Here is a 54,911-nt window from a genome sequence, read left to right as displayed (position 1 = left end):
ACCACGATCATCGCCATGTCGCCGCTGGCGGTGCTGTCGCTGGGCGATCTTCGTGGCTTTGCCATCTTCACCATCCTCGGCGTGCTGGTCGGTGTCTTCGTCACCCGGCCGGCCTACGGTGACATCCTGCGGAATCTCCTGACTGAACGCTGAAACCCCGGCCGCTTTTTTCGCTTGCTTCCAAAGCACGGGTGATGCCCTCCACTGACGACGACACAGTACTTGATCCCGAGACCGAAGCCGCGATCAGACGCGTCGTTCGTGAGGAACTCGATCAGCGCGATGCGACCGGCCTCGGTGGCGTGCTCCGAGCGATCTCTCAGTTCGGCAGCGGATTTGTGATCGGTGCCATTGGCATCGCAACCGTTGTCGGGATTCTGATCGCTATCGACGCACCACCGGCTGCGTTTGTTGTCGGTGCGGTCGGCGTCCTGCTGTTGATCGCCTACGGCTGGCGACTGCCACCGTTCCGCTAAAACTCCGCCAGATCGGACTGCTCGGCGGCGGCCAACACGTCCTCGCAGGTCGACCACGACGCCCGCGCACAGGCCGGCAGTTCGCCGTGGCGGTCGACGTAGTCGGCGAGAAACGCGCGGGTCGTCGGATCGCTCGGGTAGCCGCTGCCGATATCGTCGTCATACTCCTCGTCGAGAGCGTCGATCCGGCTGTCGCGTTCGACTTTGGCGATGACGCTGGCCGCGCCCACCAGCCGACTGGCTTCGTCGGCACCGTGCTCGGCTGTCACGTCGATAGCGACACCGCTCTCGGTGTCGGTTCCGGCGTCGGCGACGCCCTCCTGCACTCGACGAGCGAACCGTGATTCCGACACGTCGCCGGCGTCGACGAGCGCGTGGTCGCCCTCGCCGGCGACCTCGCCCAGTGCTCGCACCTGCGCGGCCACGGTCAGGCTGTTCATATCCGTCTCGGGGTCGTCGATCTCGTCAGTCGTGACGATGCCGAGGCCGACGGCGATCGTCGACGACTCCCAAAGCTGGGTCGCTATCGATTCGCGTGTGGCGGCGGTGAGTCGCTTCGAGTCGTCGATGCCGTCAGGGAGGTCGCCCTCATCAGCGCGAACTGCGGCAGCGACCATCGGGCCCAACACGGGGCCTTTGCCGGCTTCATCAACGCCGATTTGGTAGGTCGCCATGGGTCGCTACTCGTCGGTGTCGTCGTTGCGGTTCCCAACGAAAAATTCCTCGCGCTCGAAGGGTTCCTCGGTGCCCTCGACGGCGAGCACGTCGAGTGCGGTCACGGTCGCGTCGACGCCGAGCAGTCCTGCGAGACTCGGTTCGGTTCGCCCCTCGTCGCTGGAGATGAGTTCTTTGATGTAGAGGCCGCCCTCGCCGTGGATATCGACGGTCGCATGACGGGCGTCCTCGTGTTCCGCGCTCGCTGACAACACCTCACGGGTGCGGGTTTTGCTCGCCCGCCGGTGGTCGACGCGCTGGGGCGTCTCCTGTTTGATCGTCGCGCCGTCGATGTCGGCGATCGCGGCGGTGAGATCCGTGTCGCTCACGTCGGCGTCGAACTCGACGGCGGCCCGATACGTTTTCGAGGCATCGAGTCCTTTGACGCGTTCGACCATCTCGTAGCTGGCCAGCCGCAACCCCTCGACTTCTGCCTTCCCGTCGGCGAAGGCGTTGATGTCGGCTTCCAGGTCGTCGGTGTCGACCCGGCGGCGATGCGGCTCCTCGACCTCGATGACGAACGGCCTCCCCGTACCGAGCATTTTCGCGTCGACATCCTCCCGGCCCGCGCCGTGGAACGTTGCGTCGCTGCCGTCCATCGCCTCCTCGACGACAGGTGCGGTCAACTGTTCGACGCTTTCGGGGTAGAGATACCCCTCGCCGTCGCAGTGATCGCAGGGCTCGCCGCGCCGGCGGCCGCTGCCGTGACACTCCCGGCAGGGCCACTCTGTCTGGGGGATATCGCGTTCGAGCTTGCGGTACCGGCCGTAGACGAACGCGGAGTTGAGCTGGGTGTCGACGCGGTCGGTGGCGAGATCGAGAGTGAACTGGATGTCGGGTCGGCCGAAGTCGACGTCGGTACCGGTTTGCCGGCCGATCCGTTTGCCAACCTCCCGATTAAAATTCGATTTGAACAGTTCGCCGGCGTCGTCTGGGAGCCCGGCATCCTCACGCAGCAGGCGATCGTTTTCCTCGATCAGCGGCGGCGTCCGGGTGCCGACCTGGTAGGTGTCGAAGTCGACAGTCTGGACGGCAGCGGCCGCGCGGTCGGCCCACTCCTCGAAGCGGCCGCACTCGCCGTCACAGACCCAGCAGTCGTCGGGGGCGACCGCCTCGTAGGGTTCGTCGTCGGCGATGGCGACAGCGGTGCGCAGCCCCTCGCCGCGGTCGGCGTTCGAGAGCCCGAAGCTGCGGTCGGCGAACACGCGACCCAGACAGCTATCACAGACCGGGCCGGCGTCGATGACGGCACGGGCGTCCGCAAGGAAGTCCATACAGGCGGCAACAGCGGCGGCGATAACTGTCTTGCCTTTCAGTATGGTGAGATATAGCCGCGTCCGCTGGCTGCCGCCGCGGGAAGCAGGCGATGCCGGTTTCAACAGCTCAAAAACGGTGTTTTAACGACAATTCGATACTGAGGGACGTATATTTCACAATATTTGACAAAAGTCGGAAGAAAACAAAATAATACCAAGGCTTATCCGCTGTCGAGACGCGGACTACCTATGGTTGCGGTTCCCAGTCAGTTCGACACCTTAGATGTTGGAGTCATGATCCATGACCCGGGAACCGGCGCGATACTCTATGCGAACGAGTTTGCCGAGGAGCTGTACGGCTACTCCGAAGCCGAGCTTCGAGGGATGGACGTAGCCGAGTTCAGTTCGGCGTCGTTTTCGCAAGCCGAAGCGGTGCAACGAATACAGGCTGCTGCGGCCGGGGATTCACAGCGGTTTGAGTGGCGGAACAAGCGAGCAACGGGCGAGCTCTACTGGGTTGAGGTGCGACTGTCGGATCTCACGATCAACGACACCACCTACGTGGTCGCCCTCGTGCGTGACATCTCCGAGTACAAGCTCAACCTGCGGCATCTCCGCGTGCTCACCCGGATCACCCGTCACAACCTCCGCAACAAGCTCAACGTCATCGACGGCTTCTTCCAGCAGCTCGATATCGACGAGAACTCCGCGGACAGCGAGATCGTCGACCGCATCCAGCGGAACGTCTCGGAGCTACTGAGCCTGACGAGCTGGATCGATACGATCAAATCGGTCACGCGGGCGGGATCGCATGGGGGAACATGCGACATCCAACAGCTGGTGACCGAGATCGCCGAGACGTATCAGCGCGAGTATCCCGACATCGCATGGCAGATCAACATCGAGCAGGCCGACGCGACCGCTGACGCGACGCTGCGTGCGGCGATCGAGGAACTCATCGAAAACGCCGTCACGCACAACCCACACGACGGGTTGGAAGTCACGGTGTCGGTCACGGACAGCCCGGCGGACGAACAGGTGTATATCCGCATCGCCGATACGGGACGACCGATCCCGGAGTTGGAGATCGAACCCATCGTCGGCGGCTACGATCCGGATCCGTTGGAACACGGCGATGGGATCGGGCTGTGGGAGGTGCAGACGATCATCAACGCCCATGGCGGCCGTATTTCAGTCACGGAAAACAGCATCGAGCGAACGGTGGTCGAGATCGCGCTCCCAAAACGGCGTGGCTGATTCCGACCCCTCGCCGACCAAACCGGGCAGCATTTACGCCCTACCACACTAATAGATCACCACGACATGGAGGCTTCTCCGGGATCTGTGACCCCAGATAATTCACGCACGAACGCGACGGCAGCCACCGCTCAACACATGGGGGGAGACAGGTGAGTCAGTCGCCACCCGCTCTCGATATCGATGACCTCCGCAAGGAGTACGACGACGTGACCGCCCTCGACGGCGTCTCGCTGACCGTCCCCGAGGGCAGCTTCTTCGGCCTGCTCGGCCCCAACGGCGCGGGCAAAACGACGTTTATCAACATCCTCGTCGGCCTCGTCCGGAAATCCGGCGGCCATGCCCGCGTCTTCGGCCACGACGTAGAGGCCGACTACCGGAAAACGCGCAACGCCATCGGGCTTGCCCCTCAGGAGTTCAACGTCGATCGGTTCTTTCCGATCCGCGAAGTTCTAGAGCACAAGGCTGGCTATCACGGGATTCCAGCCGAGGAGGCCCAAGACCGGGCCGATGAGGTGCTCAAACAGGTCGGCATCTACGACAAACGCGACACCCGCTTCGACTGGCTCTCCGGCGGGATGAAACGCCGCTTCCTGTTGGCGCGGGCACTCATCACCGACCCCGATCTCCTCATTCTCGACGAACCGACCGCCGGCGTCGACGTGCAGCTCCGGCGTGATCTCTGGGAACTGGTCACCGAACTCAACGACCAAGGAAAAACGATCCTGCTGACGACCCACTACATCGAGGAGGCCGAACGGCTCTGCGACGAGGTCGCCATTCTCGACTCCGGGCAGGTGCGGGCGGTGGCGACACCAGAGGAGCTGAAGGATCGCGGCACCGATCAGATTGTGGTCGAACTCCGCGAGCCGCCGGCGACGCTTCCCGACCTGCTCGCCGGCGACGACCGCGTCGAGGCGGTCGATCTCGACGGCCACCAGCTCACCGTCACCGCCCGCAACGGCGGCCTGGTCGCCCCACAGCTCGTCCGCGAACTCGACCGCGAAGGCATCGAGATCGTCGATCTCGAGATCACCCGCACCTCCCTTGAGGAGGTCTTCGTCGAGATGACGCGTCACGACGACGGCGACACCGCTGCTGGCGACGCGAGTGATGTCGACAGCGACGCTGACGCGGCTGGCGACGACACCGACATAGAAGACGACGATTCCCCGCGGGCTGAACAGCAGGTCGCCCCCGACGGAGGCCAGCGATGAGCGTCGTCGACCGCGCGGCAGCAGCCGCGGGCGTCCCGACGGGCTTCTACACGCTGGTCAAACGCGAGATCCTTCGCTACGTCCGCCGGCCAAAAAATACCTTCATCCCGCCGTTTATCACGAACGTGCTGTACTTCTCGGTGTTCGGCGTCGTCCTTGGGAGTCGTGTTGGCGAGATCATCGGCGTTCCCTACATCCTGTTCATCCTGCCCGGCCTCGTCGTGCTCGGCGCGGTGTCGAACGCCTTCGAGAACGCCTCGTTTTCGATCTTCCACGGGCGGTGGAACGAGTATATCGACGAAACGCTGACCTCGCCGCTGTCGTACACCCAGATGGTATGGGCCTACCTGCTGTCGTCGGCGTTGCGCGGCGTGTTGGTCGGGACACTGATCGGCGTGCTCGGCTTCTTCATCATCGGGGGGCTCTACCAGCCGGTTCCCGTCGAGCAGCCGCTGTATCTGGTCGCCTTCCTGCTGGTGATCACGATGCTGTTTTCGAGTCTCGGCATCGTTGGCGGCCTGCTGGCGGAGGATTTCGACGACCTGACGATGATGAACCAGTTCCTGCTCCGGCCGCTGGTGTTCTTTGGAGCCGTCTTCTACTCCCTTGAGGATCTGACGCCGCTGTTGCAGGATATCTCGCTGTTGAACCCGATGGTCTACATGGTCAACGGCGTTCGCTACGGCTTCCTCGGGGTCAGCGAGGTCGACCCACAGCTCTCTCTGGGGCTGTTGACCGGCGGAACGGCCGTCGTCGCCGTGCTCAACGTGTGGCTGTTCAAGCGTGGCTACGGGCTGACCGACTGAGGAAACCCGAGGGGTGGTCGGCTTCGGCTACTCGGTCAGCCGATTCACCGCATCGGAGATCTCTTCGATGGTGTCGGCCTGCTGTTCGTTGGCGGCGGCGATCTCCTCGACCTCCGCGGCGACGGTATCGGCCTGCTCGACGAGTTCGTCCAGCATGCTGGCGACCTCCTCGGAGCTGGCGGCCTGCTGGTCGGTCGCATCCGACACCTCCCGGATCCCGTCGGCGGTCTCCTCGACGGCCTCGGTGATATCGGCGAGCAGCTCCATCGCCTCGGCGACGCGCTCGACGCCGCGGTCGATCTGTTCGGTCGTCGTCTCAAGGCTGTCGACGGTCTGTTCGGTATCCTTCTCGATCGCTGTGACGAGGTCTTCGATCTCCTGGGCGCGCTCCTGGGAGTCTGTCGCCAGCGATTTCACCTCGTCGGCGACGACCGCAAACCCTTCGCCTGCTTCCCCGGCCCGGGCGGCCTCGATCGAGGCGTTGAGCGCGAGGATGTTGGTCTGTTCGGCGATGTCGTTGATGACCTCGACGACGGAGTTGATCTCGCCCACCCGGGCTTGGAGGTCGTCCACATCGGTTGAGACCTCGTCGACGGCCTCGCCAACGTCATCCATCACGCCCATCGCGTCGTCGGCGGCATCCTCACCCTGTTCGGCGAGCTCGCGGGCGCGTTCGCTGTTGGTTTCGACCTCGTCGGCGGAGGCGGCGATCTCCTCGACGGTCGCGCTCATGTTGGACACCTCACTGGAGATCGAGTGAATGCGCTCGGATTGCTCGCCGGTGAGCTCGGAGATCTCCTGGGCCGATTGGGCGACCTCGCCGGAGGATCGCTGGAGATCTGTGAGCGGCTCGTTGAGATCGCGTTCGACCTCCCGGGCCAACTGCTCGCGCTGCTCGATCTCCTGTTCCAGCTTCTGGCCGTAGGAGTGGATGTAGGTGTCGGCGACAACCTGCATATCGAGGTTGATGATCCGGAGGACGCTCGTGATATCGGCCCGGAGCTCGTCGATCTCCGATTCGACGATCTTTGCGATCTCGTCGCTGGCGTCGTCGGCGTCGTCATCGACAGCCTCCTGCACTCGATCGGTCAGCTGGTCGGTCGCCCGCTCGGTGAGCAACGGGAGGATGAGATCGTAGTAGACGCCGTACTGGCCGATGTACTGTTTCATCGGCATCTCCAAGATGTCGTGGAGCTTGCCGATCCGGGCGCGCTGTTTGAAGTACTCGTAGTCGTACTCGCCGCCCGCCAGCGTGGCGAAGTACGCCTGTTGGGTCTGCTTCAACTGATCGACGTTCTTTGGTGAGCGACCGATCACCTCGACGGTCTGGTCGTACTGCGTGAGATTTTCGTAGAATAACTCGGCGATATCCTCGGTGTGGGCCTCAAACAGCGGCCGGAGGTCGGTCAGCCGCGTGACATCCTCCTCCTCGAAGTTGATGAAGTCCTTCCGCCACTCGATCTCCTCGCGGTCGAGATCGATCTCCCGCATGAGCGAGTCGACATCAACCTGATCGTTTAGCCCACCCTGCCCGAAGCTCTCGGCGTAGTTGCTCATACAGTTAGCCTTTGAGCGCAATCAATTTAAGTTACGTTGCTAGCGTTCAACTTTGATATCGGGTGTGTATATGGTCTGTATCTGTATATATCTGATTTCCTTCGGGCAAAAATCTGTGTTCATTTGGTTTCGACGACTCCAATGAGACATGTTGCCAGCTCTCTCACATCTGATCTGTGTCGTCGGTTTCCTCTCCTCATTTTCTGCTCCCATTCGTGACCGACGCAAGTAGCCGACACTATATCCCTCGCTGTCGATACCTCGGTATGCGTCAGTTCATCGTGCTCGGTCACGACGCCCCGACGACGGCCGACTTCTCGCTGGATGATCTCTCGGGTGCCGGCCGTCTTGACATCCTCTGTCGGTGTGTCGGCGCGGCGGTGTTTCTCTCCCACGGCATCCGCGAGAACGTTCGAATTCACCTCGTCGTTGGCGACGAGTACACCATCCGGTTCGACAGCGGCACGCTCCGGCGGCTCTACCCCGACGAGCGAACGATCGCCGCCCGGATCAGAGATGCCCTCGACCAGCGCGAGGATGCCATCGGCCACATGCCCGCCGAGGTCTCACCCGGAATGGAGCTCTACCGCCTCGGCTTCGAGGCGACGCTCGACGACGTTGCCAGCGAGGGGACAGTGGTTCAACTGCACGCCGAGGGGACGCCGCTGCCGGAGGCGTCGTTGCCGAGCGATCCCGTCTTCGTGCTCTCGGATCACAACGATTTCACCGAGCGTGAGGACGAACTGCTGGCCGAGCAAGCCGACCAGCGACTCCGGGTTGGCCCCGAAACGCTGCATGCCGACCAGACGATCACGGTTGCGCACAACTGGCTGGATACCGCCGGCTACACGGAGTACTGAGTCGGGGCGATCATAACGGTTAAATTCGGCCACGGCGTGTCGGTGAGTGCGGGCCGGTGGGGTAGCTTGGTATCCTTCGGCCTTCGGGTGGCCGTAACCACGATTCAAATTCGTGCCGGCCCACTTCTCCCGCACCACACGAGGAACGGAGTGACGAGTCTGTGGTGCGGGTGTGTGAATCACGCCGAATTTGAATCAGGGAGCGACGACAGGAGCGACCGTGATTCAAATTCGTGCCGGCCCCAGTGTTCCCGACCATTGATCACGATTCGGAAGCCAGTCCTAGAGGCCGTAGTTATCGAGAGTCGACGCCGATGAGCTGTGTGATCTCCTGAGCGATTTGATCGGTAGCAGTCGGCGTGAGCTGCCCGAGCCGATCAGTGATTGTGGCGTGTTTGAGAGTGAGGATATACCACGGTGACGCCCAGCTCCGCTTCGGCGCGCCGCCCTCCGCCCACCTCTCCGGCGTGAGTTCGATGGCTCGATCTCGCCCTGTCGTTGTCACACCAGCGACCATGTACTCCTCACCGTAGAACGGGTGCTGGTCGTCACTCAGGATGATATACGGGCGGCCGCCATCGCGGAAGGGTGCCGGATGCCAGACAACGTCGCCGCGCGCATATGCTTCCATGGATCGCTATTCAGCTGTTTCAGCGGCGTTTCGCCACTCGTCATACGATTCAGTTCCCTCACGCTTGACGATGGCCTCCAGAGAGGAAACCATCCCGAGATAGGTGCCGACGCGATCATCGTCACCGATAGCCCAGTAGGGCTCGGCGTGGCGAACCAGCTGTCGGTCTTTGAGCCGTTGCAGCGTCTTGCCGACTGACCCGCGGGTGACGCCTGTCGCGTCGTGGATCTCTTTTGGTGTGAATCCCTGTTCAGGATACTCGGAGAGGAATGCCAGGATCTTGTGTGCGTTCGATCCTTCCCGAAGCGTCCAATCAAACTCCTCGCTGTCGTTTGATTGCTCGTATTCGTTGAACTCAACTGGCATTGTATGTCAAAGTAAGTCAGCAATCGTCATAGCATTTTGGGTGCGGTCAGCTCCACACAGATGAACCAAAGACGCCGAATCTGAAGCAGGTAGTCACGGCAGGAGCGACCGCGATTCACACTGTATCGACTGCTCTCGCACCTGTCACCCACCCCAAACGACCCATTCCCGATCGAACAGAGTATTTTTGGTCGCTACCTAGTAATACACAGCTATGTATCGTATACTGACACCCTGGCGGCACACACCGGGATTGGGATGCTCCTGGCTGTAATCGCCGTCTCGCTGACGGTGTCAGTGCTCGTGTATTTAGGCTTGTTTGGGTTTGCTGTCTCCCAGTACCGATCCTCCCGAGAGCACGCCCAAAGCGAGACGGTCGACCCACACGAGTTCAGCGCGAAAAACAGGCCCGAAACGGTGTATACGAGCGCCGAACTGGAGTATTTCGACGTGCTCTGGAAGGGTGAGTACGGCAAGTGGCGCGCCTCTGAGTACAGTGCCAACGACACCGCCTACACCTACGTTCACGGCCCCTACTGCCCGCACGACGAGCACGCACTTCGGATCCAAACCGTCTCCAAGTGGATCGTGTTGAGCGAACACGTCTGGGTGTGTGACGCCTGCGACCGCACCTACCCGTATCCGGACGACGAAATCGGCGACGGCACGATCGTTGAGCGGGCGATGCACCGCCGGATCAAACGCAAACGACAGGCCAATGGGTCGGACTGACAGGATATTTATTCGACACGACCAACATCCCTCTGTATGCCCTCCGCCGCTGTTTCCCGCCTCAGACACCGCATCTCAGCCCGAACCCTCCTGGTGTATCTCCTTGCAGCCGGCGGTGTTATCGCCGTTACCGGCAACGTCGCGCTCGTCGCCGGGCTCGCCACCGCGTTTCTCGTGGTTGAAAGCCGGCAGTTCCTCATCGACACGCCCGGTGTCGACGATCGCTGGGTGACTGTCGGGCTGGCCGTGGTGCTGCTCGCCGTCAGCCTCGCGTGGCTCGTCGCCGAACTGCGGCAGCCACCGCTGCTGCGGACGCTGTGGGCCCCGGTTGCGGCCGTCTTCGGGGGGCTCTGGCTGCTGTTGGACGCCCGTGTCGACTTCGCCTACGACACCTCCAGTACCGACACCGATCCGGTCGACGATCTCGATCCCGGCGCGTTCCTGCTTCGGATGCTGCGCCTCAACCGCATCGCCGACACGCTCGAAGCCGGCCCGAAGACCGTCTCCGAGATCGCCGCCGACTGCGATCTCACCGAACGCCAGGTGCAGGCGGCGATCGAACTCTCCGGCGACGACGGGCCGATCGTTCGTGTCGACGACCCGACAGCCGATTCAGCCGACGACGAGACGGCGGCGGCCGCCGATGAGCCGCCCCGGTACACCCTCGATACGCGTCAGCTCGGTGTCACCGGCGTTGGTCGGCTAGCCGTCGGTGGATTCGCCAGCCTGCTTCGGCGGCTGGCCCGACCGGTTCTCGGCCCGGCCTGATCTGTCCAAGCGGCGTTCCTATCGCTTGCCGAGTGCCGTCTCGAAGACCCGCTGGGCGCGCTCGTAGGCCGCATCTCGGTCGACGATTGGTTCGGGGTACTCGGGGCCAAGTCGCTGCCGTGTTTCTGCCGACAGCGTCGGCCATTCGACGACTTTCGCTGGTTCGACGCCCCGAAGCTCGGGAACGTACTCGGTAACATAGTCGGCGTTGGCGTCGTACTTCGATAGCTGGGCGACCGGATCAAAGATCCGTACGTCGACGCTGTCGGTGCCGGTCGAGGCGATCCACTGCCAGTTGGCGTAGTTGTTTGCGGGGTCGTGATCGAGGAGCTGTTCGGCGAAATACCGCGCGCCGATCCGCCAATCGATCAGCAGGTGTTTGGTACAAAACGAGGCGACGTTCTGTCGCGGCCGGTTGTGGATGTACCCCTCCTGATTCAGCTGTCGCATCCCGGCGTCGACGAGCGGGTAGCCCGTTTCCCCGGCCTTCCAGGCGGCGATCTCGTCGGGATCGTTTTTCCAGGCGATCCGGTTGGGGAGGGATTTGTAGTTCTCGGTCAGCAGCGTCGGGTTGTAGTGCAGCAGGTGGTAGTTTTGTTCCCGCCAGGAGAGCTCATACCGGTATTTCTCGATGTTGCGGGCGGCCGCCCCGTCGGCGTTCTTGGCGGCGGTGTCCTCGTCGGCGGCGTCGTATCGTTCGGTTGCGTCGGCCCACACCTCACGAACCCCGATCATGCCGGCGGCGAGATACGGCGAGAGCCGCGAAACCGCGCCGACCGGTCGCTCCACCGCGGCCTGCATGTCGTCGCGGGTGTCGTTGTAGGTCTCGATCCCATCGGCCAGAAAGGAATCGTAGCGATCCCGGGCGGCGTCGTAGCCGGCCGACGGGGGGTCGCTGTCGGCTGTATCCGGGTTCGGGGCGTCGTCGTCAACCGTGGCCTCCTCGCTGATCGGGATATCGTCGATGGTGGTCTCGTCGTCGACGGCGGCGAGAGCGTCCGTCTGTACGACTGCCGGCGTCGGTTTCGGCTCGGCCTGCCAGTCAGTGTGGAACTGGCTGTGGTTCGGATACGACGGTGCGAGATCGGCGGGATCGACGAGCGTGAGATCGATCGAACACCGCGTCGACAGCCGTTCGTCGACCTGCTGTTGGCGGTGTCGGCGCGCCGGCCGGTAGTGGTGGTTGTAGTAGACCGCCTCGGCGTCGTACTCCTCGGCAACCCTGGCGAGCGTTGCCGCCGGTGGGCCCTCTCTGATCAGGAGATCGCCCCCGAGTTCCTGATACCGGGCTTTGAGCGCGCGAACCCCCTCGATCATGAACGCCCGTTGTCGACGACCCAGTCGCGCAAGCATGTCGTGATCGACAACATACACCGGCAGCGTCGTGTCGTCGGTTGTCGCCGCCGCCAGCCCGCGGTTGTCCGGAACCCGGAGATCCCGCCGGTGCCAAAAGAGATGCATACCTGACTAACGGGTTCCAGTGAAATCAATCTGTGTGCGCTCGGTCGTCGCTAGCGATTATCCTTGTCGGCGATGAAGTTGGTCTCGGTCGCCCGGATCACGAGATCAAAGGAGTCATCGAGGAGGCTGAGCGTCGATTGGTCGTGTGTGTTGGGATCCAGCGGATAGTAGGCGATCGCGCCGACCGTTTTGAACTGGTTGGTGAGGATCTGGAGGAATTTGAACGCGGGTTTCTCGCCGAACTTGTCGATGATCTCCGAGAGGATGTCGAACTCGACGGTGATCCGCCCCTCCGAGCGACCGTGTTCGTCGAGCACCTGCGAGATCGTGTTGCCGAGCTTTGAGAGGCTGAGTTGCTTGCTGAGCTTCACGATCTCGATCGGCACGTCGGAGATATCAAGCCCGGAGATATCTCCGGCGGGATCGTCCTTCGTCGTCAACACGACCGTGAGTGCCGGCCAACTGCCGAGCTCTTCCCGCAGCAACCGGAGTCTGGCTCCCGGATTTGTTGTGACGAGGATGACGATATCGCCCGGCGCGAGAAAGTGGATCCGGGCGTTTTTGATGCCCGGACTATCTTTGGGTGCCTTCACGAGGATGTTGCCCGACCGGTCGATGTCGTCGGCGACGTGGACGCCCGATTCGATGAACTGGTCTTCGTGCTCGAAGAGGTGATCCTTGAAATGCTGGATCGTCTCATCCTCATCGTAGCTGATCTCAGATCGATCACAGTAGGGACACTCCCAGCTCACGCCCGGATCTTCATGCGACAGATTATCCTGGTGATGGTCGAAGAGATGCTGCTTGATCTCCTCGTCCATTGGTTCTCGCTGGGCTCCCCACACCGAGTAGGCAGCCTGCCGAGACCGCCACCGATAGACCATAGCGTTGGTGCGACGTATACGCAAATAAGTCTGGGGATACCGCACAAACAACCCCGCCGTCTGACGACCTCACCGGAGTCGCGTGCGGAACGAGACGATCCCCGGGCCGTCGTGGCGGCGGTGACACCGGCCGTAGCCGGTCGTCGGCTCGCTGATCGAGACGCCAAACCGCTCGGTGAGTTCGGTGACGGTCTGCTTGTACAGTTCGTACGTCGACTCCGGGAGCGCGTCAGCCGTGTTTGGGGCCGTCTCAAAGGACTGCTCGCGCCAGCTGGAGGCGTGGGCTGGCGTCATCGACGCTGTCACCTCATCGAGCGGGACGTACAGCGTGACACACAGCACCTCACCGCCCGGCTCCGCCGGGTGGATTCGGATGATGGTGTCGCTGTCCCGGTAGACCGTCTGTTCGGTCTGAGGGATCGTTTCCGGTAGCGTTGCGGTGTCGCCGGCTACGTCGCGTGGCCCGGGGGTTGGCATCGTCGTCGTTTGCCCGAAGCCTTGGAGGTTTGCTGAACTCATACTTCAATCCTTTTTGCTTGCGGCTAATACAAACAGTCAATGGATAATAAGTTTTTGGGGGAAAACAGTAATGAATGTTCACTATTTTGGCTACTCAGATCAAATATTGGTTGTAATATCTAATATATTAGTACAAACAGGCATAGTGTTCGTTGGTTCTACCGAGAGTCATCACACGTATTCCGGACAAAAGAGGCGGTTGACAGTGGTCGACGCCGCCGACAGCTTGTCAGTCCACGCCGACAGCCTGTCAGTCACGCTGACGGCTTGTTAGTCCGCGCCAACAGCGAATCGCTCGGCGGCTTCGTCGGTGCCGGCTGTGGTCAGCCACGAGACACTGATGGTCAGTGCGGCTCCCAGCATCATCCCGGCGAGGGCGACATCCCAGCCGCCGTAGGTTCGCGCAAACAGCGAGATAGTGGCTCCCCCGATATCGACCGGTACTGTCGGCACGAAGACGTGACTCAGATACAGCAGTTGGCTCCCGCTGATCCCGGTGAGCATCCCAACTCGCGTTGTTTTCGGCCAGTAGAGGGCGACCATGACCGGCAGCGTGAGCTGGGCAAAGCCGCCGAAGGCGGTGCTGCCGACCTGGATCAGCGTGCCCGGTCGGGTGAGACTAGCGAGGAAGGTTGCGGTTGCGAAGGCGACGACGCCGCCTCTGGCGAGCCACGCCTCCCGGTCGGCCGTCACAGCGGGTTCAACAAACGGCCGGTAGAGATCCCGCGTGAAGTACGACGAGCCCGACAACAGCATCGAGTCCGACGACGACATCATCGCCGCCATCGCGCCGGCGATGACGAGCGCGGCGAACCACGCCGGGGTGTACTCCCCGAGCAACACCGGCAACACGTTCGCACCCTCGGGCACACTAACCCCGAGACCGGCCGCCCATGTCCCCAACAGGAACGCCGGCACGAACAGTAGCAGCACCAACACCGGCCACAGCGTGAATGAGCGTTTCAGCACCGCTGCCGACTCGGCGACGAAAAAACGCTGGTTGATCTGCGGAAACATCGTCACCCCGAAGGCGATGACGACGGCCGTCGAGATGATGTACGCCGGCGTGTAGAAGCTGCTCCCCAACGCGAGGAAGGTTGGGTTGTTCGCGTCCAGCCCCGCGGCGGCGACCGTGGGCCCGCCGATCGCCGACAACACCCACGCGACAGCGATCCAGATCACACTCAGCATGAACAGCCCCTGAATCGTATCCGTCCACGCCACCCCACGCATCCCCGCGAGGCCGACATAGAGGATCATGAAGACGGTGATCAGCGCGGCCCCACCCCAGTAGGGCACCGTGCCGTCGGTGAGGCCGACCAGTGCCTCGCCGGCACCCATCTGTTGGAGCATCACGTACGGAAAGAGCCAAAAGAGGCTCACGCCCGCGACTAGCCCGCGAAGCCACGTGGAGCCGAAGCGATCGCCGAGCATCTCCGGCAGCGTGACGTAGCCGTGCTGCTGGCCGATCAGCCACTGTTTGTAGCCGATCAGATACCACAGGATCGCAAACAGGATGCCGTCCATCGTTCCCATCACCAGAATCCACTCGGGGCCCTGTCTGTAGGCGAGGTTGGGGCCTGCAAAGAAGGTAAACGCCGACAGCAACGTCGCAAACGTCGTAAACAGCAAGACGAGCGTGCCGAGCGATCGGCTCGCCAGATAGTAGTCCTCGGCGTCGGTGCCGGTCAGTCGGTAGGCGACAAGGCCAACGAGGAGAGCGACCAGCAGATAGCCCACAACGACCAGCAACTCAACCGATGTCGCCGCTGTCGATAGCCCGCCGCCGGATAGCAGGGTCGTCTCAGCCATCGATACCTCCCAGATATCGATCCCAGCCATGGCGGGTGAAGGCCGCGAAGACGGCGGTGGCGACGATCATCCAGCCGATATGCCACCACAGCCACAGTGGGAGGCCACCGATCAGTTGGCTGTTCCCCCACAGAAACCACGGCACGGCACCGGCGACGACGACAGCAAACGCGAGCAGCCAGCCGACAGCGCGCATCGACGGGTTCATTCGTTGCGTACTAGCCGACAGCGACGCCTAAACATTGCTACTGCTTCCCGGAAGGCGGTCTCGAAGACAAATGTTCTTCATGCCGGGTCGATCTTGGCTTGATTTCTGTGCCGACCTCGCTGAACACGGTGTACCAGCAGCATCCCTCTTGACGTTGGCATATGGGTCAGTACAAGATACAGAGCGTGTAGTCAGCACGCCGACAGCGTTCATTTCGCTCCCGATCTACTGAACCAGTCGTGCTATCCCGAGTGCGCATGAAGTACCCGAAGGTCCTTTCGGTGTGTTTTTGCTCCCGGATTTTTGAAGGTCACCGCATGCCCTCTGAAACGACTGTATTGCTGCGTTCGATTCGGCGGTGGCTGTTGGCTGCAACGTTCCTCCTGGGAGTAACTCTCTCCACTATTGCCCGTGCAGGATACGTTATCTCCGGATACAATGAGGAACTTCTCTTCAATCTGGCCACGGTAGTTGGGATGACGATTGCAGTCGGTGCTGCGTTCTCGTGGCTTGTCGGTACCCCCTCAGAAAATGGCGACGAGGCAACATAGGCCGACGACCGTTGACCAGGCATTCTCATACTCTCGATAGATCGTACGGTGTATATCCAGAATTGAGCGATCATCTGTCTCCGTGGATCGGTCCACACCTCGGGCGATATTCGCGCACTCCATCTTGCACGCTACTCCATCACACTATCACTTCTCTACTGATTGGTTACCAAAGTGAGCAAACGCGTTTGTGACAACCCCGTCAAATCGGTTCGATCCCACGGCCAGCGGTGACGACAGGTATTTCAGATCGTAGCGTTTATATATGATATCAGCGGCATCACGCCGTTCCCGTTCGTCGCTGGAGTGTTCCCATGGACGACACAACCAAGTATCTAATTCACGCCCGGATCGCCGCCAACGGCATCGTTGAGCGGAGCGATGTCGTCGGCGCGGTCTTCGGCCAAACCGAGGGGCTGTTGGGCGATGAGTTGGATCTCCGTGACCTCCAGCAGTCCTCGAAGGTTGGCCGGATCGACGTTGAGATCTCCTCGGAAAACGGCCAATCGTTCGGCGAGCTGACAATCGCCACCAGCCTTGGCAAGGCCGAAACCGCGATCCTCGCGGCTTCCCTGGAGACGATCAACCGCGTTGGCCCCTGCCGGGCCGACATCGAGGTTACCGCCATCGAGGACATCCGGGCGGCCAAACGCCGGGAGATCGTCGACCGCGCCAAGGAGCTGTTGTCGACAGCCTTCGACGAAACCGGCGTCTCCGGGGCTGATCTCGTCGACGACGTGCGAGACTCCGCCCGCGTCGCCGATGTCGTCGACTACGAGGGGCTGCCCGCCGGCCCGCGGGTCGAGAGCTCCGATGCGGTGATCGTCGTTGAAGGCCGGGCCGACGTGCGCCAGCTGCTGGCCTACGGGATCAAAAACGCGATCGCCGTCGAGGGAACCGACGTCCCCGACGCTGTCGCCGATCTCACCGCCGAGCGGACGACGACCGTCTTCGTCGACGGCGATCGCGGCGGCGAGCTCATCCTCCGGGAGCTGCTGCAGGTCGGCGACATCGACTTCGTTGCCTTCGCGCCGCCCGACCGATCGGTCGAGGATCTGTCCCGCTCGGATGTTATCAACCGGCTCCGACAGAAGGTCATCGCCGATCGGCTTCGCGGCGCGCCAAACGTCCGGGAGGCGATCGCCGACATCATCGATGAAACCGCCGACGAGCAACCCCGGTCGGCCGACGACCCTCTCCCATCGGACGACGACGACACCGAGGTCGAGGTCGTTCCGACGAGCTCCCCCGCGGCCTCGCCGTCGCCGCCGTCGGAGCCGACCACAGATACCTCGCCGGATGTCGACGAGGATGCTGACGCACCGACGGAGACGGAGGCTGCTGGGGTCGAGGCCCCCGCCGACGCTGCTGGGGCCCCCGACACCGATCTCGATGTCGACGTGGCTCCCGATAGCAACACTGTCGATACCGATACCACCGTTGCTCCCGACGTGTCCCCGGATTCATCTGACGACGACGCACCCCCGGATTCATCCGAGGATGACGCGGACGCGACCGCCGATACCGACGCGACAGCCGATGAGAGCGAGTCGACCGGTGACGACCCGACGCAGTCGACTGATACCGCCGCCGACGGGCCGCCAGCAACGCTGCGCAGCCACGCCGAGGCGGTCATCGACGAGGGCACCGGAGCCGCGCGGCTGCTCGATGACCACTTTGGGATCATCGCCGAGACCGAGCCGGCCGATCTCATCGAGGCGATCGAGGCCGCCGACGAGCCGTACGCGCTGGTCATCGACGGCGAATGCAGCCAGCGACTCCTCGATGTTGCTGTCCAACACGGCCTCGACCATGTTGTCGCCGCCAGCACCGGCGAGTTCGTCAAAAAGCCGGTCGGGACACGGGTCGTGACCGCCGCGGAGCTACAGCCACCGGAGCCGGAGCTGGAAGTCTAACGCTCCCGCGGATACCGCAGCGTCACCCCGGCGGCGTGGTCGAACTGATCGTCGCTCCGAGCCTGTTCCTGAAACCCCATCGATTCGTAGAGTTCCCGTGCTGCCGTGTTGTCAGCGGCGACATGGACTGTTATCGGGTGGCTGTGTTGTTCGATAAGCGTGCTGAGTAGTGCCGTTGCTCGCCCTTCTCGGCGAGCCCGTGGATCGACGACAAGCTCGGCGAGATGCGTCGACTCGCCTCTCACCGCGAGTAGATAGCCGACGGCCACGTCATCGTCGTCGACCGACACCAGTAACGTGAACGCCGCAGGCGTCGCCGCCAACGCATCCGGCGTCGGCTGAGAGCCGTCTCTGTGCGTGGCGTCGGTTTCTGTGCGTGTGGTGTCGATTTCCGTGCGTGTGGCGTCGGTTTGGGGGATCGCTGTATCCAACAGGGCTGGCGCGGGCTCGGTGAGCTCTGCTTGGAGCGCGCGGAGACGGGCCGCATCGTCGGCTTTCGCACGGCGGATCGTCGATCGCATCACAACAGGGCGACCGCGAGGGCGACGCTGACGACGCCGCCGGTCAGCGTCGCAGAGAGGTTCACCAGCTGGTTGCCGAGCCGATCGCCCTCAAGCGTTGCTCCCAGCACGCTGTCGGTCGTGATCCCGACGAGCCCGCCGACGGCGACGATCGCGGCGGCGAGACCGGCGGTCGAGCCGCTCGGCGAAAGCGGGAGTGTCGCCGCCGATAGCGCGCTGATAATCCCGATGCCGACGACCCCGGCGAGTTCGCCCTGCCAGGTCACCGCGCCGTCGGTGCCGGGATCGACGCGCTCGAAGGTGGTGATAAGCCGCGGCCGATCGTAGAGACAGCCGATCTCACTCGACAGCGTGTCGCCGAGGGCGGTCGCCAGCGAGCCGGCGAAGGCAAACGGGACCGCGAGGCTGACGATCGCCGCTGGCTCGACTAGCTCCCCGGCTGCGGCCGCGATAACCGCCAGCAGGGCAACCCCCGAGTTGGCAAGGACGTTGCTCATCCCGCGGGCACCGTCGTTGTCCTCGGCGACGCCGCGGGCGGCCTTTCGGTCGTAGCGAAACTTCGAGGCCAGCCCGCCGATCGCAAAGAAGGCGATCAACACGGCAAACCAGCCGAATCCGCCGAGGACGATCGTCAACACACCGAGCAAGATCCCGGTCAACATTCCCGAGACGTTGGCCGTCCCAAGCCCGTAGGAGATCCCGCCCAGAACGACGGTGACGACGACCGCGGCGATCAGCTCCGGGGTCGGCACCGAGCCGACCAGGGCGGCGACAAACCAGCTGGCGAGGCCGACTGACAGCACCACGACCGGATCATCCCGTTCGTACAGCAGCTCACGGAGGAGCGCGGCGATCAGCGCGCCGATCACGGCCAGAAAGATCACGGCCGACCACGCGATCGCCTCGTCGACGGCGACCGTGACCGCGGCCTGGCCGGCGATCGCCGCCGGAACGCCGCCGGCGACAAAGCCGGCGACGGCGAGAAACGGGTTGTTGCTGCGGGTGCGGACGGCCTCGGTGCCGAGGTTGCCGAAGCCGAGCACCAACAGCGCGGCGACAAAGATCTCGGCCGGGAGGGCGGCCTGCGGGAGGGCCAACAGGAGGGCAAGCCCGGCGGCCGCAAAGCCGAAGCCGGCCAGCCCGTTGAGCCGCCCATCCTGGCGGTCGCCCGGTCGGGCAAACAGCTCGAACAGCGGGCCGTCGTCGATGAGCACCGCCGCGGCGACGCCGATGGCGGCGAAGGGAACGGCTGTCGCCGCGCCGAGGATCGGGGCCCCAAGCGACAGCAGGGCCACGAGGGCGAACGCACCGGCGCGACGGATCCGTGATGTCACACCACCGGGTATCCCTGACGGCCACTTAACCCTCCCGACACGCCAAAATCGGCGTGTGGCTCTCTCACACCACCGGTTCCTGCCACCGTGATCTTTTCCTGTCGGCACCCCGAGAGCCCGATCGTGCTCTACGAGGCCTACCTCTCCGTTCGGCTCCGCCGGCGGTCGAACCCGCCGCCGGCACACATCGCGGTCGTCATCACCGAACGCGACCTGCTCGAACAGGGTGCCTACGAGACGCTGGGGGACTTTTTCGAGTGGGCCGTCGAGTACGGGGCCGACCGCATCACCGTCTCGGTGAGTGTCCTTGACGAGGCGGTGATCCCGACGCTCAGCCGCGAGCTCACGGCCTTGGAGACGCCACTACCGCTGGCGGTGCGACGCCCGGGCGACACCGAGTCCGTCGACGCGCCGATCCAGGTGAGCATCGGCCTCGGCGGGAAACGCGAGTTTGCTGAAACCGTCCGCCAGCTCGCCGAAGCGGTCGACGCCGGCGAGCTTGATCCCACGGAGATCGACGCCGACGACATCGACGACCGCCTCGTCTTCCGCGATGAGCCCGATCTCGTCATCAAAACGGGAGCCGAGCGGCTTTCGGATTTCATGATCTGGCAGTCGGTCTACTCGGAACTCTACTTCACCGACGTGAACTGGCGGGATTTCCGCAAGCGAGACTACCTGCGTGCGTTGCTGGAGTATGCGGATCGACAGCGGCGGTTCGGGAAGTGAGTACGGATCGACAGCACCGATTTGGAAAGTGATCAGTCGGCCGGCTCGGGAGGCGTGTCGTCGCCCGGCGGATCGAACGCCGCCTCGTCGGCCTCCAGCTCTTCGGTCTCCAGTTCGTCGGCGACGCGGCGGCGACCGGCCTGCGGCAGCTTCTTTCGGAGTCGACCCGCCAGCGCGGCTGCCTCGTCGAGTTCGAGCCGACCGACCGCCCCGACCAGCGCGACCGCACGGTCGATCTTCGTCCGCTGCCACGATTCCTCGCGGGATTCGTAGGTGCGGATCCCCCGCAGGAAGTCGACCTTCGAGAACTCCGGCCAGTAGGGCGCACAGAAGTAGACCGCGGCTTCGTTGCCGTTGGCGTGCCACGGCAGGAAGTTCGAGGTACGCTCGTCGCCGCCGGTGCGGATGATGAGATCGACATCCCGAACCGGTTGACGGTACAGCCGCTGTTCGATAGCTTCGGGGTCAACGTCATCGACGGCGAGGTCGCCGTTGTCGACGGCGGTTGCGACATCGCGGGCCGCACGGAGCAACTCATTTCGGCCGCCATACGCAAGGGCGACGTTGAGCCGGAAGCCCTCGTAGCCCGCGGTTTGCGATTCGGCGTACTCGATGGCCTCACGGACGCGTTCGGGGAGACGTTCGATCTCGCCGATCGCGCGGATACAGACCGCGTTGTCGTGGACGCGGTCGCTGTCGGCGAGTTCGTACAGCTTGTCCTCGATGATATCAAAGAGTGGCTCGCGCTCCTCGGGTGGTCGCTCAAAGTTCTCGGTTGAAAACGCATACAGCGTCAGCTCGTCGATGCCGAGTTCCTCACACCAGTTGAGCACCTGCTCGGAGGTGTTCGCCCCCTCGCGGTGGCCTTCCGGCGCGTCTTCGCCTTGTTTGCGTGCGTATCGGCGATTGCCGTCTTGGATGATGGCGACGTGGTCAGGGCCGTCGCCGATCTCCCGGCGGAGCAGTCGCTCGTAGCTGCGGCGGAACCGACGGGCGAGCGGCGCGTACATCTACCTCCACCCACCGGCCGGAGCTATGTGTCTTTTTTCATCGACAGCGGCGAAAACCGTCGTCGGTATCGACTTGGTCGATCAGGCCAGCTCGTCGATCTTCTCGACGACAGCGTCGGCGAATTCGCTGGTGGCGACCTTCTCGCCGCCCTCGATCTGCCGGTGGAGGTCGTAGGTGACCGTCCCGCTGCTGATCGTCGCCTCGACGGCATCCCGGACGAGCTGTGCCGCGTCGTCCCAGCCGAGATAGTCGAGCATCTCACGGCCCGACAGGATCATCGCCGTCGGGTTGACCTTGTCCTCGCCCTCATATTTCGGCGCGGAGCCGTGGACTGGCTCGGCGAGACAGCGACCGTGGCCGTAGTTCGCGCCCGGCGCGATCCCGAGGCCGCCGATCTGCGCGCCGGCGGCGTCGGACATGTAGTCGCCGTTGAGGTTCATCGTGGCGATCACGTCGTACTCGCTGGTTCGGGTGAGCAGCTGCTGGAGCATGTTGTCGGCGATACGGTCGTTGACAACGAGCGTGTCGTCCGGCTGCTCGCCGTCGTACTCCTCCCAGAGTTCGTCCTCGGTGATGACGTCCTCGCCGTACTCCTCCTCGGCGACCTCATAACCCCAGTCGGAGAACGCACCCTCGGTGAACTTCATGATGTTGCCCTTGTGGACGAGCGTCACCGAATCGCGGTCGTTGGCGAGCGCGTAGTCGATGGCCTCGCGGATGAGTCGCTTCGAGCCGAACTCCGTGATTGGCTTGATCCCGATGCCGACGGGGCCGTCGTGGATCGTGTTGTCGAAGCCCATCTGGTCTTCGACGAACTCCTTGACCTCTTGGACTTCGTCCGTGCCGGCTTCCCACTCGATGCCGGCGTAGACATCCTCGGTGTTCTCCCGGAAGGTGATCATATCCATCGCTTCGGGCTCTTTGACCGGCGAGGGGACGCCGTCGAGGTGGTAGGTCGGCCGGACGTTCGCGTAGAGATCGAGCTTCTTGCGGAGTGCGACGTTCAGCGAGCGAAAGCCAGCACCGACCGGCGTCGTCAACGGCCCTTTGATGGCGACGCGGTGTTCGCGGATGGCGTCAACCGTCTCCTGTGGGAGGTTCTCGTCGTATTTGTCGCGGGCGGAGCCGCCGGCATACACCCGCATCCAGGCGATCGAGCGGCCGGTCGCCTCGGCGGCGGCGTCGAGTACCTGCTGGGCGGCCGGACCGACATCCGAGCCGATCCCGTCGCCGTGTAGGATCGGGATGATTGGTGTATCGGGCACGTTCAGCTCCCCGGTTTCCTCGTCGGCGAGCGTGATGACCTCACCGTCGTCGGGGATATCGATCTGCTCGTAGCTCATAGACGGTGCAGGGTCTTTGTGGAATCGTAAAAGGCCTGCCGTTTGTCTCGTGACAGCACGGCGGTCATCGACGCTGTTCGGTTCCGTTTTGTCAGTACGGTGTGACCTGCATCCCGTTCGGTACCACTTGTTGGTGTTCGGTGTTGTGGCCGACAGATCGCGTCTACGCGCGATGCCGGCGATCACTCTATTCGTGCAGCCATGCCTGTCGAAACCGCTTTGCGGCCACCAGCCAACACTCACTCATGAGCATTGGTGAACTCGATTCCGACGCCGTCGACAGCTACCGCGAGGCCGGCGCAATCCTCGTCGAAACGATGAACGACGCCCGCGAGATGATCGAGCCCGGCGTTACCCACCTCGAAGTCGCCGAATACGCCGAGGATGCCATCCGCGAGGCCGGCGCGGGGTTGGCGTTCCCGGTCAACATCTCGGTTGACGAGGCGGCCTCCCACGCCACGCCCGCCCGCGATGACGACACCGAGTTCGGCGACGAGATGGTCTGTCTCGACATTGGCGTCCACGTCGATGGCTACATCGCCGACGCCGCCGTCACCGTTGATTACACCGGCCACGATGACATGGTTGCTGCCGCCGAGGACGCACTGGAAGCTGCTGTCGGCGCGGTCGGGCCGGGTGTCGAAACCGGCACGGTCGGCGCGGCAATCGAGAACGCTATCGAGGGTCGCGGCTACACCCCAATCCTCAATCTGACGGGCCACGGCGTCGAACGCTACGACGCTCACACCGGCCCGAGCATCCCGAACCGCGCGGTCGACCGCAGTGTCGAACTCGAAGTCGGCGATGTGATCGCTATCGAGCCGTTCGCTACCGACGGCCGGGGGAAGGTCGGCGAGGGCGCGACCGAGGAGATCTACGAGCAGGTCGGCGACGGCTCCGTGCGGGATCGACGCGCTCGGCAGGTCATGGAGGAGCTGGAGGCCTTCGATGATCTCCCGTTTGCGGCCCGCTGGCTCGACAGTTCGCGGTCGGCGATGGCTCTCCGTACGCTGAAAAACGCGGATATCATCAAGGGGTATCCCGTGCTGAAGGAAGCTGACGGTCAGCTCATCAGCCAGGCCGAACACACCATGATCGTCACCGAGGACGGCTGTGAGGTGACGACGGCGGGGATTCACGACTTCGACTGACGGATATTCACACCGTCAGCACAGCCCTCAACCGGTCAGAATGTCTCCCAGTCGATGACTTCCACGTCGTCGATCCGCTCGAAGTCATCGACGTTGGCGGTGACAACAGGGAGCTGTTGTGTCCGAGCCGTCGCCGCAATGTAGACATCGTGGAGATCATCGAGCGGCCGACCCTGCTCTTTGAGTGAGCCGATGGTCCGTGCGGCTGTCGTTGCGATCGGCCGTGAGATCGGGTGGATATCGAAGCGAGCGATCAGTCTGGTGAGCTTGTCCTGTGCCTCCCGGTAGGCGTCGGTTCCGGGCTCGTACTGCAGTTCGAGGCCTAACTGGAGTTCGGTCACCGTGACCATGCTGAGCAGATGGCGACCCTGCTCGTCGAGGGTTGCGACCTTGTCATCAACGCCGCCGCGATCGATATCGACGACAACGGAGGTATCAAGCAGTTTCATCGGTGATCCGCTCGACTGTCCCGCGGCTCAGCGATTCGATCTCGTCGCTAACTTGGTCGGCCGTCTCAGCATCGAACACCTGCTGGCCCGAAACCTCAGCAAGCGTCCCACCGCTGTCGAGTTTCTCGTCGATGACCTCGCTGAAACTCCGGTCACCCTTCTCCCGTTTCAGGCGACGATACACGTCGTCGCTGATGGCGATATTCTTGCTCATACGCTTCGTATGGGTACCCATACACAAAAAGATAGCTTGCGGATCAACCACCCGAGTGCGGCCGACGGTACCACTAACATCCCGAGGCAACAGCCCCCTGTATGGAGCAGATCTTCGCGCCGTGGCGGATCGACTGGGTCGAACGCGATCCCGAGCAAAAGACGATCGACGGCTGTCCGTTCTGCGTCCTCCCCGAGCGCGAGGCCGACCGCGAAAGCCGGATCGTCGCCCGCAGCGAGCACAGCTTCGCGCTGCTCAACAACTACCCCTACAATCCGGGCCATCTCATGATCATCCCGTATCGCCACGTCGGCGAGTACGAAGCCCTCAGCCGCGCCGAACTGCTGGATCACGCTCGGCTCAAACAGCTCGCTATCGACGCACTCCACGACGGCCTCGGGCCTGACGGTCTCAACATGGGGATGAACCTCGGCGAGGGCGCGGGTGGCTCGATCGGCGACCATCTCCACACGCATCTCGTGCCGCGCTGGGAAGGCGACACGAATTTCATGCCCGTCATCGGCGAGACGAACGTCATCGTTGAAGCCGTCGACGACACCTACGAGCGACTCCATGAGGGATTTGCGTCCCAGCCCGGTGCCGTCGTCGATGACGACGCTGAGAGCGACGACAGCGACAACGCCGAGCAAGCGGTCGAATTCGCGTTCGATCTCACGGTCGACGACGACACCGAGTAGGGGTATTGCCGCAGCCCGTCGACCGCTAAGACCAGCCGATTTTTGCCCGTCGCGGGCAACCCCTCAGCTATGAACGACGAGACGCCGGTGCTCGACAACCACATGCATCTCGATCCCGACGCCGCCCGCGGGATGGACGCCGTCGACGACTTCGTCCATTTGGGTGGCACCCACCTCCTCGTCGTCAACAAGCCATCGTGGCATCTCGGCGTTGAGTCGACCGATCCCGAGGACTTTCGCTCGGTTTTCGAAACCACCCTTGACATCGTTGCCGACGCGACCGAGCGGCTGCCGGGGCGGGCGTGGCCGATCCTCGGCGTCCACCCCGGCCTGATCAGCCGGCTCATCGACGACCGCGGCTGCTCGCCGGACGAGGCCGCCGACCTGATGCAACGTGTCCTCGAAATCGCCGCCGAATATGTCGAATCGGGCGACGCGCTCGCGCTGAAATCCGGGCGACCACACTACGAGGTCGACGATGCCGTCTGGGGGGCCTCCAACGACGTGATGAAACACGCCTTCGAGCTGGGAGCCGATCTCGACTGCGCCGTCCAGCTCCACACCGAGGCCAGCGAGGATCTCACCGAGGTCGCCGACTGGGCCGAGGCGCGCGGGCTCGATCCGCTCCATGTCGTAAAACACTACGCCAGCGGCCGCCTCGCAGGCCCGACGCCGAGCGTCATGTGCAAAAAAGAGTGGCTGGAGACCGCTGCCGAACACGAGGCACCGTTTCTGATGGAGACCGACTATGTCGACGACCCCGACCGGCTGGGTGCGGTCATGGGGCCGAAAACTGTCCCCCGGCGCGTCCGGTGGCTCCGCGAGGAGGGGTATGACGAGGCGATCGAGACCGCCCATGTCGAAACGCCGAAGCGGGTCTACGGCATCGATACCCGTCGAACGCTTGGGTAGGCCACAGAAGGGTGGGTAGCGGCCCAAACGAGAAGAAAGGCCTTTGAGTGCGCCCCCGGAGACACAAGTATGACCGATGAGGACGAGCCAGCCGAGACGTTTTACTCGGAAGATCGCTGGCAGAACTGGCTGACGCGGGTCGGCGAGGAGGATCTCGATCCCGAAAGCGAGGACTTCGCCCGGCTCTACTTCAATCTGCAAAACGACACCACCATCGCCATCGCCAAGATCATCACCGCCGTCGAGGACGGCCATCTCGACGAGGAGGAAGCCCTCGACAAGCTGGAGTTTATCAACGACATCGTGTTGGCCGAACCGGAGTTCGACGCCGAGAACAAGCTACTGTTGCTCGATAGCGTCCAGACCAGCCTCATCCCCGTCTTCTATGCCGCCGAGGAGTACCTGATCGGTGGGGCCGTCGAGGAACAGCCGCTCGCGGACAACATCACCGCGGCTGTCGACGCGGCCGCCGAGGAGGATGAGGATGCTGCCCTCGCGTACCTCGTTCAAGCCGGTACCCAGATTATCGACGGCACCGAGTTCGACGGCAGCGACATCGAGGAACTCGACTCCTGGCTCGTCTCCGAGTGGCTCAACGGGCTTGATAGCCTACAGGATGCCTTCGCCGATCCGGAAGTCATCGAAGAGGACGACGACTGAGCCGGCTGTTTTACGACAATCGACGTTATTCGTATCGACACACCCATAAGCCACCTCGGGCAACCTCGCGTATGGAACCTGTCGGCATCGACGCGGTTGAGGTCTGGACCGGCAAGCTCAAGCTCGATCTGCCGGAGACCTTCGCCCCACAGAAGGGCGAGGATCCGGACAAATACCGCAAGGGGATCGGCTTGGTCGCCTCGTCGTTCCCGGATCTCTACGAGGATATCGTCACCATGGGCGCAAACGCCGCCAAGCGACTCATGGAGCGCAAAGACCTTTCGCCCGATGACATCGGCCGGATCGACGTTGCCACCGAGTCGGCGTTCGACAACTCAAAGCCGGTCTCGACGTATATCGCCGGCTGTCTCGAACAGTATTTCGACGGCGAGTTCCGCCACGCCAACAAGGGCGAACGGAAGTTTGCCTGCGTCGCCGGCACCCAATCGATCGACGACGCCTACAACTGGATCCGCGCGGGTCGCAATCGCGGCCGGGCCGCGCTGGTCATCGCCACCGACACCGCCCTCTATGCCCGTGGCGATCCCGGCGAGGCCACCCAGGGCGCGGGCGCGGTTGCCATGCTCATCGATGAAGACCCTGATCTCGTCGAGATCTCGAACGAGCAGGGGTACGGCAGCATGGACGAGACCGACTTCCTGAAGCCGAACCAGCAGTTCCCGTCGGTCGACGGCAAGCGATCGATGCAAGTATACCTTTCGCGCATGCGCGAAGCGGTCGAAGACTTCGAATCCGTCGCCTGGGATATGCATCCCGACGATTTCGCCTACGTCCCGTTCCACACCCCGTTCCCGGGGATGGTTCGGAAGGCCGCCCTCCTTGGCTACCGGCATATGAGCCGCGACACCGAGATCGAGGACGCCCTCGCCGACGAGATCGGCCGCCAGCCACGCGAGGACGACTACGCCTCCCGAGAGGCCTACGAGGAGGCGATCCGCGACTACATGGACGATCTCAAGGAGACCGACCAGTATCGGGCGTGGTACGATCGCACCATCGAGCCGACGCTCAATATCTCCCGACACGTCGGCAACTGGTACACCGGCTCGGTACATATCGCCCGGATCGCCGCCCTCCAGTATGCCGCCGAGGAGGAGCGGGATCTCGCCGGCGAGAAGCTGCTGGTCGGATCGTACGGCTCCGGCGCGCAGGCGGAAATCCACGCCGAAACGGTTCAGCCGGCGTGGGAAACCGAAATCGACCAACTCAACGTCGACGCCCAACTCCAGGCTCGATACGATCTCTCGTATTCGGAGTACGAACAGGTACACGACAGCCACAACCACGAGAAGGGGGCTGTCGACATCGATGATTTCACCGAGCCGAGCGACGAGTTTGTGTTTACCGGCTGGGGGCGGATGAACGAGCGCAAATACGAGTACGTCGAGTAATCACACGTACTACTCTCACTCCTCAGTAAGCAACGATCGCGCCCGTTGGACATAGCTATTCGCGCTCCAGCTGCGTGTGTCGCTGATTTCCGTAAGTAGTTCTCGAGCTTCTTCGGGTGGCAGGGTGTCGGTTCGAACGAGCACCGAAAGGAAGGTCGGCGTTGTGATGAGTCGTGTATCAGCAAGCGATGCGTGGAGGATCCCGATCTGGGTAAACTCATCACAGAGCAGTACGGCAGCGTCGGTCTCGTTAGCAAGAGTCACGGCAGCGTTTTCGCCGTCATCCAGCGGAAACTCCGCATCGAGCGCAACTGAGCGGGTCGTCATCGAATCGGTTCGATCGCACACGAGCTCTGCGGCGCGTCCGTGGGCATCGTCGTAGGCGGCGATCTCCTGTAGCTCGTCGATGACGGCCGTTGGGACGACAACATCGTACCGGGTGAGACACATCGAGAGCGGATCTGGTGGCTCGCCCGCACCGATCCCGAGACTGACGATCCCGGATGTATCCGGCACAAGGATCGACATCTATGTCTCGGCTACCTCATCGATGAAGTCGTTGTCTAACTGCTGTTTTAGCACCCGAAGATTCGCAGCTTCCGCCGCACCCAGCAGCGTTTCCACCTGTTTGCTGGTGATCTCATCGTCGTAGTAGGCGGCTGCGATCTCTTGGACGAGCGTGTCGTCGTGGGTCGCCTCCTGGAGATACTCCCGGAGTGCGGTCACAAGGATATCCGTTCGGTTTTCACCGAGCACATCCGCAAGCGCGTCGGTGCGATCGATCAGTCGATCGGGAGCCCGAAACTGGACGCGCTTTTTTTCGCTACTCATTGGGTATACCGTGTGTCTCTCTCGACTTGTACCTTTGTGTGTGTACAATGTGAGTTCAGTATTCCTTGCCAGCCGCATGCTGCTCAACCCAGATCAGCCCGCGGTGACGGTGGGCTCACGACTCATGATATCCGACAGCAGCTGTGTTATCGCCAGCCACAGCTACGGACTAGAAGAGAGCCACATCCTCACGCGAGGATGTGTTGTCGCTGGAGAAGCTCCAGCGTTCAGATAACGCGGTTCTGGAGGTAATCGAGGTGTTTGGCGTTGTAGACGATCTTCACCTCGTCGGCGTCCGGGCTGCCGATGCAGGTGAGTCGGACGTTTTTCTCCTCGACCTCTTCGTCCGAGAGGATCTGCTGCATGTCCATGTCGATGTCGCCCTCCTTGACGATGGCCGCGCAGTTCGCACACGCGCCGGCGCGACACGAGAAGGGCCAATCGTAGCCCTGGGCCTCGGCGGATTCGAGGATATACTCGCCTTCGTTGACATCGAGTTCGCCGTAATCCTCGCCGTCAAGCCCAGCATCCTCGGCCTTATCGAAGAGGTCGTCGTCGTCCATCTCCCAGCCGTGATCGTCGAGCACTTCGTAGTTGAGGTAGGTTACCGTTGGCATCATCTGACGGTTGGACACCCACTGCATTAGACTTTGCTGTTCCCGCAGGTTCGGGCTCCCTTTGTTCATGTTTCAACCCCAGCCGGCCACAACCACCGGACACACCCGCATATCGACGGCGCGAAACAATGAAGAGGACTGCGGAACGAACAGTAGGACATGAGTGAGGCAGTGGTGGCGGATTTCGCCGGTCGGTTCTACACCGAGAAGATGGAGACGATGGAACCGATCACCGGCCGCGTGCTCCTCAGCCGCAAGCAGCTGGTGTTGGTGACCGACGACCAGGAGACCCGCATCCCGCTGGCCTCGGTCGTCGACACCAACATCGGCTCGCCACCACAGGCGTTCAAACAGTTCTTCAACGATACCATCACCATCGCCTACAAGAAGGACGGCCAACAGAAGGTCGCGGTCATCGAAGGCACCGGCCAAAACGTCGAGAAGTTCAAAACCGTCTTTTTCAAGGTCATCATCGGCGGCCAAACCGTGATCGTCAAACACCCGGCCAAACGCGGTGGGCGGATCACCGACGCCAGCGACCGAAAGATGAAACTCGGCTTGAAACGCGGCCAGTTGGATCTCGAAGCCAACGACGAAACGGTGACGATCGATCTGGGTGGCGTCATCGACTTCGGCCGCGAGCACCGCGATATCGGCGGGAAAACCCGCCCGACGCTGTCGGTCGATCACTCCGAGGGCGGAACGACGTTGACGACGCTTGTCACGCTGCCGAACGGCCGGAAGCTCAATCTGTTGGGCCGGTACGTCCGGCTCGAATACAGCGACATCATGGAGGATCTCCAGGAGATCGAGGTCGGCGAGGAGGAGGTCGAAACCCTTGTCTCGCTGTACAGTGCCGGCGGCAGCGCGGAGCTCGGGATGCTTGTGACCGGCGATATCAACGAAACAAAGGCCATCGTCGACCGGCTCAAGGAGAAGGAACTCGTCGAGGACGGCGACAAGGGGCTGTCGTTGACAGCGAAAGGCCAGGTCATCGTCAACAAGAAGATCGAATCCGTCAACGCGTAGGCTTCCGGCAGGTGGAACCTACTGTTCGTTTTCCCCGATTACTGCTCGTTCATCGCTTCGCTGGCGATGTTGCGCCCCCGGGAGTTCAGCGTCACCTCGTGGCGCGTCCGCACCTCATCGACGATATCGAGCTCGATGAGCTTCTCGAAGGTTTCCTCGACATTGTCGACATCCTGACCGATGAACGCCGGGATCTCGAATGGTGACACCCCGGAGTACAGTGCCATCAGCACCTCCTTTTCCGAGGGATCGAGATCGACGTTGGCCTCACTCCGGCGTTCGCCCTCCTTGAGAAATGATTGGACAAACGCACAGGTTCGTTGCGGCCCCGTAAGATGTGTCTCGACGGACGTTTGGCCTTCGACGTGGGAGACCTGGATCACGGTTCGCTCATCGCCGCCGATCTCCCGCTGTTCGGTGTTGATCTCGCTGATCTCCTCCAGTTCGAGTTCGACGAACGTCCCGCTTTGGAGCGCGGTGGCGATCGCCTCCGCCTCGACCTTCAGTCGGGCTTTCTCCCAGGAGGTGTCCTGGACAACACCGCCCTCGACAGCCGGATGTTTTGCCTTGACGATGTTTTCGTCAAGCACCGCCCTGAAGAACGCCGTTTTGAACTCATCGTGGTCGGCCGCCGAGACCAACATGACGTCCTCGCCGAGTTTGAGTGCCAGATAGTTCGAGGCCGCCGCGATCGACTGGCTGGCGTCCTGTCGCCCCGAGAGCCCGGAGATATCCGAAAGGGCGATCGTCCGCTTGCCGTCGTTGCCGGCAAGGATGAGACGGCGATTCGACAGCAGGATCCGCCCCTGTGACCAGTCGACATTGTTGAGCTGTCGTCCGTCTCTGACCGCCATGGCGAACCGCCCTTTCGTGTCCGCGATCTTGTATTCGCCCTCACTCATCGCTACTCACCGCCCCACACCGGGTGCAGATGGATTCATGTTATTGTACTGTCTCGCCCCTCTGTAATATCATTATCGACCTTTGAGCTTTGATATCGCCGAGAACGCTCGCTTCCGCACCTGTTTACTATCATCCTCAGTAAGACTTTCGACGACATCGCGGGACTGTTCGCCGCCGACCTTCCCGAGGATGAACACGGCCTGTGCGCGGGCGTCGTCGGGCGCGTCACTTTGCACCAGATCCAACAGCTCCTCTTCGACGCGTTTGCCACCCATCTCCGCGAGGCTGGTGGCCGCAAACTGGGCGGTTTGGGTGTCGTCGCTTTCGAGCGCGTCGACGAGCACCTCGACGGTTTTCGGGTTGGGTTCGTCGACGACCCGCCCGAGGAACCACGCGGCGTTGCGGCGTTGGCGTCGCTGGCTGCTCTCCTCTAAGATCTCGACGATCGGCACAACGGTCGCATCGTCGGCATCTTGGAGCTCGTTGACGATCCGCTCGCGGATCGAGTGGCTCTTTTGGGTGTCGACGTTCGACAGCAGCTCGATGATCGAGTAGATCGCCGCGCTTCGCACCCCGCCGTCGGGGTCGTTCAACGCCGACGCCAACGGCTCGACCACATCCGCGGTGCCGGCCTCCCCTAACGCTGAGGCGGCGATCCGCCGGATCGACGTGTTGTCGGCGTCCATCATATTTTTCAGCGCGGCAAGTGCCTGGTCGGTGCCGATCGCCGACAGCGCGATCGCCGCCTCGTGGCGCACCTGGCCGTTGGGATCCGAGAGCCGATCGATCAACGCCGGCACCGCCGAGGCGTGGTTGATCTCGCCGAGGGCCATACAGACGCGCTGTCTGACGCGGGGATCGCTATCGCCGAGCGTGTTTTTCAGCGAGTTGATCCCGGATTCGTCGCCGAGCTTGCCGAGCGCGGAGGCCGCCGCCATCCGCAGCTCGGGGATGTTCGAGGACAGGGCCTTGGCAAACCGCTTTGCGACCGCCCAATCCGCACCCTGTTCGATCTTCTCGCCGGTGATCTCGACGAGCAGCTCCTCGACGGCCTCCGCGCCGATCTCATCGAGGCCATCGACGGCCGCGGCTTTGACCGCGCCGGACTCGTCGGTGACCGCAACCGTGACAATCGTCTCGATGGTGTCGGTATCCTCGGTGGTGGCGACCTCGCCGAGCAGCTCACAGGCCCGTTTCCGCACCGCCGCGCTGTCGCTCTCCAACAGCATCTCTTCGAGCCCGTCAACATCGCCGGATCGCGCGAGATCGTACAACGACATTGGAACCCTCTACGGCGTGTACCGGTAAATACGGCATCGTTTGTTGACCGGCTCGAAGTCATCCCGGAGCTCCTGTGGGAGCGTTTCGGTCATCCCGATGACGAGATAGCTGCCGGCGTCCATCGAGTCGGTCAGCGTCTTGAAGATCGGGATCTTGAACTCGCTGTCGATGTAGATCAGGAGGTTCCGACAGAAGACCAGATTACTGCTTCGCCGTGGCCCATCCTGGATCAGGTCGTGGCGTTCAAACCGGATATCGTCGCGGATCTCCGGTTTGACCGTGAACTTGTTGTCATCGACGTCGACGTATTTTTCGGGATCGTCGAGCAGGCTGAGCTCCTCGCCGATATCGGTCGTTCGGGTCGTCTCGTAGGTGCCCGCCTGGGCGTTTTCGAGCGCCTCGTCGCTGATGTCGGTGCCGACGATGGTGAGCCGGCTGTCGTCGATCTTCCGGTCGTCGCGGGCGAGCATCGACACCGAGTACGGCTCCCGGCCGTCAGCACACGGCGCGCTCCAGACCCGCACCCGGCGGTTCTCGTCGGTGAGATCGCGCAACACCGGCCGCAAGGCCTCCCACATCTCCTGGTTTCGGAAGAAGTTGGTGACGTTGATCGTCAGCGAATCCATCAACGCCTCCTTCTCGCGGCTGTCAGATTGCAGCACCTCCAGGTAGTCGTCGTACTCCTCGACCTCCTGGCGTCGCATCCGGGCGGTGATCCGCCGATCGAGATAGTCCGGGTTGTAGTACTCCGGCTCGAAGTCGACCTCATCCTGGATATGGCGGATCACCCGGCCGAACCCCTTGTCTTCGAACTGTCTCATAGCGTCACCACATCGAGCACCGCAACCACATCACCATCACCCAACACGGCCGTCCCGCTGAGCCCGGGGATCCCACTCAGCACGCCCTCAAGCGGTTTGACGACGACCTCCTCTTGGTCGATCACCTTATCGCAGTGGAGGGCGACCTTGCGGTGTTCCTCCCGGATCCGCAACAGCATCCCGTCACCGTTGACGCTGCTCGGCTCATCGAGGGCGTCGCTGAGCCGGAGGATCGGGTAGATCTCGTCGTCGTGGTTGATGATCTCGTCGCCTTTGGTCGTCCGGATGTCGTTGGCGCGGGTGACCTCGGCGATGTTTTTGACCGGGATGCCGTACTCGGTGCCGCCGACCTCGACGAACATGACCTTCACGATCGCCACGGTCACCGGCAGCCGGAGGGTGACGGTTGTTCCCTCGCCGAGTTCGCTTTCGACGTTGACCGTCCCGTCAAGCTGTTTGACGGTGTTGTGAACAACATCCATCCCGACACCGCGGCCGCTCACGTCGGTGACCTCCTCGGCCGTCGAGAAGCCCGGATGGAAGACCAGATCGTAGATCTCCGACTCCTCCATCCGTTCGAGTTCGCTTTCGGTTTTGACCCCTTTCTCGATGGCTTTCTCCTTGAGCATCTCCGGATCGAGCCCCGCACCGTCGTCGGAGACCTCGATGTTGACGTGATCGCGGTCGCGGGTCGCCGTCAGCGAGACGTTGCCGGTTGGATCTTTGCCCTTCTTCTCGCGTTCCTCCGGCGGCTCGACCCCGTGGTCGACGGCGTTGCGCAGCACGTGGATCAGGGGATCGCGGATCTCGGTGAGGATCGTGCGATCGAGCTCGATATCCTCGCCGGTGACGGTGAAGTTCACCTGTTTGCCGGTCTCACGGGCGACATCCCGCACCAGCCGCGGGAAGGTGTCGACGATCTTCGACAGCGGGATGAGCCGCATGTCCATCGCCGTATCCTGGAGGTTGCCGGTGATCTTGTCGAGCTCGTCGAGGTTGTCGGAGTCGATCCCCTCCCGCTCCATCTCCCGGCGGAGCTTGATCCGGCTCGTCACAAGCTGTTCAACGAGATTGTAGAGCTCGTCGAGCTGGTTGACATCGACCCGCACCGACTGGATGTCTGTCTCGTCGGAGCCCGAACCCCCCGGCCCGGAGCGATCGCTCGATCCGGGACTGGATCGGCCACCGCTGTCATCGCTGTCGTCGCTGCTGTCGCTTTCTTCACTCTCCTCGTCGTCCTCGTCGCTGTCGGCGGTGTCGTCGGCGTCGTCGTCGGCTGTTGTCTCGGTGCCGCTGTCGGACTCCGCCGATTCGGCTGATGGCTCGGCGGTCTCGCCTGCGGTGCCGCCCTCGATGGCCTCGGCGACAGCTATCGGATCATCGACGTTCGGGGTGATCGCGCTGACGGAGGCGAACTCGACTTTGCCAAGCTCGCTGAGGATGCCCTCGATCTCGCTGGCCGAGATGTCGATCACAAAGACATCAAAGGTCTCCTCGAAGTCGCCGTCCTCGATTGTCTCTTGGGCCGGCTGGGTGCCGATCCGGTCGTAGGCACTCTCGATCTCCTGCATGATGAAGATCGCCTCGACGCCCGGCATCTCGGTGTCGCCGAGCCCGACCTCCGCCCGGTAGACCGCCTCGCTGGTCTCAAGCTCGGCGTTGGCGATCGACTCGGGGAGGTCGTCGGCAGCGACCGCCGCTCCGCCGGCGTCGGCCGTTGCAGCGTCCGGTTCGTCCGTTTCCTCGTCTGTCTCGTCGGCTGTGTCTTCAGTTGCTTCCTCGTCTGTTTCCTCGGCTGCGTCGTCCGCTTCCTCCTCGGTCGTCTCCGCGGCGTCGTCAGCTTCGGCGTCGACTTCGGCGGCTTCGTTGTCGGTTTCGTCGGCAGCCTCGGCGGCCGCGTCGTCGGCTGTATCGCCGCTGTCGGCTGTGTCAGTGTCGCCGCCGACGCTTCCGGTTTCCAGCTTCTCTCTGAGATCGGCTTCGACGCCGCTGGCGTCGATATCCGTCTCGCCGTCCTCGGCGATGTCGCCGACCATCGCATCGAGATAGTCGACGGAGTCGAAGAGCAGATCCATCAGCTCGATGTCGACCTCGATGTGGCCCTCTCGAACCTCATCCAACAGATCCTCCATCTCGTGGGCCAGCTCGCTGACCGACTCAAACCCCATCGCTGAGGCGTTGCCTTTCAGCGTGTGGGCGATCCGGAAGATCGAGTCCATCGCCTCGTCGTCGTCGGGATCGGACTCCAGATCCAGCAGTGCGTTGTTGAGCTCGGTGATACCTTCCTCACTTTCGGCCACGAATGCCTTGCGGTGTGCGTCACTCATTGTACCAGCTCCCTGATCGTTGTCGCAATGTCGTCGATATGGCGAACCTCATCGATACAGCCCGCCTCGATCGCCCGTTTCGGCATGCCGTAGATCACACAGCTTGCCTTGTTTTGGGCGATCGTCGTCGCGCCAGCCCGCTGCATCGCACAGATCCCCTCGGCACCGTCCGACCCCATCCCGGTGAGGATGACACCGGTCAGCGGATCATCGATCGTCTCGGCGACCGAGGTCATCGTCTCGTCGACAGCGGGGTGAACCGAGTGGCCGCGATCCTCCTCGATCAGCTCCAGGCGGATCCGCCCGTTGCTGTAGCCCGCGATCCCGAGATGGCTCCCGCCGCGGGCGACGACGGCCTCGCCGGCATCGATCCGCGCGCCGTCGGTGGCCTCCCGCACGTCGTACCGGGAGGCGTTATCCAGCCGATCGGCGAACCGCGCGGTGAACGCCTCCGGCATATGCTGGACGACGATCACCCGCGCGTCGCCGGCGGGCAGCTCGCTCATCACCTGCTCGACGGCGTCGGGGCCGCCGGTCGAGGAGCCGATGACGATCGTCCGTTGGTCGTCGAAGGGTTCCAGCCCTGTTGTGGCCGCGCCGCCGGCTCCCGGACTCGCCGGCTGGCGTTGGGTGTCGGCGGCCTGCCGGCTGGCCTGGCTGAGGTCGGCGTCGGCAACCGACCGCAGCGTCGCCACGAGTTGGTCGGCGTGTTGGGAGACGCCCATCGACACCTCGCCGCCGGGTTTCGAGAAGAAGTCGACCGCACCCTTTTCGAGGGCTTCGAAGGTGACTTCCGCCCCATCCTCGGTGTGGGCACTCAGCATGAGCACCGGCGTCGGCTGCTCATCCATGATTCGCTCGACGGCCTCAATGCCGTTCATCCGCGGCATCTCCAGATCCATCGTCACCGCGTCGGGCTCCTCCTCGGCGATGACCTCAAGGGCCTCAACGCCGTCCTTGGCCTCGCCGACGACCGGTACGCCGGCCTCATCGAGGAGATCGGAGATCAGCCCGCGCATAAATCGGGAGTCGTCGACGACGACCGTTCGTGGCTTACGCACCGGTGTCACCTCCGCGCCGCGGGCGGGGCCTGCCAGCTACCACGGCGATCATCCCCGTCGACACACGTCGGGTCGGTTCGCCCCACATTGTTGTAGCTACTACAAAAAGCGCAAGAATAAACCCACCGGCTCTCTCCGCGTGACTGATAGATTATTGGACAGAGTTAACTACCGGTATCCCGTCACCCACACACATGGCCGAGAGTGAATCCCAACCCGCCGACGCTGACGCCGCGACGGGGGAGGCGACGAAGGTGCTGGAGTTCGGGCTCAGCGACGAGACCTACTGCCTCGATATCGGCGTGATCGACGAGATCGTCGACGCCGGTGATCTCACGCGGATCCCGAACTCGCCGCCACACGTCGAGGGCGTGATGGATCTCCGTGGCCGCACCACCTCGATCATCAACCCGAAAACCATCTTTGACATCGAGGAGGGTGGTGCCCGCGAGCGCATCATCGTTTTCGATCCCGAGGCGATGGACGATCAGGCGACGGTCGCCTGGATCGTCGACGAGGTTTACCAGGTCACCGATGTCACTCCCGATGAGGTCGATGAGACGACGACCGCCGACGACGAGAACGTTCACGGCATCGTCAAAGACGACGATCGCTTCGTTGTGTGGGTCGATCCCAACGTCGCCACCACCGAGTAGCCGGCTGCTTTCACCGCTGAGAATCGGAGCCAAATGTTTATTTGCCACTGGGAGACGTATCTATCTATGTGTGTCCCCGCCGTCACCGTTCGGTTCAGCTCGTGGGTTGGCGGGGGCGTGTCTCGCATTTTGACTCTTGCATCGCGTGACGACCTCCCATCGTGTCGCCGTCCGGCCGTGAGCCGACGGTTCCCTGTGAGCCAATGTCCGTAGAGGAGCTGCCGTTGGCCGACCGGCTCACCGACACCCCGAGTATCATCATCGCCGGCCCGCCGATGAGCGGGAAATACGAGCTGATGCATCGGATCTTCGGTGCGCGAACCGATACCGCCCTCGTGTTGTCGACCGGCCACGACGCCACGACCGTTCGCGACGACTACGAGTCGATCACAGGCAACGACGGCGAGCGGATCGGCGTCATTGACTGCGTCAGCCGCGAACAGGGCGTCGATGTCGAGGATTCCGAGCTGACGAAGTATATCTCCTCGCCGAAGAACCTCACCGATCTCGGCGTGAAGTTCACCCAGTTGACCGAGGCGATGGCCGGCGAGACGCCGACTGTCGGCCTTCACTCGCTGTCACAGCTGTTGATGTACTGGGAAGCCGACCGGATCTACCAGTTTACGCGGGTGTTGCTCGGGCAGACCCAAAACGAAAACTGGCCGACGATCGCGGTGATCAACGCGACGATGCACGACGAACAGACGATCCACACCCTGCTTGATCCATTCGAGACGGTTGTCGACACCCGGACGGCCGACGAGGGCCGGGAGATGCGGATCCGCGGGCGGCTATCGTCGCCGACGCCGTGGCAACAGTTCTGATTCTCCTTCAGAGTCGTTGATTCTGACAGCCCCCCAGCGACGCGCAGCCGACCAATCACTTCCTGGTGGACTGAAAGGGCGAGTCCCGGGAGTTGAGCGCGTCGAGGGCTTTCAAGCGTTGTTGATGTCGAAGCAGATCACGACACAGCCGTAGATTCGGCACTCACCCGCTTCCGAATCGCATTTGATATCGCGCTATACACTTTATCGACCCGAACCGTCCCGTTTTTTGGCCTCCTTCCGAACCACCACACAATGGTCGAGTTCGATCCCGAGAAGTTCGAAGACAAGTACGAACACTACTTCCCACAGCTCCAGCGGGCCTACAAGAACGCGTTCAACACGATGAACGAAGCCTACGACTCGACGCTGATCCACGGGATTGATCAGCAGGTGCTCAACGAGAGCGAGCCGATATACGACCCCGACGAGGGGTTTACCGTCACGTTGCCGGACGACCCCTACGATCGCCTCACGGGCGTTGTCGTCGACCGCGAAACCTTCGAGGAGACGCTGGATCGCTACACCGAGGAGATCGAAACCGAGCTCCGGCAGCTGTTTGAGCTGACCGAATAGCTCTCACGCGGTACGCGAAACCGAACTGCTGACTGTCCGAGCCGGCGATATTCGAACCAAAGGCCTAAGCCCGTTGCTGATCAATCAGTTCGTATGAGTACAGACTCCGCGTCGTCCGATTCCGAGGAGAGCGAACTCCAAGAGCGCGTGGTGAACTTCCTGCGGCGGAACTTCCCACAGATCCAGATGCACGGCGGTAACGCCGCGATCCAGCGGCTCGACCCCGACAGCGGCGAGGTCGAGATCCAACTCGGCGGTGCCTGTTCCGGCTGTGGCATCTCCCCGATGACGATCCAGGCGATCAAAAGCCGGATGGTCAAGGAGATCCCCGAGATCAACGAGGTACACGCCAACACCGGCCAGGGTGCCGAGCCGGATATGGGCGAAACCGAGGGGATGAGTCCCTCCTTCCCCGGTGAGGGTGGCGACGACAGCGACGAAGGCCCGCAGGCTCCGTTCTAACGCCGCATTCGGCTGTTTTCGACCGTTTTTCACAGTTCTCGTTTCACCGAGCTCTGCCTGCGTCTTGGCCGTGATAAACCACATATCACGATACAAAATCTCGGTCAGCCGGTGAATGTGTCTCTACATTCCCGCTCCGATACAACGCGTCGAAAAGCGACACGGTTATTTGTTTTAGGCCGACCTAACAAAATACGATCTACCCATGACGGTTGCTCCGGCGACTCGCCGGCGACCGCATGGTCGACGACAATGCTCGGCACTATGCTCCGTGACCTCCGCGCCCACATCGACGCTCTCGCCACCGCCGATGGCCGATACACCCTTGTCTGTGGTCGCCACGGCGAGCAGCCGGTGCCGGCCGATGGTCTGTGGTTTCCAACCCGGTCGGTCGCTCGCCAGGCTGCGCGTGCGACCACCCAGTACCGCAACGCCCTCCGCCGGTACGATCCGGAGCTCCCGCAGTACGACATCGTGGTCTGTCAGGGCCACCCGTCGGTGGCCGAGCCCGCGTCATCGACGCCCGCCGCCGAGTCGACGCCAGCCTCCCCCACCACGCTGCCCGCTGACAGCCCGCTCGTCACGTTTTGCCACCGTGTCGCGGCGGCGGTCTTCGAGACGCTGGCCGCCGAGGGGTACAGCGAGGCCGAAACAGCGGTCATGGACGCCTACCTCGATCACGCCGAAACCCAGCCGACCGCCGACGGGCTCTGTCTCCGGCTGCTGGAGAGCATGGCGACCGTCCTTGCCGACCGACTCACACCACGCGAGCAGGCCGCGGTGCTGGCGGCGGCCGCCGATCGCCTGCCGGCCACCCCGGAGGATTCCGTTGCCGACGCGGAGACCGACCCCACTGCCAACACCGCCGCCGATCCCACCGCCAACACCGCCAACACCGCCACCGACTCCACCGCCGCTGACCCGACCCCCGACACCGCTGTGACGGCCGTCTTCGAGGCGTTGCGGACACGCGGGGTGGTCGGTGCGTACCGCGACACCCCGTGGCTGCAACACCGCGAGACCGGCACGCGGTCGATCCTCGTCGAGGTGTCAGGGTATGCGTTTTCACCGTACGGCGGCTCGCTCCCCACGCTCCCGGTCGTCATCGAACTGTATCGGTCGGTTGCCGACTGGCAGCCCGTCGCCGTCGACGTGGCGGCGATCACCGACGGCTGGCGGTTTCGCGTTGTTCCGGTCGGTGAGGCCCCACCTGGTGGCCTGGTGAGTGCGTCGGTTACCCCCGATGAGCCGGGGTGTCCGTGATGCCGAACGTCACCGCACCCGCTGTCAGTCTCGAATCGAGGTGTCAACACTGACCCGACGGACGCCGCGTCGCCGCCGGGCGCGCCTGTGGGCGACACTCTATCTGACACTCATCGACGCAACCACCGACGACGAATCCGATACCACAGACTGATCAACTGACCACCGGTAGCCTGCTCACAGCAGGCCGCTGGCGGCCATCCCGAACAGCGCGGTCGCAATGATCGCAAACAGCGCGCCGACGCCGCGTTTGAGTAGTTCGGTGTCGAGTGCCGAGGAGACGAACGGCGCGATCTGGCCGCCGAGAACCGTCGCGGGCACCGTCCAGACGACCATGTTCCACGGTGTCGTCGCAAGGTCGATCGTGTGACCGCCGACGAGGCCACCGCCGAAGACGTGGACGATCGAGGCGAGGATCGCCGTCAACGCGACAACGATGTGGTTTGTCCCGATGGCGACCCGAACCGGAACGGAGGTGCGCAGCATCGAGATGATCCCCAACTCGCCGATCCCGAAGCCGGCCAGCCCCTGAAAGACGCCGCCGATGCTGTAGTTGCCGAACCGTTCGAGGTAGCCGCCGCGGTCGTAGCGGTAGTCGTCGCCAGCGCGGTCGACGCGGGTGACGACGCCGTCGCCGTCGACGTCGACGCCGCCCTGCCCGGGTTTCGCGTAATCGTTGGGCAGTCCGCCGTCGGTGCCGACCGGAGCGTCCTCGACCGGCTCCTGCTCGACGGTCGCTTCGTCGTTGTCGTCGTCGGCCGCGTCGTCGCTGCCGGGCTCCTCGTGGCCGAGATCAGCCTTGAACAGCAGGATCGCGGAGGCGAGCAGCGCGATCCCGAGCAGCGACTGGAAGATCGGCTCCGGGATAACGAACGAGAGCAGCGCGCCGCCAACGACGAACGGGATCGAGCCGCCGACGAGCGTGGCCGCGAGCCGGCGATCGACGAGGCCGTGTTGGATGAACGCGACCGAGGAGCTCGATAGCCCGAAGGATTCGCTGATGAGCCCGATCTTGACGATGGTCTGGGGCTCCAACTCGAAGGCCAACAGCGGGAAGATGAAGATGAGATACGGGACGAACATGGCCGAGCCGCTGATCCCGACCGTGTTGACGATGGTCGCCCCCAACAGGAAGAAGGGGAACAGCCACCAGAACTCGACCCAGTAGCCGTTGCCGGCAGTTTCGGGTAGTGGCGCGCTCGTGACGACCGCCGCCACGAACAGGATCGGTGCGAGAGCGACGAAGAGGTACTGGTACTCCAGTACCGTCCGTTGCAGCCGTTCGGACAGGGAGGCGGCGGGCATTCCTAACGGTCGCCGGCTTGGAGCGTCTGTAATAAATGTCTTCCCGTTTCGCAAGATCGTCTGAATATTCCTGATATTTGTTTCGTCACGAACAAAGCCGAACGGCCGACACGCCGTCGACCGCGTCACACATGAATATTTATTACAGTTGGGGTGGTAGATGGTACCATGAGTGTTGACAAACGGCGAGTCGACAAGGCAGGTGCCGGCCAGCGGGCGGAACCAGCCCGCGAACCGCCCGCCAGCCTGCCGATGCGGCTGTTGAATCGGATCAAAGCCTACGGCGACCGCTGGGCAGCCCTGTACGTCGAACAGCGCGTTGCGGCCCGAACCCGCGACTAACTTTTCTGGGATCGACGCTGACCCCAAACCGTTTGCTGGTGGCTCGCCAACTAATGGTATGACAGTCGCCGAGCTACTCGATCTGCCGGTATCGATCACGTCGCTGTCGACCGAGCGACACGAACGCGAGACCCCACAGTTCACCCGGGTGACAACCGAGATCGCCCTGTCGGGCGACGGCGAGACGGGCCGCGGCGAGGATGTGATCTACGAGGCCGACGCTCACGACGAGCTCGCGGCTGCGGGATTACCTGATCTCACCGGTGAGTATACGCTTGCCGAGTTCTCGGAGCGAGTCGCCGATGCCTCCTTGTTTCCCTCGCCGCCGGAACGACCGGTTTCCCAACACTACCGGCAGTGGGCCCTCGAATCGGCCGCCCTCGATCTCGCGTTGCGACAGAATGAGACCGATATCTCGACGCTGCTCGATCGCCGGCGCGACCCGGTGCGGTTCGTCACGAGCATGCGGCTCGGCGATCCGCCGACGACCGACCGCGTCGACGCGCTCCGCGAGCGGGTGCCCGGCGTCGAGTTCAAACTCGACCCGACGACGGCCTGGGATGATGCTCTCGTCGCAACGCTGGCCGACACCGACCGCGTCCGAATCCTCGATCTCAAAGGCCACTACGAGGGTACCGATGTCGACTCGCCGGCCGATCCCGCGCTCTACGAGCGGATCATCGAGGGGTTTCCCGAGGCGATCATCGAGGATCCCGCGCTGACAGCGGAGACGCGGCCGCTGTTTGAGGCCGACGCCGTCCGGAGCCGGGTCTCGTGGGACGAACCGATCGAGAGCCTCGCCGACGTGAAATCGCTGCCGTGGGAACCCGACTGGCTCAACATCAAACCCTCGCGGTTCGGGAGTCTCGAATCGCTGTTGGAGACGCTGACCTACTGTGAGCGCGAGGGGATTCGGTGTTACGGCGGCGGCCAGTTCGAGCTCAGCGTCGGCCGCGGCCAGCTCCAACTGCTGGCATCGCTGTTCTACCCCGATGGCCCCAACGATATCGCCCCGCGGGCCTACAACGATCCGGCCGTTGCCGATACGTTGCCGACGAGTCCGCTGTCGCCGCCCGACAGCCGCGGGTTTCGGTGGGATTCGACGGAGTAACCCGCGGTCGACTCGCGTGCCTACTCTACGCGCGGTAGTTACAACTACTCCACGCGCGGTGGTTGCTTACTCCACACGCGGCGCGCTGTCGTCCGGTCGTCCGGGGAGCTCGACCTCCAGTTCGAGTTCGGGATCGTCCATCCCGTCAAAGTCGAGTTCGACCTCGACCGGCTCACCGAACGCAAAGGGGAGTTCCCACTCCTCGTCGGTGATGGTGAGCTCGTCGCTATCGCGGAGCTGTTCGCCGACCGCGATCAGGAACTCACCGGCCTCGGCGGCTGACAGCCGGTAGGTCTGCTCGAAGTTGCGGCCGGTGCGGACGGTCGTCTTCTCCTCGTCGCTGCTCGCTTCATCGTCGTCGGGATCGTCGTGGTCGTTGTGGTCGTCGGGGTCGCTCTCTGTGTTGCTCATGTGTATCTGCCTTCTCGTGGTGCAGCGGTAGATCAGTTCTGGATCGTGGTGTGAGATCACATATCACGAGCTGATCGCAAATCGATGCTTCGTCGATCGGGCTGGTGGCGGCCTCCACCCCAGCGACAACTGAACCTTTTTGCCCTCCAGCCCCGATGGTGGTTCCATGAACTACCGCGAGGTCACCGTCACCGGCGAGTATGTGGCGCGGCTCGAAACCGGGGCAGACTGGCGGGCCGAGATCGAAGATCTCGCACGCGAGGTCGACGCCGAGGCCGGCTGGTTTACCGCCATCGGCTCGGTCGAAGACGCCGAGGTCTGGTTTTACGATCAGGACGACCGCGAGTACCAGTCGGTCGACTTCGAGGAACCGCTGGAGGTCGCCGCCTGCGTCGGCAACGTCAGCCTACTCGACGGCGAGCTGTTCGCTCACACCCACGCTGTGCTCTCCCGGCGAAGCGGGCAGGCACTCGCCGGCCACATCAACACGGCGACCGTCTTCGCGGGCGAGCTCTACTTCCGGGCTTTCGAGGAACCGCTCACGCGCGAGTACGACGAGACGACGGCACTGGATCTCTGGCTGTGAGCGAAGCGAGCGATCCGGACGAGGGCGGCGAGATCGATGCCGACAGCAACGCCGACGGCAACGCCGCAGGCGACGATGGCAGCGAATCCAACCGCACCCCGATGCGCCCCGACGACAAGCGGTATTTCGACCGCCTCGAAGCCGGCCTCGACGAGGCGATGACGGTCGCCGAGCGCGCGAAGGGACAAGGCAAAGATCCCGAACCCGAGGTCGAGATCCCGATTGCGAAGGATATGGCCGACCGCGTCGAGAACATCCTCGGCATCCCCGGCGTCGCCGAACGCGTCCGCGAACTCGAAGGCGAGATGAGCCGCGAGGAGGCCGCCCTCGAACTCGCCGCCGACTTCGCCGAGGGACAGGTCGGCGATTACGAGGGCAAAGCCGGCAAAATCGAAGGCGCGGTTCGAACGGCCGTCGCGCTGCTGACCGAGGGTGTCGTCGCCGCCCCCATCGAGGGGATCGACCGCGTCGAACTGCTGGAAAACGACGACGGCACCGAGTTCGTCAACGTCTACTACGCCGGCCCGATCCGCTCTGCGGGTGGCACCGCCCAAGCCCTCTCGGTACTGGTCGCCGACTACACCCGGAGCATCCTCGGGCTCGCCGAGTACAAGGGACGGGACGACGAGATCGAACGCTACGTCGAGGAGATCAATCTCTACGACAAGGAAACGGGACTCCAGTACTCGCCGAAGGACAAGGAAAGCCGGTTTATCGCCACGAATATGCCGATCATGCTCGACGGCGAGGCGACCGGCGACGAGGAGGTCTCAGGGTATCGGGATCTCGACCGCGTCGACACCAATTCTGCGCGTGGCGGGATGTGTCTCGTCGCCGCCGAGGGGATCGCGCTGAAGGCCCCGAAGATCCAACGCTACACCCGCCAACTCGACGAAGTGGAGTGGCCATGGCTCCAAGACCTGATCGACGGCACCATCGGCAAAGACAGCGGCGACGCAGCCGACGCGGACGACGAGGGCGACGAGAGCGAGGACGGTGTCGACGACAGCGACGATGTTGACAACGACGATACTGACAGCGACGCCGACAGCAATGGCCCTGCCGGCCCGCCGCGCGTCGAACCGAAATCCAAGTACCTGCTCGATCTGATCGCTGGCCGGCCCGTCTTCGGCCACCCCTCAGAATCCGGCGGCTTCCGGCTCCGCTACGGCCGCGCCCGCAATCTTGGCTTTGCGACCGCGGGCGTCCACCCGGCGACGATGCACATCATCGACGACTTCCTCGCCACGGGCACGCAGATCAAAACCGAACGCCCTGGGAAGGCCGCCGGGGTTATCCCCGTCGACTCAATCGAGGGGCCGACCGTCCGGCTGGCGACCGGCGAGGTGCGGCGGATCGACGACCCCGAGGAGGCCCTCGAACTCCGCAACGGCGTCGAGGAAATCCTCGATCTCGGCGAGTACCTCGTCAACTACGGCGAGTTCGTCGAGAACAACCATCCGCTCGCGCCCGCAGCGTACGCGCCCGAATGGTGGGTACAGGAGTTCGAGGCGGCCGGCGCGGATGTCCAGGCCCTCGAAGACGATCCCCGGGTCGACCTTGAGAACCCTTCGGCCGCCGAGGCCATCGAGTGGGCCACCGAGTACGACTGCCCGCTGCACCCGACCTACACCTACTGCTGGCACGACATCTCCGTCGCCGATTTCGAAGAGTTGGCCGCTGCTGTCGCCGATGGCGAGGTTCGGCCCGAGGGCGACAGCCCCGACGGGCTGCTCGTCGTCGACCGCGATGAGTCGGTTCGGACGACACTGGAAACGTTGCTTGTCGGCCACCACCAACGCGAGGACACCCTCGAAATTCCCGACTGGAAACCCCTCGTGTTGTCGCTCGGGCTCGACGACGGTCTGGCGAAATCATGGAGCGATCTCTCAGCCGAAGCCCGCGAGTACGACGACGGCGACAACGCGATCACCGCCGCCAACGAGGTCGCGCCCTTCGAGCTTCGGGAGCGCGCGCCAACCCGGATCGGCGCGCGGATGGGCCGACCCGAAAAGTCCGAAAAACGCGATCTCTCGCCGGCCGTCCACACGCTGTTCCCGATCACCGAGGCCGGCGGCAACCAACGCGACGTCTCGAAGGCCGCCACGACGATGGACGAGCAGGGTCACCGCGGCGTCCACGACATGCAGATCGGCCAGCGACGCTGTCCGAACTGCGACAGCGAGACGGTCGAACTGCAGTGCCCGGACTGCGATACCCACACCGAACCCCACTACGAATGCGAGGACTGCGAGATCGTTTGTGAACCCGACGAGGCCGGCCGCGTCGACTGCCCGAAATGCGGCCGGGAGGTCACCGCCGCCGGCTGGGAAACCGTCGACCTCAACGCGGCGTACCACGACGCCCTCGATGCGATCAACGAACGCGAGGGCAACTTCGGGATGCTGAAAGGCGTCAAAGGCCTCACCTCGGCGAACAAGACGCCCGAACCGATGGAGAAGGGCATTCTCCGAGCGAAACACGGCGTCTCCGCGTTCAAGGACGGCACCGTCCGCTACGATATGACCGACCTTCCGGTCACGGCGGTTAAACCCGAGGAGTTGGACGTGACTGCTGACCACTTCCGCGGCCTCGGCTACGACACCGACATCGACGGCGACCCGCTGCGACACGACGATCAACTGGTTGAACTCAAGGTGCAGGATATCGTCCTCTCGGATGGCGCGGCCGAACACATGATCAAGACGGCCGACTTCGTCGACGACCTCTTAGAGCGGTTCTACGGGCTACCCGCGTTCTACGATATCGACGACCGCGACGATCTCGTCGGCGAACTCGTCTTCGGGATGGCACCCCACACGAGTGCCGCAGTTGTCGGGCGTGTGATTGGATTTACGAGTGCCGCAGTCGGTTACGCTCATCCGTACTTTCATGCCGCCAAGCGGCGGAACTGCTTCCATCCCGACACGAAACTCTGGCTCGAAGACGAGGTCGGCGAGTGGCACCACGAGACGATCCGGGCGGTCGTTGAGGATCGCTTAGACGACCCACGCGAGGACGACTTCGGAACGCTGATCGAGGAGATCGACGGCGCGATTTCGGTGCCCAGCATCGACGACGACGGATCGATTGTGACGAAGCCGGTCGAAGCACTCTCGAAGCATCCCGCGCCCGATCACATGATCGACATTGAAACTCGGAGCGGGCGAGAACTCACGGTGACACCGAACCACGAGATGCAGGTTTTCGAGGACGGCGAACGACGAACGAAGCGGGCCAGCGAGCTTACCTCGACGGATTCGCTCATCACACCGGAACACCTCGATACCGTACAGCCGTCGGCGGAGCCACAGCAGTTCGACCTGCTAGCGGAGTTCATCCGGGCCGACGCGGTCGACAACGAGCGATTGATGATCAAAGGCATCGAGAAGGACACTCTTTACGACCTGTTCGAAGCGAAGTTGGCGGCCGACTGGGACGGGCAGTTCTACCCGTTGAAGAGTACGGCCGAGTACTTCGAGATGTCACACAAAACGCTGAGTAACTACCTCTATCGCGGGAGTGTTCCGGCACATATCCTGCTGGAACTGTGCGACTCAGTCGAAGCTGTTCTCGACTTCGTGCCTGACGACGTGACGTTGGGGATGAAGCGCGATTCCACCGAGATGAATCGGCTAGTGGAACTCACCGAGGACATGGCGACGCTGCTGGGATACTATGCCGCCGAGGGGTTCGCCCGCGAACAAGAAACGCCGAAGGGGACGATCCACCAGACGACGATCTGCGGGACGGAGACGGAAGCGCGTGAGTTCTATATCGACGTGTTCGAACGCGAGTTCGGCGTCGAACCGTACCGCGAGAACGACGCGAAAATTACCGTTTCGGGTCGGTTGCCGCGGACGTTCTTCGATACGGTGTTAGACGCGGGCATCTTCGCGGAGACGAAGCGCGTGCCACAGTGTATTTTCAACGCGCCGAAACCGATTATTTCCGCGTACCTCAGTGGGTACTTCAGTGGCGATGGAAGCATTGCTGTGGACAGCCTCACCGTGTCGGCGACGACAGTTAGTCCGGAGCTAAAACAGGATGTACTGGCGTTGCTCACGCGCCTCAACATCGCAGGCAGAGTGAAGACTACCGAACCAGTACAGCTTGCCGAACAGTTTCCGGAGTTCTACGACAGCGATGACCCGTCGCTAGCGGCCCAGAGTTACAAGCTCAGAATCAGCTCACAGGATGCTGTTGAGTTTGCCGAGACGGTCGGCTTCCACCTCACGCGAAAGGATACACAACTCCAGCAACAGGTCGAGGCTATCTCCCACCGGAAACGACGTGTGTTCGATGGCGGGAACGGCGACTTCCTTGTTGATTCCGTGGTCAGTATCGAGTATGCCGAGTCGGAAGAGGAGTACACCTACTGCCTGACGGTCGAAGACACGCACACACTTATCGTAAATGATACGTTAGAATCGCAGTGTGACGGCGACGAGGACTGCGTAATGTTGCTCATGGACGGTCTTTTGAACTTTTCTCGACAGTTTCTCCCGGATCAGCGCGGCGGCCGCATGGACGCTCCGCTCGTCATGTCTTCGCGGGTCGATCCCACCGAGATCGACGACGAGGCCCACAACATGGATATCGTCTCCTCGTACCCACGAGAGTTCTACGAGGCGACCCGCGAGATGGCCGACCCCGAGGCCGTCGACATCACGACCGGCGAGGACACCCTCGATACGACCGAACAGTATCACGGCTTCGAACACACCCACTCGACGACGAACATCCACATGGGGCCGAGCCTCTCGGCGTACAAGACGCTGGACTCGATGATGGACAAGATGGACGCCCAACTGGAGTTGGCCCGCAAGCTCCGGGCGGTCGATGAGACCGACGTGGCCGAGCGCGTCATCGAGTACCACTTCCTGCCCGATCTGATCGGGAACCTCCGGGCGTTCTCTCGACAGGAAACCCGGTGTCTCGACTGCGGGGAGAGCTACCGGCGGATGCCGCTGTCAGGCGACTGCCGGGAGTGTGGTGGCCGTGTCAACCTGACCGTCCACGAGGGCTCTGTCAACAAGTACATGGATACCGCCATCGAGGTCGCCGATCGGTTCGGCTGCCGGGAGTACACCAAACAGCGACTCCGGATCCTCGAACGCTCTCTGGAGTCGATCTTCGAGAACGACAAAAACAAACAGAGCGGCATCGCCGACTTCATGTGACGGCGCGTCGGGCGCGTCGTACCTTGTCGCGGTCGATTATCCCAACAGCCGGCGTTCGATCCGGGCAAGATAGCCGAGGCTGAGACAGGTCGCATGGATGACCCAGAGGCCGATCCCGACGACCAGCAGTGCGGCACTCGTATACAGCATGACGCGCGCGACGACAAACGAAAAGAGGTTCAGGCCGAATGAGAGGGCCACCGCGACAAGCCCGCCGATCATGAACGTTCCCCCGTACAGCAGCAGTGTGTCGGAGTGAGGGTTCGTCTTCAACCCACCAGAAAAGTATGTCTCGGTGATCCAGTGATGTATCTGTGCTGGCATTGCTCCCATTGTTTGTTCCGTGTCGCTACCCCCTGCCCCGTCGCCGTTGATCTGCTGTCGCATCACAAACCCCCTATTAGCTATACCGTTGTATCCCACATGTAAAAACGATTGTATTGTATCGGTGACACGTATGAACGCGATCGTCGCACCGCATTGCGGCGAATTGGGTGGGACGCGAACGGAGTCTCTCAGTACTGTTTGGGAGTTGACCACGATATCTGCGGAGTGCTGTCGTCGATGAAGAGACGTAAAGTGGGAAGCAACTCTCGCTTCCCGACCTGTTCCGGGCAGGCGTGTTCGACAGCCGCACTCGTTGACACGAGGCGACAACTGTTGGTTCCGACGTGTGATATAAATAAGTGGTGTTCAGAATATCAAATCAAATAATGTAATGTTCGTATCAGGTGTCTGGCTCGGATCCTGGTTCGGATGGTTGTCCGCGAAGCAGGCTCGTCTGTTCGCGCCACGATTACCGGCTTTGAGAATTTCGGGGGTAGTTTTATTATTACACCGTGCCACGATTCCGATACCGTCTGACCACTTCCGGGCAGGCGGAAACCGTCACCTTTCCGGGCAGGCGGTTTGAACAGTCAACACACGTTGACACTGGTTTGGTACGCCTGATCCCGTCATACAGACGGGGAGGGCGTTTTTCGACATCTGGCTGTTTTAGTTGCGTATCGTTGGTGTCGCACCCACACTGATCGTCAGTTGATCTGATCCCAGTCGCCGGCGTGACCCGCCCGTATCTCGACCTCGTGTTCCGCCAACACCTCGTGGGGTTCGGAGTCGAGTTTGTCATCCAGTGTCTCATCGATGGAGCCGATAATTCCGGACAGGGCGGCCCAGATCCCGGCATCCTCGATGGGTGAGGTAAAGATCTCGTTTTGCCGTTCGATCCGCATCACGATCTCGCCGTCAACCTTGATTTCGATAACCTTCCCGTTTTCAAATCGTCGTGTCTCTGTGGGATCCGGGATCTCCTTCGACATACCCCTCTCTATTGGGTGTGGGGATTTGACTGCACGGGTTATCGTCGATCGCTGGTGGCTCAGGCGTCGGGAGTGGTTCCGGTCTGGCGGTGGCGATACACCTGGCGGTCTGGGTGAGAATAGGTGCCAGGCCAATTAATAGGGCGTCAGCAATACGTGGGTGCGTGCGCCGAGCTTAACACCACTCCGAGAGGATCACAGCGTCGGTTTCGTTGACCGAGAGCCACGCGCAGTCGCGGCTGATGTCGGCGATGACATACGAGGGCCGGCTGTCAGCGTCGTCGACGGCAGCCATGACTTCGGGCGTTCCGGCATCCCTGACAGGCGTGTGATCCTGTGTCATGGAATACTCTCACACGCTCAGGTATTTAATCATATCGGAACCGACCGCCGCGTCAACGGCCGCCTTCGGTTGATACAAGAGGCTGGCCGACGGTAGCCCGGGGTATGAACGTCGCTGACGCGATGACACCCCGCAACGAGCTTGTGACCGTTGAGCTCCCGGGCACCCGTGACGATGTCCTGACGTACCTACAAGAGTACGGCTTCTCGTCGGTGCCGGTGACCAAATCGGTCGACGGTGTCGATGTCTACCGGGGGATCGTCTCCCGCGATTCGCTGATCGAACGCCCTGATGAGGATCAACTCGCGTTGCTGACCGAGGAGGTCGCCACGCTCACCCCCGAGACCGACATCCTCGATGCGGCCGCCCACATGGTCGACAACGACGCCCGCCGCGTCCCGGTCGTCGATCCCACGGACAACGACGAACTCGACGGGATCATCACCGTCACCGACGTGGTACACGCCATCGCCCGCGAGCAGATCGACGGCGAGACAGCGGTCGGCGAGTTGGCGACCCATGAGATCAACACGACCTACGTTGACACCCCCCTCACTGTTGCCGAACGCGAGATCTACTACGCCCGCGTGCCCTACACCGTCGTCCTCAACGACGACGGCGACATGACAGGGATGCTCACCGAGGTCGACATCGTCGAGATCGCCCGCGTCGTCGAGGGCGAAGACGACACCGGCGAATCCATCGCCGAACAGGACTCCGAGTGGGCCTGGGAAGGCATCAAAGCCGTCGGCAACAGCTACTTCCCGACCCGTAACGTCGAAATCCCGGCCGAACCGGTCGCCGAGATCATGACCAGCGACGTGATCACCATCGGCAAGACCAAGACCGCGACCGACGCCGCTCAAGCGATGATCACCAACGACATCGAGCAGATTCCGCTGGTCTCCGGCGGCGACCTCGTCGGCATCGTCCGCGACATCGACCTGCTGGAGGGGCTCTGATGGTCGGCCAGCAGGCACTCACCGAACTCGCCAAACGCCGCGGCTTCTTCTTCGGTGCCAACGAGGCCTACGGCGGGACGGCGGGCTTCTACACCTTCGGCCCGGAGGGCGCGGCCCTCAAACGAAATGTCGAATCCGCGTGGCGCGAGCGGTTCACCCTCCGACTCGGCAACGAGGAGATCGAAGCCCCGACCGTGATGCCCGAACCCGTCTTCGAGGCGTCGGGCCATCTCGACGGGTTCGACGACATGCTCATCGAGTGTGCGGAGTGCGGCGAGAGCCACCGCGCCGATCACCTGATCGAGGACGCCGTCGCCGACATCGAAGACGCCGAAGCCCTCGGCGTCGACCGCGTCGAGGAACTGATCCGCGAGCACGACCTCGCGTGTCCGACCTGCGGGGCCGCGCTGTCGGGCGAGCCGGTCGAGGACTTCAACCTCATGTTCGAGACCTCAATCGGCCCCGGCAGCGGCCAGCCCGGCTATCTGCGACCCGAGACAGCCCAAGGCATCTTCGTCGAGTTCCCGCGACTCAAGGAGTACGCTCGTGGGCAACTCCCCTTCGGTGTCACCCAGATCGGGCCGGCCTACCGCAACGAGATCAGCCCACGCCGTGGCATCATTCGCGTGCGCGAGTTTACCCAAGCCGAGTTAGAACAGTTCATCGATCCCGAGGAGGACGAACCGCCGCTGGAAGACGTGGCGGATGTCGAAGTGACGCTCTACCCCGCGAGCGAACAGAACGCCGACGACGGCGACTACATCCAGACGACGATTGGCGAAGCGATCGACGAGGAGATCATCGGCTCGCCGTGGGTGGCCTACTTCCTCGGCGTCGCCCAAGGCTGGTACGAGCGCGTCGGCGTCGACATGGATCGGTTCCGCTTCCGCCAACACCTCGCTGGCGAGCGGGCCCACTACGCCGCCGACTGTTGGGACGCCGAAAGCGAAGTCGGCGGCAACTGGATCGAGATCGCCGGCTTCGCCTACCGCGGCGACTACGACCTCCGCAAACACGGCGAACACTCCGAGGATCGATTTACGGTTTTCAAACGCTACGACGAGCCGAAAACGGTCGAACGCGCGACCGTCAATCCCGACATGTCCGCGCTCGGCCCCGAGTTCGGCGGCGCGGCCGGCGACGTGGCCGACGCCCTACAGGAACTCGCCGAGAGCGACCCAGATGCCTTCGATAGCAACGAAGTTACCGTCGACGTTGACGGCGAGAGCTACACCATCGACACCGACGTGGCGAACTTCTCCGTTGAGGAACAGACGGAAAACGGCGAGCACATCACGCCACACGTCGTCGAACCCTCCTTCGGTGTCGGCCGGACGGTCTACACGCTGCTCGATCACGCCTACAGCGAGGACACCGTCGACGACGAGACGCGGACGTATCTCTCGCTGGCCCCGGAAATCGCCCCGACCGACGTGGCCGTCTTCCCGCTCGTCGGCGACGACGACCTCGTGACAACCGCCGACGACGTGGCCGACGAGCTGCGGGCCGCAGGCCTGTCGGTCAGCTACGACGACTCGGGCTCAATCGGCCGTCGATACCGCCGCCAAGACGAGATCGGGACGCCGTTCTGTGTGACCGTCGACCACGAGGGACTGGAAGGCGACAGCGAGCCGACGGTGACGCTGCGGGAACGCGATTCGGCGAGCCAGCTCCGCATCTCGGTGGCCGATCTCGCCGCCGAACTGGAGGCCGTTCTGGCCGGCGACGGTACGTTCGCCGATCTACAGGATCGCTACGAGCGCGTCGATACCGACGTAACGACCGCCTGACGATGCACCAGCCAGTATCGATGCGTCGACCAACACCGAGACGACGACCATGAGCGAGTACGGCCGGCGGGCGATCCACGCCAGCGGCGTCGGGATGCCGGCGATCTACCTGCTGGAGATCGTGACGTGGACGGAGCTCCGGTATTTCATGCTCGTCGTGACCGGGATCGTCTTCACCCTCGAATTCCTGCGGCTCGTCGTCGGTCTCGATCACCGGATCTACGACGAGATCACCCGCCCCTACGAACAGCACGCGGTCGCGGGCTACGCGCTCTACATGCTGAGTATGACGAGCGTCGCCGTGTTGTTCGGCCCGGCGGTGACGATCCCGGCGATGTTGATGCTCATCCTCGGCGATCCGATCAGCGGCGAGTTGGGCGACAACGCGGCCGACGAACACAAACGCCCCGCGGTCGTCGCCGCGATGTTCGGCGTCTGTTTCGTCCTCGCCGTCCCGTTTACCGTCGCCGGGTCGACCCTCGG

The 54,911-nt window shown here is 62.9% G+C and carries 58 protein-coding genes and 1 tRNA gene (2 of these 59 running past the window's edge); 30 read left to right on the top strand and 29 right to left on the bottom strand.

Annotated features, from left to right (window positions below):
- Both EWF95_RS09280 and EWF95_RS09275 read left to right on the top strand, forming a co-directional pair.
- On the top strand, positions 1–153 hold the end of the coding sequence (locus EWF95_RS09280) for a preprotein translocase subunit SecD (RefSeq protein WP_281285201.1). Its footprint begins 1,419 nt before the window's first position; only the last 153 of its 1,572 coding nucleotides appear in the window; the start codon falls outside the window, past its left edge; the stop codon is at positions 151–153.
- Between the two features lie 41 nt (positions 154–194).
- Entirely contained in the window at positions 195–476 is a 282-nt protein-coding gene (locus EWF95_RS09275; RefSeq protein WP_142443774.1) for a hypothetical protein, read from the top strand.
- Here the strand turns inward: EWF95_RS09275 and rnhB are convergent.
- Positions 473–1,150: a ribonuclease HII gene (gene rnhB / locus EWF95_RS09270; protein WP_142443773.1), complete on the bottom strand. Its 678-nt coding sequence runs from the start codon at positions 1,148–1,150 to the stop codon at positions 473–475. The genes EWF95_RS09275 and rnhB overlap by 4 nt on opposite strands.
- Before the next feature lie 6 nt (positions 1,151–1,156).
- Entirely contained in the window at positions 1,157–2,464 is a 1,308-nt protein-coding gene (locus EWF95_RS09265; protein WP_142443772.1) for a tRNA pseudouridine(54/55) synthase Pus10, read from the bottom strand.
- 231 nt (positions 2,465–2,695) lie between these two features.
- Here EWF95_RS09265 and EWF95_RS09260 point away from each other — a divergent pair, with 231 nt between their 5' ends.
- The 3 genes from EWF95_RS09260 (at position 2,696) to EWF95_RS09250 (ending at position 5,726) form a co-directional block, all read left to right on the top strand.
- A complete protein-coding gene (locus tag EWF95_RS09260) occupies positions 2,696–3,703 on the top strand; it encodes a PAS domain S-box protein (protein WP_142443771.1) in 1,008 nt (335 codons plus the stop codon).
- Positions 3,704–3,855: 152 nt separating this feature from the next.
- Complete coding sequence (locus EWF95_RS09255; protein WP_142443770.1) at positions 3,856–4,920, top strand: ABC transporter ATP-binding protein; 1,065 nt, start codon at positions 3,856–3,858, stop codon at positions 4,918–4,920.
- On the top strand, positions 4,917–5,726 hold the full coding sequence (locus tag EWF95_RS09250; protein ID WP_142443769.1) for an ABC transporter permease: 810 nt from the start codon (positions 4,917–4,919) through the stop codon (positions 5,724–5,726). The genes EWF95_RS09255 and EWF95_RS09250 overlap by 4 nt, the downstream gene beginning before the upstream one ends.
- Positions 5,727–5,753: 27 nt before the next feature.
- Here the strand turns inward: EWF95_RS09250 and EWF95_RS09245 are convergent, their stop codons facing one another.
- Positions 5,754–7,283, bottom strand: a complete 1,530-nt coding sequence (locus EWF95_RS09245; protein WP_142443768.1) for a globin-coupled sensor protein — start codon at positions 7,281–7,283, stop codon at positions 5,754–5,756.
- Between the two features lie 266 nt (positions 7,284–7,549).
- On the opposite strand from EWF95_RS09245, the gene trmY reads away from it, so the two are divergent.
- Complete coding sequence (gene trmY, locus EWF95_RS09240; protein WP_142443767.1) at positions 7,550–8,143, top strand: tRNA (pseudouridine(54)-N(1))-methyltransferase TrmY; 594 nt, start codon at positions 7,550–7,552, stop codon at positions 8,141–8,143.
- 50 nt (positions 8,144–8,193) lie between these two features.
- A tRNA-Pro gene (locus EWF95_RS09235) sits at positions 8,194–8,266 on the top strand.
- A gap of 172 nt (positions 8,267–8,438) precedes the next feature.
- Here EWF95_RS09235 and EWF95_RS09230 read toward each other — a convergent pair.
- Positions 8,439–8,774 (bottom strand): type II toxin-antitoxin system PemK/MazF family toxin, encoded by a 336-nt coding sequence (locus EWF95_RS09230; RefSeq protein ID WP_142443766.1) that lies wholly within the window; start codon positions 8,772–8,774, stop codon positions 8,439–8,441.
- 6 nt (positions 8,775–8,780) lie between these two features.
- On the bottom strand, positions 8,781–9,140 hold the full coding sequence (locus EWF95_RS09225; protein WP_142443765.1) for a MarR family transcriptional regulator: 360 nt from the start codon (positions 9,138–9,140) through the stop codon (positions 8,781–8,783).
- A gap of 258 nt (positions 9,141–9,398) precedes the next feature.
- Here EWF95_RS09225 and EWF95_RS09220 point away from each other — a divergent pair, with 258 nt between their 5' ends.
- Complete coding sequence (locus tag EWF95_RS09220) at positions 9,399–9,872, top strand: hypothetical protein (protein WP_142443764.1); 474 nt, start codon at positions 9,399–9,401, stop codon at positions 9,870–9,872.
- A 36-nt stretch (positions 9,873–9,908) separates the two neighbouring features.
- The gene (locus EWF95_RS09215) at positions 9,909–10,640 is read left to right on the top strand and encodes a hypothetical protein (protein ID WP_142443763.1); all 732 of its coding nucleotides are present in this window, start codon (positions 9,909–9,911) and stop codon (positions 10,638–10,640) included.
- Positions 10,641–10,658: 18 nt separating this feature from the next.
- Here EWF95_RS09215 and EWF95_RS09210 read toward each other — a convergent pair whose 3' ends face one another.
- From EWF95_RS09210 to EWF95_RS09190, 5 genes are all read right to left on the bottom strand, one after another.
- Positions 10,659–12,101 carry a cryptochrome/photolyase family protein gene (locus tag EWF95_RS09210; RefSeq protein WP_142443762.1) on the bottom strand — a complete coding sequence of 481 codons (1,443 nt, stop codon included), beginning with the start codon at positions 12,099–12,101 and terminating at the stop codon, positions 10,659–10,661.
- A 50-nt stretch (positions 12,102–12,151) separates the two neighbouring features.
- Positions 12,152–12,985, bottom strand: coding sequence for a DUF7504 family protein (locus EWF95_RS09205; protein WP_142443761.1), 834 nt, complete (start codon positions 12,983–12,985; stop codon positions 12,152–12,154).
- Between the two features lie 69 nt (positions 12,986–13,054).
- Positions 13,055–13,504: a hypothetical protein gene (locus EWF95_RS09200; RefSeq protein WP_142443760.1), complete on the bottom strand. Its 450-nt coding sequence runs from the start codon at positions 13,502–13,504 to the stop codon at positions 13,055–13,057.
- Between the two features lie 270 nt (positions 13,505–13,774).
- Entirely contained in the window at positions 13,775–15,316 is a 1,542-nt protein-coding gene (locus EWF95_RS09195; protein WP_142443759.1) for a sodium:solute symporter family protein, read from the bottom strand.
- A complete protein-coding gene (locus EWF95_RS09190; protein WP_142443758.1) occupies positions 15,309–15,524 on the bottom strand; it encodes a DUF3311 domain-containing protein in 216 nt (71 codons plus the stop codon). Before EWF95_RS09190 ends, EWF95_RS09195 begins: the two co-directional genes overlap by 8 nt.
- Before the next feature lie 257 nt (positions 15,525–15,781).
- On the opposite strand from EWF95_RS09190, the gene EWF95_RS09185 reads away from it, so the two are divergent.
- Entirely contained in the window at positions 15,782–16,075 is a 294-nt protein-coding gene (locus tag EWF95_RS09185) for a hypothetical protein (protein ID WP_142443757.1), read from the top strand.
- 314 nt (positions 16,076–16,389) lie between these two features.
- Complete coding sequence (gene dnaG / locus EWF95_RS09180) at positions 16,390–17,991, top strand: DNA primase DnaG (protein WP_142443756.1); 1,602 nt, start codon at positions 16,390–16,392, stop codon at positions 17,989–17,991.
- On the opposite strand, the gene EWF95_RS09175 is transcribed toward dnaG, so the two are convergent.
- Complete coding sequence (locus EWF95_RS09175) at positions 17,988–18,512, bottom strand: GNAT family N-acetyltransferase (RefSeq protein WP_142443755.1); 525 nt, start codon at positions 18,510–18,512, stop codon at positions 17,988–17,990. The two genes, dnaG and EWF95_RS09175, sit on opposite strands and share 4 nt — an antisense overlap.
- A complete protein-coding gene (locus EWF95_RS09170; protein ID WP_142443754.1) occupies positions 18,512–19,846 on the bottom strand; it encodes a DUF92 domain-containing protein in 1,335 nt (444 codons plus the stop codon). The genes EWF95_RS09175 and EWF95_RS09170 overlap by 1 nt, the downstream gene beginning before the upstream one ends.
- 120 nt (positions 19,847–19,966) lie before the next feature.
- Here EWF95_RS09170 and EWF95_RS09165 point away from each other — a divergent pair, with 120 nt between their 5' ends.
- Positions 19,967–20,575 (top strand): undecaprenyl diphosphate synthase family protein, encoded by a 609-nt coding sequence (locus EWF95_RS09165; protein WP_142443936.1) that lies wholly within the window; start codon positions 19,967–19,969, stop codon positions 20,573–20,575.
- A gap of 32 nt (positions 20,576–20,607) precedes the next feature.
- Here the strand turns inward: EWF95_RS09165 and uppS are convergent, their stop codons facing one another.
- Positions 20,608–21,585: a polyprenyl diphosphate synthase gene (gene uppS, locus EWF95_RS09160; protein ID WP_142443753.1), complete on the bottom strand. Its 978-nt coding sequence runs from the start codon at positions 21,583–21,585 to the stop codon at positions 20,608–20,610.
- Between the two features lie 81 nt (positions 21,586–21,666).
- Positions 21,667–22,929, bottom strand: a complete 1,263-nt coding sequence (gene icd, locus EWF95_RS09155; RefSeq protein WP_142443752.1) for an isocitrate dehydrogenase (NADP(+)) — start codon at positions 22,927–22,929, stop codon at positions 21,667–21,669.
- A 245-nt stretch (positions 22,930–23,174) separates the two neighbouring features.
- Between icd and map the strand changes: the two genes are divergently transcribed.
- Positions 23,175–24,080, top strand: a complete 906-nt coding sequence (gene map / locus EWF95_RS09150) for a type II methionyl aminopeptidase (RefSeq protein ID WP_142443751.1) — start codon at positions 23,175–23,177, stop codon at positions 24,078–24,080.
- Positions 24,081–24,115: 35 nt separating this feature from the next.
- On the opposite strand, the gene EWF95_RS09145 is transcribed toward map, so the two are convergent.
- Both EWF95_RS09145 and EWF95_RS09140 read right to left on the bottom strand, forming a co-directional pair.
- The gene (locus tag EWF95_RS09145; RefSeq protein WP_142443750.1) at positions 24,116–24,529 is read right to left on the bottom strand and encodes a type II toxin-antitoxin system VapC family toxin; all 414 of its coding nucleotides are present in this window, start codon (positions 24,527–24,529) and stop codon (positions 24,116–24,118) included.
- On the bottom strand, positions 24,516–24,743 hold the full coding sequence (locus EWF95_RS09140; RefSeq protein WP_142443749.1) for an antitoxin VapB family protein: 228 nt from the start codon (positions 24,741–24,743) through the stop codon (positions 24,516–24,518). Before EWF95_RS09140 ends, EWF95_RS09145 begins: the two co-directional genes overlap by 14 nt.
- Before the next feature lie 101 nt (positions 24,744–24,844).
- Here EWF95_RS09140 and EWF95_RS09135 point away from each other — a divergent pair, with 101 nt between their 5' ends.
- The 4 genes from EWF95_RS09135 (at position 24,845) to hmgB (ending at position 28,425) form a co-directional block, all read left to right on the top strand.
- On the top strand, positions 24,845–25,441 hold the full coding sequence (locus EWF95_RS09135) for an HIT family protein (protein WP_142443748.1): 597 nt from the start codon (positions 24,845–24,847) through the stop codon (positions 25,439–25,441).
- Positions 25,442–25,510: 69 nt separating this feature from the next.
- A complete protein-coding gene (locus EWF95_RS09130; protein WP_142443747.1) occupies positions 25,511–26,353 on the top strand; it encodes a TatD family hydrolase in 843 nt (280 codons plus the stop codon).
- A 69-nt stretch (positions 26,354–26,422) separates the two neighbouring features.
- Complete coding sequence (locus tag EWF95_RS09125; protein ID WP_142443746.1) at positions 26,423–27,013, top strand: DUF2150 family protein; 591 nt, start codon at positions 26,423–26,425, stop codon at positions 27,011–27,013.
- A 71-nt stretch (positions 27,014–27,084) separates the two neighbouring features.
- Positions 27,085–28,425, top strand: coding sequence for a hydroxymethylglutaryl-CoA synthase (gene hmgB / locus EWF95_RS09120; RefSeq protein ID WP_142443745.1), 1,341 nt, complete (start codon positions 27,085–27,087; stop codon positions 28,423–28,425).
- Positions 28,426–28,440: 15 nt separating this feature from the next.
- Here hmgB and EWF95_RS09115 read toward each other — a convergent pair whose 3' ends face one another.
- The 3 genes from EWF95_RS09115 to fer all read right to left on the bottom strand — a co-directional run bounded on the left by EWF95_RS09115 (position 28,441) and on the right by fer (position 29,873).
- Complete coding sequence (locus tag EWF95_RS09115) at positions 28,441–28,953, bottom strand: hypothetical protein (RefSeq protein WP_142443744.1); 513 nt, start codon at positions 28,951–28,953, stop codon at positions 28,441–28,443.
- A complete protein-coding gene (locus EWF95_RS09110) occupies positions 28,954–29,256 on the bottom strand; it encodes a hypothetical protein (RefSeq protein ID WP_142443743.1) in 303 nt (100 codons plus the stop codon). It lies immediately after the preceding gene.
- 227 nt (positions 29,257–29,483) lie between these two features.
- The gene (gene fer, locus EWF95_RS09105) at positions 29,484–29,873 is read right to left on the bottom strand and encodes a ferredoxin Fer (RefSeq protein WP_142443742.1); all 390 of its coding nucleotides are present in this window, start codon (positions 29,871–29,873) and stop codon (positions 29,484–29,486) included.
- Between the two features lie 159 nt (positions 29,874–30,032).
- Between fer and EWF95_RS09100 the strand changes: the two genes are divergently transcribed.
- Positions 30,033–30,902: a CheF family chemotaxis protein gene (locus EWF95_RS09100; RefSeq protein ID WP_142443741.1), complete on the top strand. Its 870-nt coding sequence runs from the start codon at positions 30,033–30,035 to the stop codon at positions 30,900–30,902.
- A gap of 38 nt (positions 30,903–30,940) precedes the next feature.
- On the opposite strand, the gene EWF95_RS09095 is transcribed toward EWF95_RS09100, so the two are convergent.
- The 5 genes from EWF95_RS09095 to cheB form a co-directional block, all read right to left on the bottom strand.
- Positions 30,941–31,804 (bottom strand): CheF family chemotaxis protein, encoded by an 864-nt coding sequence (locus tag EWF95_RS09095; RefSeq protein WP_142443740.1) that lies wholly within the window; start codon positions 31,802–31,804, stop codon positions 30,941–30,943.
- 72 nt (positions 31,805–31,876) lie between these two features.
- The gene (locus EWF95_RS09090) at positions 31,877–33,085 is read right to left on the bottom strand and encodes a HEAT repeat domain-containing protein (RefSeq protein ID WP_142443739.1); all 1,209 of its coding nucleotides are present in this window, start codon (positions 33,083–33,085) and stop codon (positions 31,877–31,879) included.
- 9 nt (positions 33,086–33,094) lie between these two features.
- Positions 33,095–33,907, bottom strand: a complete 813-nt coding sequence (locus EWF95_RS09085; RefSeq protein ID WP_142443738.1) for a CheR family methyltransferase — start codon at positions 33,905–33,907, stop codon at positions 33,095–33,097.
- Positions 33,904–36,234: a chemotaxis protein CheA gene (locus tag EWF95_RS09080; RefSeq protein ID WP_142443737.1), complete on the bottom strand. Its 2,331-nt coding sequence runs from the start codon at positions 36,232–36,234 to the stop codon at positions 33,904–33,906. Before EWF95_RS09080 ends, EWF95_RS09085 begins: the two co-directional genes overlap by 4 nt.
- Positions 36,231–37,253 carry a chemotaxis-specific protein-glutamate methyltransferase CheB gene (gene cheB, locus EWF95_RS09075; RefSeq protein ID WP_185911764.1) on the bottom strand — a complete coding sequence of 341 codons (1,023 nt, stop codon included), beginning with the start codon at positions 37,251–37,253 and terminating at the stop codon, positions 36,231–36,233. The genes EWF95_RS09080 and cheB overlap by 4 nt, the downstream gene beginning before the upstream one ends.
- A gap of 236 nt (positions 37,254–37,489) precedes the next feature.
- On the opposite strand from cheB, the gene EWF95_RS09070 reads away from it, so the two are divergent.
- The 5 genes from EWF95_RS09070 to EWF95_RS09050 all read left to right on the top strand — a co-directional run bounded on the left by EWF95_RS09070 (position 37,490) and on the right by EWF95_RS09050 (position 41,076).
- Positions 37,490–37,951 carry a chemotaxis protein CheW gene (locus EWF95_RS09070; protein ID WP_142443736.1) on the top strand — a complete coding sequence of 154 codons (462 nt, stop codon included), beginning with the start codon at positions 37,490–37,492 and terminating at the stop codon, positions 37,949–37,951.
- Positions 37,952–38,154: 203 nt separating this feature from the next.
- Positions 38,155–38,775 carry a DUF7504 family protein gene (locus tag EWF95_RS09065; protein WP_142443735.1) on the top strand — a complete coding sequence of 207 codons (621 nt, stop codon included), beginning with the start codon at positions 38,155–38,157 and terminating at the stop codon, positions 38,773–38,775.
- Between the two features lie 255 nt (positions 38,776–39,030).
- Positions 39,031–39,351, top strand: coding sequence for a DUF5783 family protein (locus EWF95_RS09060; protein ID WP_142443734.1), 321 nt, complete (start codon positions 39,031–39,033; stop codon positions 39,349–39,351).
- Positions 39,352–39,444: 93 nt separating this feature from the next.
- On the top strand, positions 39,445–39,813 hold the full coding sequence (locus EWF95_RS09055; RefSeq protein WP_142443733.1) for a NifU family protein: 369 nt from the start codon (positions 39,445–39,447) through the stop codon (positions 39,811–39,813).
- 252 nt (positions 39,814–40,065) lie between these two features.
- The gene (locus EWF95_RS09050) at positions 40,066–41,076 is read left to right on the top strand and encodes a DUF7551 domain-containing protein (RefSeq protein ID WP_142443732.1); all 1,011 of its coding nucleotides are present in this window, start codon (positions 40,066–40,068) and stop codon (positions 41,074–41,076) included.
- 177 nt (positions 41,077–41,253) lie between these two features.
- Here the strand turns inward: EWF95_RS09050 and EWF95_RS09045 are convergent, their stop codons facing one another.
- A complete protein-coding gene (locus EWF95_RS09045; protein WP_142443731.1) occupies positions 41,254–42,381 on the bottom strand; it encodes a sulfite exporter TauE/SafE family protein in 1,128 nt (375 codons plus the stop codon).
- 168 nt (positions 42,382–42,549) lie between these two features.
- Here EWF95_RS09045 and EWF95_RS13580 point away from each other — a divergent pair, with 168 nt between their 5' ends.
- Positions 42,550–42,723, top strand: coding sequence for a hypothetical protein (locus tag EWF95_RS13580; RefSeq protein ID WP_185911753.1), 174 nt, complete (start codon positions 42,550–42,552; stop codon positions 42,721–42,723).
- 58 nt (positions 42,724–42,781) lie between these two features.
- Positions 42,782–43,834, top strand: a complete 1,053-nt coding sequence (locus EWF95_RS09040) for a hypothetical protein (RefSeq protein WP_142443730.1) — start codon at positions 42,782–42,784, stop codon at positions 43,832–43,834.
- A 66-nt stretch (positions 43,835–43,900) separates the two neighbouring features.
- Here EWF95_RS09040 and EWF95_RS09035 read toward each other — a convergent pair whose 3' ends face one another.
- On the bottom strand, positions 43,901–44,245 hold the full coding sequence (locus EWF95_RS09035; RefSeq protein WP_142443729.1) for an amphi-Trp domain-containing protein: 345 nt from the start codon (positions 44,243–44,245) through the stop codon (positions 43,901–43,903).
- A 166-nt stretch (positions 44,246–44,411) separates the two neighbouring features.
- Here EWF95_RS09035 and EWF95_RS09030 point away from each other — a divergent pair, with 166 nt between their 5' ends.
- Both EWF95_RS09030 and polC read left to right on the top strand, forming a co-directional pair.
- The gene (locus tag EWF95_RS09030; protein WP_142443728.1) at positions 44,412–44,831 is read left to right on the top strand and encodes a PPC domain-containing DNA-binding protein; all 420 of its coding nucleotides are present in this window, start codon (positions 44,412–44,414) and stop codon (positions 44,829–44,831) included.
- Positions 44,832–44,932: 101 nt separating this feature from the next.
- Positions 44,933–50,014 carry a DNA polymerase II large subunit gene (gene polC / locus EWF95_RS09025; RefSeq protein WP_142443935.1) on the top strand — a complete coding sequence of 1,694 codons (5,082 nt, stop codon included), beginning with the start codon at positions 44,933–44,935 and terminating at the stop codon, positions 50,012–50,014.
- A gap of 36 nt (positions 50,015–50,050) precedes the next feature.
- On the opposite strand, the gene EWF95_RS09020 is transcribed toward polC, so the two are convergent.
- The 3 genes from EWF95_RS09020 to EWF95_RS13575 all read right to left on the bottom strand — a co-directional run bounded on the left by EWF95_RS09020 (position 50,051) and on the right by EWF95_RS13575 (position 51,676).
- The gene (locus EWF95_RS09020; protein ID WP_142443727.1) at positions 50,051–50,338 is read right to left on the bottom strand and encodes a hypothetical protein; all 288 of its coding nucleotides are present in this window, start codon (positions 50,336–50,338) and stop codon (positions 50,051–50,053) included.
- 710 nt (positions 50,339–51,048) lie between these two features.
- Positions 51,049–51,333, bottom strand: coding sequence for a hypothetical protein (locus tag EWF95_RS09015; RefSeq protein WP_142443726.1), 285 nt, complete (start codon positions 51,331–51,333; stop codon positions 51,049–51,051).
- Between the two features lie 175 nt (positions 51,334–51,508).
- On the bottom strand, positions 51,509–51,676 hold the full coding sequence (locus EWF95_RS13575) for a DUF7556 family protein (RefSeq protein ID WP_185911752.1): 168 nt from the start codon (positions 51,674–51,676) through the stop codon (positions 51,509–51,511).
- Between the two features lie 104 nt (positions 51,677–51,780).
- Here EWF95_RS13575 and EWF95_RS09010 point away from each other — a divergent pair, with 104 nt between their 5' ends.
- The 3 genes in view from EWF95_RS09010 to EWF95_RS09000 are tightly spaced (at most 49 nt apart) and all read left to right on the top strand, a layout consistent with a single transcriptional unit that may run on beyond the window.
- On the top strand, positions 51,781–52,638 hold the full coding sequence (locus EWF95_RS09010; protein WP_142443725.1) for a CBS domain-containing protein: 858 nt from the start codon (positions 51,781–51,783) through the stop codon (positions 52,636–52,638).
- Positions 52,638–54,428, top strand: coding sequence for a glycine--tRNA ligase (gene glyS / locus EWF95_RS09005; RefSeq protein WP_142443724.1), 1,791 nt, complete (start codon positions 52,638–52,640; stop codon positions 54,426–54,428). Before EWF95_RS09010 ends, glyS begins: the two co-directional genes overlap by 1 nt.
- A 49-nt stretch (positions 54,429–54,477) precedes the next feature.
- A protein-coding gene (locus EWF95_RS09000) for a dolichol kinase (RefSeq protein ID WP_142443723.1) crosses the window boundary here: on the top strand, positions 54,478–54,911 show its 5' portion. 184 nt of this gene lie beyond the right edge of the window; the window shows 434 of its 618 coding nt (coding positions 1–434); the start codon lies at positions 54,478–54,480; the stop codon falls past the right edge of the window.

The organism is Halonotius roseus (assembly GCF_006861655.1).
Lineage (GTDB): Archaea > Halobacteriota > Halobacteria > Halobacteriales > Haloferacaceae > Halonotius > Halonotius roseus.
This window is presented reverse-complemented; position numbering and strand designations above follow the sequence as displayed.

What these genes read in the sequence shown, in the direction of transcription:
- EWF95_RS09275 (WP_142443774.1), top strand. Translation starts at nt 195, where the DNA reads ATGCCCTCCACTGACGACGACACAGTACTTGATCCCGAGACCGAAGCC.
- rnhB (WP_142443773.1), bottom strand. Translation starts at nt 1,150, where the DNA reads ATGGCGACCTACCAAATCGGCGTTGATGAAGCCGGCAAAGGCCCCGTG.
- EWF95_RS09265 (WP_142443772.1), bottom strand. Translation starts at nt 2,464, where the DNA reads ATGGACTTCCTTGCGGACGCCCGTGCCGTCATCGACGCCGGCCCGGTC.
- EWF95_RS09260 (WP_142443771.1), top strand. Translation starts at nt 2,696, where the DNA reads ATGGTTGCGGTTCCCAGTCAGTTCGACACCTTAGATGTTGGAGTCATG.
- EWF95_RS09250 (WP_142443769.1), top strand. Translation starts at nt 4,917, where the DNA reads ATGAGCGTCGTCGACCGCGCGGCAGCAGCCGCGGGCGTCCCGACGGGC.
- EWF95_RS09245 (WP_142443768.1), bottom strand. Translation starts at nt 7,283, where the DNA reads ATGAGCAACTACGCCGAGAGCTTCGGGCAGGGTGGGCTAAACGATCAG.
- trmY (WP_142443767.1), top strand. Translation starts at nt 7,550, where the DNA reads ATGCGTCAGTTCATCGTGCTCGGTCACGACGCCCCGACGACGGCCGAC.
- EWF95_RS09230 (WP_142443766.1), bottom strand. Translation starts at nt 8,774, where the DNA reads ATGGAAGCATATGCGCGCGGCGACGTTGTCTGGCATCCGGCACCCTTC.
- EWF95_RS09225 (WP_142443765.1), bottom strand. Translation starts at nt 9,140, where the DNA reads ATGCCAGTTGAGTTCAACGAATACGAGCAATCAAACGACAGCGAGGAG.
- EWF95_RS09220 (WP_142443764.1), top strand. Translation starts at nt 9,399, where the DNA reads ATGCTCCTGGCTGTAATCGCCGTCTCGCTGACGGTGTCAGTGCTCGTG.
- EWF95_RS09215 (WP_142443763.1), top strand. Translation starts at nt 9,909, where the DNA reads ATGCCCTCCGCCGCTGTTTCCCGCCTCAGACACCGCATCTCAGCCCGA.
- EWF95_RS09210 (WP_142443762.1), bottom strand. Translation starts at nt 12,101, where the DNA reads ATGCATCTCTTTTGGCACCGGCGGGATCTCCGGGTTCCGGACAACCGC.
- EWF95_RS09205 (WP_142443761.1), bottom strand. Translation starts at nt 12,985, where the DNA reads ATGGTCTATCGGTGGCGGTCTCGGCAGGCTGCCTACTCGGTGTGGGGA.
- EWF95_RS09200 (WP_142443760.1), bottom strand. Translation starts at nt 13,504, where the DNA reads ATGAGTTCAGCAAACCTCCAAGGCTTCGGGCAAACGACGACGATGCCA.
- EWF95_RS09195 (WP_142443759.1), bottom strand. Translation starts at nt 15,316, where the DNA reads ATGGCTGAGACGACCCTGCTATCCGGCGGCGGGCTATCGACAGCGGCG.
- EWF95_RS09190 (WP_142443758.1), bottom strand. Translation starts at nt 15,524, where the DNA reads ATGAACCCGTCGATGCGCGCTGTCGGCTGGCTGCTCGCGTTTGCTGTC.
- EWF95_RS09185 (WP_142443757.1), top strand. Translation starts at nt 15,782, where the DNA reads ATGAAGTACCCGAAGGTCCTTTCGGTGTGTTTTTGCTCCCGGATTTTT.
- dnaG (WP_142443756.1), top strand. Translation starts at nt 16,390, where the DNA reads ATGGACGACACAACCAAGTATCTAATTCACGCCCGGATCGCCGCCAAC.
- EWF95_RS09175 (WP_142443755.1), bottom strand. Translation starts at nt 18,512, where the DNA reads ATGCGATCGACGATCCGCCGTGCGAAAGCCGACGATGCGGCCCGTCTC.
- uppS (WP_142443753.1), bottom strand. Translation starts at nt 21,585, where the DNA reads ATGTACGCGCCGCTCGCCCGTCGGTTCCGCCGCAGCTACGAGCGACTG.
- icd (WP_142443752.1), bottom strand. Translation starts at nt 22,929, where the DNA reads ATGAGCTACGAGCAGATCGATATCCCCGACGACGGTGAGGTCATCACG.
- map (WP_142443751.1), top strand. Translation starts at nt 23,175, where the DNA reads ATGAGCATTGGTGAACTCGATTCCGACGCCGTCGACAGCTACCGCGAG.
- EWF95_RS09145 (WP_142443750.1), bottom strand. Translation starts at nt 24,529, where the DNA reads ATGAAACTGCTTGATACCTCCGTTGTCGTCGATATCGATCGCGGCGGC.
- EWF95_RS09140 (WP_142443749.1), bottom strand. Translation starts at nt 24,743, where the DNA reads ATGAGCAAGAATATCGCCATCAGCGACGACGTGTATCGTCGCCTGAAA.
- EWF95_RS09135 (WP_142443748.1), top strand. Translation starts at nt 24,845, where the DNA reads ATGGAGCAGATCTTCGCGCCGTGGCGGATCGACTGGGTCGAACGCGAT.
- EWF95_RS09130 (WP_142443747.1), top strand. Translation starts at nt 25,511, where the DNA reads ATGAACGACGAGACGCCGGTGCTCGACAACCACATGCATCTCGATCCC.
- EWF95_RS09125 (WP_142443746.1), top strand. Translation starts at nt 26,423, where the DNA reads ATGACCGATGAGGACGAGCCAGCCGAGACGTTTTACTCGGAAGATCGC.
- hmgB (WP_142443745.1), top strand. Translation starts at nt 27,085, where the DNA reads ATGGAACCTGTCGGCATCGACGCGGTTGAGGTCTGGACCGGCAAGCTC.
- EWF95_RS09115 (WP_142443744.1), bottom strand. Translation starts at nt 28,953, where the DNA reads ATGTCGATCCTTGTGCCGGATACATCCGGGATCGTCAGTCTCGGGATC.
- EWF95_RS09110 (WP_142443743.1), bottom strand. Translation starts at nt 29,256, where the DNA reads ATGAGTAGCGAAAAAAAGCGCGTCCAGTTTCGGGCTCCCGATCGACTG.
- fer (WP_142443742.1), bottom strand. Translation starts at nt 29,873, where the DNA reads ATGCCAACGGTAACCTACCTCAACTACGAAGTGCTCGACGATCACGGC.
- EWF95_RS09100 (WP_142443741.1), top strand. Translation starts at nt 30,033, where the DNA reads ATGAGTGAGGCAGTGGTGGCGGATTTCGCCGGTCGGTTCTACACCGAG.
- EWF95_RS09095 (WP_142443740.1), bottom strand. Translation starts at nt 31,804, where the DNA reads ATGAGTGAGGGCGAATACAAGATCGCGGACACGAAAGGGCGGTTCGCC.
- EWF95_RS09090 (WP_142443739.1), bottom strand. Translation starts at nt 33,085, where the DNA reads ATGTCGTTGTACGATCTCGCGCGATCCGGCGATGTTGACGGGCTCGAA.
- EWF95_RS09085 (WP_142443738.1), bottom strand. Translation starts at nt 33,907, where the DNA reads ATGAGACAGTTCGAAGACAAGGGGTTCGGCCGGGTGATCCGCCATATC.
- EWF95_RS09080 (WP_142443737.1), bottom strand. Translation starts at nt 36,234, where the DNA reads ATGAGTGACGCACACCGCAAGGCATTCGTGGCCGAAAGTGAGGAAGGT.
- cheB (WP_185911764.1), bottom strand. Translation starts at nt 37,253, where the DNA reads ATGCGCGGGCTGATCTCCGATCTCCTCGATGAGGCCGGCGTACCGGTC.
- EWF95_RS09070 (WP_142443736.1), top strand. Translation starts at nt 37,490, where the DNA reads ATGGCCGAGAGTGAATCCCAACCCGCCGACGCTGACGCCGCGACGGGG.
- EWF95_RS09065 (WP_142443735.1), top strand. Translation starts at nt 38,155, where the DNA reads ATGTCCGTAGAGGAGCTGCCGTTGGCCGACCGGCTCACCGACACCCCG.
- EWF95_RS09060 (WP_142443734.1), top strand. Translation starts at nt 39,031, where the DNA reads ATGGTCGAGTTCGATCCCGAGAAGTTCGAAGACAAGTACGAACACTAC.
- EWF95_RS09055 (WP_142443733.1), top strand. Translation starts at nt 39,445, where the DNA reads ATGAGTACAGACTCCGCGTCGTCCGATTCCGAGGAGAGCGAACTCCAA.
- EWF95_RS09050 (WP_142443732.1), top strand. Translation starts at nt 40,066, where the DNA reads ATGCTCGGCACTATGCTCCGTGACCTCCGCGCCCACATCGACGCTCTC.
- EWF95_RS09045 (WP_142443731.1), bottom strand. Translation starts at nt 42,381, where the DNA reads ATGCCCGCCGCCTCCCTGTCCGAACGGCTGCAACGGACGGTACTGGAG.
- EWF95_RS13580 (WP_185911753.1), top strand. Translation starts at nt 42,550, where the DNA reads ATGAGTGTTGACAAACGGCGAGTCGACAAGGCAGGTGCCGGCCAGCGG.
- EWF95_RS09040 (WP_142443730.1), top strand. Translation starts at nt 42,782, where the DNA reads ATGACAGTCGCCGAGCTACTCGATCTGCCGGTATCGATCACGTCGCTG.
- EWF95_RS09035 (WP_142443729.1), bottom strand. Translation starts at nt 44,245, where the DNA reads ATGAGCAACACAGAGAGCGACCCCGACGACCACAACGACCACGACGAT.
- EWF95_RS09030 (WP_142443728.1), top strand. Translation starts at nt 44,412, where the DNA reads ATGAACTACCGCGAGGTCACCGTCACCGGCGAGTATGTGGCGCGGCTC.
- polC (WP_142443935.1), top strand. Translation starts at nt 44,933, where the DNA reads ATGCGCCCCGACGACAAGCGGTATTTCGACCGCCTCGAAGCCGGCCTC.
- EWF95_RS09020 (WP_142443727.1), bottom strand. Translation starts at nt 50,338, where the DNA reads ATGCCAGCACAGATACATCACTGGATCACCGAGACATACTTTTCTGGT.
- EWF95_RS09015 (WP_142443726.1), bottom strand. Translation starts at nt 51,333, where the DNA reads ATGTCGAAGGAGATCCCGGATCCCACAGAGACACGACGATTTGAAAAC.
- EWF95_RS13575 (WP_185911752.1), bottom strand. Translation starts at nt 51,676, where the DNA reads ATGACACAGGATCACACGCCTGTCAGGGATGCCGGAACGCCCGAAGTC.
- EWF95_RS09010 (WP_142443725.1), top strand. Translation starts at nt 51,781, where the DNA reads ATGAACGTCGCTGACGCGATGACACCCCGCAACGAGCTTGTGACCGTT.
- glyS (WP_142443724.1), top strand. Translation starts at nt 52,638, where the DNA reads ATGGTCGGCCAGCAGGCACTCACCGAACTCGCCAAACGCCGCGGCTTC.